This is a genomic window from Nitrospirota bacterium (assembly GCA_016235245.1).
Taxonomy (GTDB): Bacteria; Nitrospirota; Thermodesulfovibrionia; order Thermodesulfovibrionales; family UBA6898; genus UBA6898.
The window spans coordinates 1-49,172 of sequence record JACRLO010000022.1 but is presented as its reverse complement, the minus strand read 5'-3'; the positions used below and the strand labels follow the sequence as shown (position 1 = coordinate 49,172).

The window sequence follows — 49,172 nt, the reverse complement described above, 5'->3', positions numbered from 1 at the left end:
TGGGAGATCTTCCCCTGCGCCAATGCATTTTTCAGCATGCGGGCGATAGGCTCCTGACCTACGAGGTCATCGAAGGTTTTGGGCCGCCATTTCCGTGCTAAAACAAGATAGCTCATTTTTTTGTCTTTTGTTGTTAGGGTTTAGGATACGGTATACAGAAACTGACTTCATGCCAATGACGAACACCTGATTCCCAATCACTGCCGTCTTTTCCTGCTCCATCCCGTGAACGGCTTGCTGCGGCACACAGGCAAAATGCTTATCGCTGCTTCCTTCCGGACCTGACGAGGTTCACACCTGACTGTTGCGCAGGGCCGCACACGGGATGCAGCAGGAAAATATACACGGTATCAGAAAATGTTTTTTATTTTAGCATAGATGTCTGCTTTTAAGCATAGCCCCGCGTATTCATGGAGGCATATGATATATTGTTAGCAATAACGCAATGAAGATAATAATACCTGTTTTACTTAGAAGCTGGTTTGAAGACGGACTGCCTGAAGGCCTGGGTCTGTATCTGGTCGGCGGGACCGTGAGGGACCTGCTTTTGAGGCCGAAGAGGGTGGCAAAGAATGTTGCGCCGAAAGATATGGACCTCGTCTGCAGGAATGCAAAGAGCCTTGCTCTCAACCTTGCGGCGCGGAAAAATGCCGCACTCGTTACGATGGGAAAAAAGACCGATGAGCACTCCCCGGGGTTTATCCCCATTTGCGGTGGAGAGTGTAGCCCCTGTTACCGGGTTGTGGACAGGGAGAGGCCTGAGGCTTTCCTCGATATCGCCGAGATGCGCGGAGATGCTATTGAAGAGGACCTGGGCAGAAGAGATTTCACGATCAATGCCATGGCGATCAGGCTAAACGATGAGGGGCTCGACGGTGAGCTTCTCGACCCTTTTGACGGGGCCGGAGACATACAGAAAAAAATTATCAGAATGGTCAGCCGGGAGGCCTTTGTCTCTGATCCGTTGAGGATACTTCGGGCATTTCGCTTTGCTGCCTCGCTTTCCTTTACGATCGAAGAGCAGACGCTGAACAGTATGCAGAGCAATGCAGTGCTGCTGAAACGGGTATCGGTCGAACGCGTAATGGCAGAGTTGCAGTGCATCCTCCTGAGTTCAAAGAGTGCCGTTTGGTTCAGAAAGATGGATGATCTGGGAATCCTTGCAGTGATACTCCCTGAAATCCTGCCGATGAAGGGCTGTGAGCAGAACTGGTATCATCACAAGGACGTCTGGGAACACTCCCTGCTTGTTATGGAGAAAGTCGAGGAAATCCTTTCTGACCTCTCACGTTTTGGGGAAGCGAGTGCCGGAATTGCAGCTATGATCGACAGGGAAAAAACAGGTTTTCTGAAACTTGCAGGCCTGCTGCACGATATGGGAAAGCCCTTTACCAGGGGGATAAAGCCTGGGAGCAGCAGGATCATCTTTTACGGTCATGACAAGGCCGGTGCAGAGAGGATGAAGGAGATGGCCGGCAGGCTGAAGCTCTCATGCCGTTTAAGAGACTTTCTTGTAAAAATGGTTGCAGAGCATCTCAAGCCGCTTTCGCTTTCGTCGCCAGAGGCGAAGCCTGCTGCCCGTTTGCGGTGGTTCAGGAAGATGAGGGATGATGTGGTTCCGGCGCTTATCCTTTCCATGGCAGATGTCATGAGCAGTCTGGGGCCTGAAGCCTCAGAGCAGTACCGGCTTCATTTCATTGCCTGGGCAGAAGAAAGTATCCGTGAATATTTTACTTTTATTAAGCCTCAGTTGGAGGCGCCTCTCCTGATAAACGGAGACGATCTGATCTCTCTGGGAATGAAACCGGGCATTGCTCTCGGAAGTCTTCTTTGCCGTCTCAGATTTGCCCAGGACCTTGGCAAGATCACGTCGCGCCGGGAAGCTCTCAAGTTGGCAGGCGACATGATTGCCGGACAGGCCGAAAGACGAGGGGCAAAAGACACATCAGATTAGTCTGACCGCAGAGCGTCGATAATGTTCATGCGGGAAGCGCGTACCGCCGGAAGCAGACCTCCCGTAATTCCCATGATGAGAGAGAAAAACAGGGACTTAACGGCTATATCCGCCGTAAGGCTGAAGGAGAATGCGAGTTCGGAAAAGGTCTGGAAGTTCATGGTTGAAATGGTGAAGAGCTGCATGAATGAAGCAAGAAAAAGGCCTGCTAATCCTCCAATCAGCCCCAGCAGGACCGCCTCCATCATAAAGGCGTAGAGGATGCTCCTCCTTCGAAACCCGAGGGCGCGGAGTGTGCCGATCTCTGCGGTCCTGCTGGATACCGCTGCATACATGGTGATCATGGCACCGATGATTGCGCCAAAAGAGAAAATGAAGGTCAGTGAAATGCCGAGGATGCGAAGAAACTTTGCCATCATCTCAGACTGATCGGTGTAATAGGTCGTCTCTCTTTTTGCCTCAAGCGCAAGTCTCGGATCGTCCTCAATACGCCTCTTCACCGTTTCAAGCTCGGACGGATTTCTCAGCCTGAACAATACAGATGAATAGACCGGCCTCCGGAATGCCTGCATCAGCTGGTCAACATCTCCCCATAGCTCCGAATTGAATCCCGTATTGCCCGCGTCAAATACGCCCGCGATTGTCCAGTCTCGACTGTTGAAGCGGACCGTCTCCCCGAGGCCTCAGCCCTGAAAGCGTCTGGCAATGCTTGCCCCGGCAAGAAGTTCGTAAGATCCCGGTCTCGGCAGTCTGCCTTCGATAATCTTCACCTGAGGTCTGAGGATGAGGGAGTTTTCGATAATCCCTCTTGTTACCACCTGGCCTGGTTTGGCACTGCCCCTTTTTTTGAGATTAATCAGCGCGACGATCTCCTTTACCACGATCTTCTGTCCGTTTTGTCCTGTGGCGATCTCGGGCTGGGTTTCCACCACAGAGGCTGCAAGCCGGTCGATGCCGCTCTGCACTTCACTGCCTGACGCCTTTCTTGTGACGATGACATTGTCATAAGAACCGGTATCCACCAGCGTTTTTTTGAGTCCCTCTGCCAGCATCAGGATCGATGCAAAAACAAAGACGACCAGAGCCATACCGGCAGCCGTAAACGCCGTGGTGAGACGCCGGGTCCAGAGGTTCCTGAAGCTGTATGAAACCGGAATACTCATCAGGCAATCTTTCTCAGGCCTTCAGCAATGCCGATTCGTGCTATTCGAATGGTCGGAATTACCGCCGCGATAAGGGAAACGATGAGCGATACCAGAAGATCAAAATAGAGCGTTGTTGCAGAAACATTAAAGACCGGCAGGAACGTGCTCATGGCGTCACCAAAGGCCCTGGCTGCAGGGAAGGTGGCGGCAATACCCAGAAGGCAGCCTGTCATGGTTATGACAAAAGACTCGCCGAATATCAGGCCTGCAAGATGCCATGAACCGAACCCGAGGGCTTTGAACACGACATATTCCCCTGTGCGCTCCCGTGCTGACATTGCTATCGTATTGGCAACGACCGCCATGATGATGGCGATAACCACAAAAGAGACAAGTTGAATAGCAACTACGATGGCTTCGCTCATCGAGACGAAGCCCATCTGAAAGGCCTTTTCTGTCTCCGTTATCGTCTCGGTCATGGAGTTCTTAAAAGACCGGTCTATGGCTGCTGCCGTTTCTGCTGCCAGGTCGGGATCTTTAATGCCGATCATGAAAAAACCGATCTGGTTTGCGAGAGCGGGGTTTGTCTTTCTCATGGATTCATTCAGATAGTCCCAGTTGAAGAAAAACTGGGACTCGTCACTGCTCTTGTCCCGCCCGCGATAAATCCCTCTGAGGACAAAGTCCCAGTTGCCCGGAAAGATGGTACCCTTCAGGGTAATTGTGTCGCCGATTTTCCATCCGTATTTCCTTGCGGTCAGCCTTCCTGCGACGCAGGCCTTGCGTTCATGAAGAAATGCCTTCTGCTCCGCCGGGCTCAGTATGAACTCCGGATAGAGTTCAAAATAGGATTGAGGATCAATCGCAAAATTGGGGAAAAAGTTTTTTTCACTGATATAGATGCCGCCAAACCAGTTGCCCCAAGAGACGGTCTTTACCCCTTCGATCTGGCGTATTTTCTCCTTATAGGAGGCAGGGACCATAAAGACCAGTGAGATGGCATTCCTCGTGACCAAACGACTGGCGGAGGAGGCCTCGACGCCGGCGTACCAGGCACTTACGACTGTCCGGAGCAGTCCGAAGGAAAGGATGGCGATCGTGATGCCGGCAATGGTGAGGACTGTGCGGAGCTTATGGCGGAAGGCGTTTCTAAAGAGGAGTTTGATCAGAAACATTGTTCAGGACACCCTTGTCGAGATGTTTTATCACATGTGCACGCTCGGCCGCCCGCGGGTCGTGCGTTACCATGATGATCGTCTTCCCCAGTTCACTATTCAGTCTGCAGATAAGGTCGAGGATCTCTTTTGCCGAGACGCGATCGAGGTCTCCGGTAGGCTCGTCGGCAACGAGCATGAGAGGGTCGGTAACGACCGCCCTGGCTATGGCGACCCTCTGCTGCTGTCCTCCTGAGAGCTGCGACGGCTTGTGGTCCATGCGGTCGCCCAGGTTTACGACCTGCAGCGCAAGTTCCGCATGCTCTCTTCGCTGTTTTCGGGAAAGGCCTGTCAGCAGCAGCGGAAGTTCCACATTTTCCAGGGCGCTCAGCACAGGGATTAGGTTATAGAACTGGAAAATAAATCCGATGTTGCTGCTGCGCCAGGCGGCAAGTTCGGTCTCCGAAAGGGTTGTGATGTCAGTGCCTGCGATGGTGATCGATCCTGTGTCCGCCTTATCAATGCCGGCGATCAGATTCAGCAGCGTTGATTTGCCGGAGCCTGACGGCCCCATGAGGGCAATGAACTCACCCTCAGCGATGTCAAGGGTGATATCCTGGAGCACCGGAATGAGCTGGCTTCCGCGCTGATAGGCTTTGGAGACTCCGCTGATATGCGCTAAGGGTGCGGGGACCTGCATCTACTTCTCTGAAACAGTAACTTTGATGTTATTTCTGATCTTGTCGGTGGCCTTGCGGACGATGCGCTCCCCGGCCTTTACGCCCGAGATGATCTCGACCATATCGCCGATCTTTTCCCCGGCAACAACAGGCGTTTCAAGGGCGCGGTTGTCCTTAATGAGAAAAACGGATGTTTTGCCGTTTCCGGAAACAAGGGATTCTGAAGCAACAGCGGTCCGCGGCTTGCGTTCATGATCAGCCATTGTTTTTTGGAGAAATGCCACCTTTGCGCTCATTTCAGGAAGTATTCTCGGGTCGTTATCAAGAAATCTTACCTTGACCATCACCGTTGCCTTGGTACGGTCAGCAGTCGGTACGATCATATGCACCTCTCCGCGGAAGCGCGACTCAGGCAACCCATCGAGCTGTATCTCGCAAGGCTGCTTCAGTGTTACCTGCCCGATGTTCGATTCCGAAACGTCAACCTCTGCCTGAAGGGATTGCATGTCCGCTATGGTCACGACAGCCGCCTTTGCATTGGCAGCAGCACCAAGGGGCGTAACAATATCCCCGATGTCAGCGTTTTTGGTAAGGACAACTCCGTCAAAGGGTGCACGGACGCGTGTATATTCGATCGATACCTCTGCCTCCCGAAGGGCTGCAGCCTGCGACGTTATGGATGCCTCCGCAGAAGCGACCGCAGCCGCTGCCTTCTTGTGGCGCGCCTCTGACGTGTCATATTCGAGCTTTGATATGAAACCCTTCCTGAGGAGTTCCCTGCTCCGGTCAAGGTTTGACGCAGCATCGGCAAGCTCTGCCTCAGCCTGATCGAGGTTGGCCGCGGCTACCCTGAGATTTGCGGCAGCACGCTCTTTTGCAGCAAGAACGTCATCATTTTCGAGAAGTGCGATGATATCGCCCTTTTTAATCCTGTTGCCCTCCTCGACATAGATGGCAACAAGTCTGCCGGTCACCTTGGACGCTACGGCCGCTTTACGCTGGGCAACGACATAACCGCTCGCATTGAGGAGGGTGAAGGACTGGGATGGATAAACCATGGAGACGGTTGCGGATTCAACACGAACCGTGGGCGCCACAAGGAGCCTGAATCCTATTATGGCCGCTATGATAAGTCCCAGGACGATTCCCGCAGGGAGAAGCGGGCTTCTCCCTGTTCTGCCGGCCTTCGCTGCCGGCTTATCTACGGTAAGTCTTATTAGGTCTTCCGGGTTTGCCATAGTTCACCATGGTATTGAAAAAATGGCGGAGAGGCAGGGATTTGAACCCTGGGTGCGTGATTAGCGCACACACGCTTTCCAGGCGTGCGCCTTAAGCCGCTCGGCCACCTCTCCGTTGCTGGAATTGCAGGAAAAATCTTAACTGATGAGGGTTCGTTAAATCAACGCTTTGCAAGCGCTACGTAGTTCTTTTTGCCTTTTAACGACGTAACGTACGAAGGCCTGATGATACGTCCCTGCACGATCTCCTCGATACGGTGAGCTGCCCAGCCCGCCACTCTGGCCATTGCAAAAATCGGTGTAAAAAGTTCTTTGGGTATGCCCATGCACCGATACACGAATCCTGAATAGAAGTCGACATTGGTGCAGACGACCTTTCCCTTCTTGTTCTTTACGATAGCGGGAGCGAGCCGTGCAATCCTCTTATAGAGTTCGAACTCTTTTTCGCGGTTCGCAGCACGCGCCAGTTCTGCGGCCCTTGTTTCGAGGAATACCGCGCGGGGATCTGAGACCGTGTACACTGCATGACCCAGACCATATATCTTGCCCGACTTGTCCCCGGTTTTTTTGTCGAGAATGAGTTCAAGATATGATGCCAGTTCGTCATCATCTTCCCAGTCTTTTACCCTGCTCTTGATGTCTTTCATCATGCGTATGACCGCTTCATTGGCTCCGCCGTGCAGATGTCCTGAAAGAGATCCTATACCGGCACAGACAGCCATGTACGTATTTGCGCCTGATGATGAAACGCACCGCGTTGAAAATGTAGAATTGTTGCCGCCACCGTGTTCTGCATGGAAGATGAGCATGGTGTCAAAGAGTTCCGCTGTTGCCCTGTCAGGCATTTTGCCCGACAGAAGATAGAGAAAATTCTCTGCGGTACTTACATTGGGGGCCGGGTCTTTCAGCTTCGAAAGAGATTTTTTCTCCAGGGTAGCCGCAATGTAGTTGTATGCAATGATGGTCGGAAATTTCGCAATGAGATCGATGCATTGCCGTGTGACATCGTTCATGTCTATCGAATTCGGATGTTTGTCGAAGAGATGCATGGCAGACACAATGGTATGCAGGGACCCCATCTGATCATCGTGGGGAGGCCTGTTGAGGATCATCTGCTTCACCTCGTCGGGCAGGGACCGCTTCTTATCAAGCAGCAGAGAGAAGGCCTTCATGTCCCGCTTGTCAGGGAGTATTCCTGTCAGGAGCAGATATATTGTCTCTTCAAAGCCGAATCTGCCTTCTTTTTCTTTCTCACGAACCAGATCAGCGACGTCGTACCCGCAATAATAGAGCTTGCCGGCAACGGGATTGACCTTTTCGATGCCGTCTCCCTGGTCCACTTTTTCATAACCGATAACCTGACCCTTGCTGGTAATGCCGACGAAGACGCCTGTGCCATCCTCGTTTCTGAGGCCCAGTTTTATGCTCTTTTCCTTGATAGTCTTCGGGTCAAGTTTGTCATGAAGCAGGGCAAGTTCCTGCACCTTCTTAAGTACAGCATCCATTTCTTTTGAACTCCTTTATCGTTATGATGAGCTTACTATTAAATTACATAATGCCGGAAGAATGCAAATTTATTTTTCTGCGTCAACCCTGATGATTCAACGGTTCCGCCTTCATAATTTCTTCATAGGATTATTGCTTAAATAGAAAAAAGAAGAACTGGCGAGGTGACTTGGATGATGAAAAGGGTTGTCAGTATGGGGACGCTGATAGTATTGACGATGGTGCTCCTTGGCTGTTCTGCCGAAAAGTATGGGGCAGGAGTTGACGGCAGCCTTCCGGTCTCGAAGGTGAAGGATATCTTTCTTGACAAGGGCATCATCGGAAAGAAGGTAACACTGTCCGGCAGCATTTCCTCTCAGTGCGGATCGAACGGATGCTGGTTTGTGCTTCAGGACGATACCGGGCAGGTCTTTATCAACCTTTCCCCCAATAACATGACAATTCCTCCGCGCATGAACAAAAAGGCAACTGTGACGGGAATTGTGTATCCGGTTCAGGGTGAACTTCAGATTGTGGCAGAGGGAGTTGACGTCCGGTAATGATTTTTCTGAAGATTGCGCTTAAGAATCTTAAACGGCACAGGACGCGGAGTCTGCTTGCGCTCTTTGGCATCGCCACCTCGGTCGCCGTGCTCTTTTCGATCCTGTCGTTTAACAGGGGCTTTGAACAGGGGCTTGCAAAGGAGCTTGAGCATACGGGTATTCATTTCATGATTGTGCCGTCGGGCTGTCCGCATGAGGTGGCGTCGCTTGTGCTTCATGGATCGATCATCCCGAAGTTCCTTGATCTGTCTGTGATGGAGAAGATCACGAATCTCTCAGCAATTGAATTTGCCTCCCCGATCCTTGTTGCCCAGCTTCCGAATCCGAAGAAGGGCAGGGTGGATCTGGTCTATGGTATAGAGATGGCGAGGGTCTCCCAGCTGAAGCCCCACTGGCAGATCGAGGGCACTATCCCGAAAGACGGGCAGGAGATTATCCTCGGTTCGGAGATTGCAGTGCATCAGGGGCTGAAGGTCGGCGACAGCATGGAATATCCGAATGTCAATGCAACGTTCAAGGTGTCCGGCATACTGAAAAAGACCGGCAGTCAGGACGACGCCTTTATCTATATGCCGGTTGCAACAGCACAGGTTGTCTTTAAGAAACCTTCGGGGGCAACAGCCGTCGGCGTTAAGGTAAAGGACCCTGCACCACTCACAAGGATAACGGACGAACTTTCCGAAAAAGTCCCGGGCATACAGATTGTGACCATGAACCAGGTGATGAGCAGCATCTCTACCCTTGCAGCATCTGCAAAGGTCCTCAGTCTGTCGATTGCGGTCATTGCGGTTATCGTGTCAGCCGTGGGTGTGATGAATGCCATGCTGATGGCTGTTTTTGAGCGGACCCAGGAGATCGGCATGATGCGGGCGATAGGCGCATCGCGGGCAGATGTCTTCCGGATCATTCTCAAGGAAGGGATGCTTTTGAGTATCGCAGGCGGCGTTGCCGGGGTCATTGCATCGGTTGCGGGCAGCGACCTTATTGAGGCCTTTGTGCGCAGGACGATGCCCTATGTACCGGCCGGCAATATGGTCGGCTTCGATGCCAATATTGCGTTTGCGAGCCTTTCCTTTGCGATGTTTGTCGGAGTTATTTCCGGCCTCTATCCGGCATGGAAGGCCTCGCGAATTCATCCTATTGAGGCAATAAGGGGATGATAGAGCTCAGAGACATAGAGAAGGTCTATCGCCGGGGGGCTGAGGAGCTTCATGCGCTCAAGAGTATCGATATGGAGATCGGAAGAGGTGAGTTCATTGCCATCGTGGGGCAGTCCGGCGCAGGCAAGTCGTCTTTGCTGCATATTCTGGGCTGCCTTGACAGGCCTACGAAAGGACGCATGGAGTTCGACAAGGTGAATGTGGAGCATATGTCTGAGGCTGAGCTCGATGCGATACGCAGGAGAAAGATAGGTTTTGTGTTCCAGCAGTTCTATCTTATGCCCGGCCTTTCTGTTTTTGAAAATGTGACGCTCCCAAGGGTCTTCAGCAAAGAGAAGATAGACCCTCAGAAGGTCAGGATGCTGATAGAAATGGTCGGGCTTGGCAACCGGTCGGAGCATTTCCCGAATCAACTGAGCGGCGGAGAGATGCAGCGCGCTGCCATTGCACGTGCGCTTGTAAATGATCCTGAAATCGTTCTCGCTGACGAGCCCACCGGTAATCTGGACTCAGACAACAGCGAAAAAATTTTTGGTCTTCTGAAATCGCTCCATGCTAAGGGGTACACGGTTGTCATGGTCACCCATAATAACGATCTCGCAAAACGTGCAGACAGGGTGATCACGATCAAAGACGGGAAAATACAATGAAGGGTTTGATATGAAGCGGTTAGCAGGAAAGCTTTTTCTTCAATAAGTCGTTCAGCATCTGCGGGTTTGCCTTGCCTTTGGTCGCCTTCATGGCCTGGCCGACAAAGAAGCCGATGAGCTTTTCATCACCTGCCTTGAAACGCTCCACCTCTTTGGGGCTCTTTGCAATGATATCGTCAACGATTTTTTCTATTTCAGATGAGTCGCTGATCTGGAGAAGTCCCTTTTCTCTTACGATCTCTTCGGCATCATTCCCTGTCCTGTACATCTCGTCAAATACGGTTTTTGCGATCTTGCCGCTGATGGTCCCGCTCTCGATGAGTTTCAGCATTCCTGCGAGCTGAGGCGGCTTGATCAAACAATCTTCGATGGACCTGCCATCTTCATTCAGGAGCTTCATCAGGTCGCCCATTATCCAGTTCGACACCGCCTTAGGCTGACCGCCTGCCATGACCGCGCTCTCAAACCACTCTGCGGTTGAGCGTTCCGCGGTCAGTTGATCTGCATCCGTATCCGGAAGACCGCAGGCCTCGACAAATCTGCGTCGTTTGGCATCAGGCAATTCCGGCAGAGACTCTCTGATCTTATCGATCCATTTCTGATCTACCGTGATCGGGACAAGATCCGGGTCAGGGAAATAACGGTAATCGTGCGCCTCTTCTTTTGAGCGCATGGACTCAGTAATGCCCTTGTTCGCATCCCAAAGCCTGGTTTCCTGCACGACCTTGCCGCCGTCCTCAATAAGCCTGATCTGGCGCTTGATCTCGTATTCTATTGCCTTTTCAACGTAGCGAAAAGAATTAATGTTCTTTACCTCAGCGCGGGTTCCGAACTCTTTCTGACCAAGCGGCCTTACCGAGACATTCGCATCGCACCTGAGCGAACCCTGCTCGAGATTGCCGTCGCATGCGCCAAGATACCGGACAATGCTCCTCAGTTTCCTCATATATTCAGCAGCCTCTTTCGGGCTCCTGATGTCCGGTTCCGAGACGATCTCCATAAGCGGCACACCGGTGCGGTTCAGATCGACAAAACTGTAACCGCCTGCACCCTCATGGATGTTCTTGCCGGCATCTTCTTCCATATGGATGCGGGTGATACCGATCCGCTTTACCTCTCCATCCACCACGATCTCCAGGTGGCCATGCTCGCAGATCGGGTGCTCGTATTGACTGATCTGGTAGCCTTTGGGAAGGTCAGGGTAGAAATAGTTCTTCCGCGCAAAACGGCTGTATTTTGATATGGTGCAGCCCGTGGCCAGTCCGGTTCTAATCGCAAACTCGAGCGCTTTTCTGTTGAGGACCGGCAGCACGCCCGGCATGCCGATACAGATCTGGCAGGTCTGGGAGTTCGGCTCATTGCCGAAGGTGGTCGGGCAGCCGCAGAAGATCTTCGTAGCGGTGAGCATCTGGGCATGGACTTCAAGGCCTATAACTGCTTCCCATTTCATAGACTCGGTTTCCTCTTATGCCACACGGTTGCCTGTTCATAGGCATAGGCAGCCTGAAGCAGCCTTTCTTCGTCAAAATGTTTTCCGATCAGCTGCAGCCCGACAGGAAGGTTATTTGAGGTGAAACCGCAGGGTATCGAGATGCCGGGAACTCCGGCCAGGTTCACGGAAATAGTGAAGATGTCCGCAAGATACATCTGGAGCGGATCATCGGTCTTCTCGCCCTTCTTAAATGCAGCCGTCGGTGTTGTCGGCGTAAGGATCAGGTCAACGGTTTTGAACGCCTCCTCGAAATCCCGTTTGAGAAGGGTCCTGACCTGCTGGGCCTTTTTGTAGTACGCATCATAATACCCTGAAGAAAGCGTGTACGTGCCTAACATGATCCGCCGCTTTACTTCAGCGCCGAATCCCCTGGCCCGTGTCTGCATATACATATCAATAAGGTCTTTTCCCTCAGCCCGGAACCCGTATTTAACGCCGTCGTATCGGGCCAGGTTCGAGCTCGCCTCTGAGGTGGCAAGGACGTAATAGGTTGCGATCGCATAGCCTGAGTGGGGCAGGGAGACAGGAACAGGAACCGCGCCGAGCGCTTCATACTGTTTTATGGCGGCCTGCACTGCTTCATTGACTTCAGGGTCTATGCCTTCGATGAAGTATTCCTTTGGAATACCAAGCCTGAGCCCCTTGATATCTTTGCCGATAGATGCCGTGAAATCAGGGACGGGTACCGATGCAGAAGTGGAGTCCATGGGGTCATTACCGGCGATGACGTTCATAAGTATTGCTGCATCTCTTACATTCTTGGTGATCGGGCCGATCTGGTCAAGGGATGAAGCAAAGGCTACAAGTCCATATCGTGAAACCCTGCCGTAGGTTGGCTTGAGACCAACAACGCCGCAGAGTGCAGCAGGCTGTCTGATCGATCCGCCTGTATCAGAGCCCAGCGCTGCGATGCATTCGTCAGCTGCGACAGCTGCTGCAGAACCGCCGCTGGAGCCGCCGGGTATCCTCTCCGTGTCCCAGGGGTTGGAGGTCGTATGAAAGCCGGAATTTTCGGTTGAAGAACCCATGGCGAATTCGTCAAGGTTCGTCTTGCCGGTCAGCACGTACCCCTGATCGAGGAGTTTTGTCGTTGCCGTGCTTTCATAGGGAGGAATAAAGTTCTGCAATATTTTCGAAGAGCAGGTTGTGGCAATGCCCTTTGTACACATATTGTCCTTGATTGCGATCGGAATGCCGGAAAGGGTTTTATTGTTTCCTGCGGCTATTTCTCTATCTATGTTTTCTGCCCTGTTCAGGGCTTCGTTTTTTGTCAGGGTCAGATAGGCCCTGATCCTGTCTTCGACCTGTTCGATCCTGTCGAAAACAGCGACGGCAATCTCTTTTGCCGATGTTTCATGTTTTTTGAGCATTTCTGAAAGTTCAGCAATGCCCTTGCTGTATAGCTCCAAGCAATCCTCCGCAGCGTAATAAAGTGACGAAAGTTTATCACCCGCAGTCAGAAGTTTGCAAGCAGAGCCATTATTGACAAAGTTGCGACGGCTTTGACAAAGTATAAAAAATAGTAAGGAGGTTGTATGTCCTGGAGTTTTTCATTTGAGTTGCTGCCGGGTGAAGAGATCATTGAGGATTCAACCCAAAGAAGCCATGATGTGATAAAGTCAGCCTACTCTGTGTTCCTCACGAACAAACGCGTCATTTTCCGCTTTGATGGCATGGGCAGCTACCTGAGCAATGCCTTCTTTTTTCCTGATATTCTTGACGCAAAGCTGACGACAAGGCTTTTCTTTAATTATCTGATCCTTAAGACCGGGCGCAAAGAATACCTCTTCAATGTCCCGGAGACCGATTACTGGATAAAACGTATTCTTGAAGCCAAAGAGAAGGATATGTTCGGCGCTTCCGGTCTGCGAGACGCCGATGCTGTCCCTCCCGAAAAGAAGCGACTGATGCTCCTCGATATGCTCACGGTCCTGCATAAGAACGGAATTTTAAGCCAAAAGGAATTCGGGGAGAAAGTCCATCTCCTGGACACTATCAATTAAATCTCGCCGTACGTATTGACTGCAAAACAGAACACCCTGACCATCCTTATATATCTATTAAATAAAACAATCGTCCCTGTCTTTTATTTTGCGCGGAGGATGTGGTATTTTTTTAATCATAAAAAATTATTATGAATCTTATTAATATTTTTAAGTTTTATACGCTTATTAGATTACGTTATAGTTACTGCATTATTTCCAGGAGCAGTAAGGATCAATTCCCGGTTGTGATTGTGCAGGAAAAATTCTCTATTAAGAAAGGAGTCCCTACATGCTGATCATTGGAGAGAAGTTGAGTATCATAGCCAAACGGGTTCGGGAAGCTATGATGAAGAAGGACAAAGGGCCGATCCAGGAGATCGCGACCAGGCAGTGGAAGGAAGGGTCGGGCATCATCGATGCGAACATCGGCCCTGCTGAGGATGGAGGCGAGGACCTCATGCAGTGGATGGTGACCACGATACAGGAGGTTGTTCCTCTTCCCGTATGTCTTGACACCACGAATTTCAAGGCGATCGAGGCAGGTCTCAAGATCCACAATAATCAATGGGGCAAGCCGCTGATCAATTCGACCTCGAACGATCCTGAACGGTTCCCGATCCTGGCACTCGGTGCAAAATATAATTGTGATGTTATCGGCCTCACGGTCGGCAAGGGTGGTCTTCCTGCTGATGCAGAAGAAAGAGCCGGCATCGCAGCAGAGATCATGGGACGCGCCATGGAATACGGGCTTCCTCTTGAGAACCTCTATCTCGACCCTCTTGTCCTGCAGATAGCGACAACCCAGGACCAGGCCCGTCATGTTATCGAAGCGGTTCAGTTATTCCAGCATATCAATGAGCCGGCCATGAAGACCGTTGTCGGGTTGAGCAATATTTCAAACGGTTGTCCGAAAGCTCTCAGGCCGATCTTAAACAAACATATGTTTGTGTTGCTTCAGGAGGCAGGTTTGACCGCCGCAATAGCCGACGCCAAGGAGATGGCAGAGGTGAATGAGGAACGGGGTCTGATCCTGGATGTGATGGCAGGCAAGGAGATAGCGGACAAACAGAAGATGGCCGAGATCAGCAAAACGCTTGACGTCATCATGGGAAGAACACTGTACGCTCACTCATATCTTGAAATGTAATAGACCGTTATGAGTGATGGGTAATGCGTAACGGGCGCAGAACAGGAATTGCATAAGTTCTTTTACTCATTACGCATCACACATTACTGATTACGACAAACAGGAGGTTATACCATGGCATTTACAGCACCGAAAGAGACGTACTCCGGCAAGGTCTATCCAGTAACCATCGGCACGGGTGAAAAGGCAGTGACCTTTGGCGGCGAGAATGTGCTTCCCTTTCATTCTTTTGAGGGAGCGACACCGAACAGGCCTGTCATCGCAATGGAGATACAGGATGTTCCTCCGTCAGACTGGCCGGAGAATGTGAGAAAGCCTTATGAGGCGGTAAGCAATGACCCAGTTGCCTGGGCAAAATATTGTCAGGATGAACTCAAGGCAAAGGCGATTGCCCTGAGACTGGTCGGCACCCACCCTGACAGGGAGAACCGTTCTCCGGAAGACGCAGCCAAGACAGTGAAGGACGTCCTTGCTGCGGTCCAGATTCCTCTGATTATTCTCGGCAGCAACCATGCAGAAAAGGATACCGCTGTGCTTGTTGCTGCTGCGGAAGCTGCCAAGGACAAAAACTGCATTATCGGCAAGGCGCAGGAAGCAAACTATAAGACGATCGCTGCTGCTGCCATGGCGAACAACCACAAGCTGATCGCCATGTCAGAGCTTGATATCAACCTTTCAAAACAGCTGAACATCCTGATTTCGCAGATGGGGTTTGACAAGGAAAAGGTCATAACAGACCCGATGTGCTCGGCGCTGGGATACGGCCTTGAATATACCTACTCGGTCATGGAAAGGATACGACTTGCCGCACTGACGCAGAATGACGTGACCATGCAGCAGCCCCTTCTGGGGGATGTAGGCATGTACGTCTGGAAGATCAAGGAAGCAAGTGCATCCGAGGCTGATCTGCCGCAGTGGGGTGCAGCCGAAGAACGTGGTATTGCCTGGGAGGCCGAGACGGCCGGAGCGCTCCTGATCGCCGGAGCTGAACTCCTGATCATGAGGCATCCCAAGGCTATCAAGGCTGTTGAAACGTTAATTGACGAACTGGTCTAAGAAGGAGGAATAACCATGGCTTTATCCGGCGTTGAAATATTTAAACTCTTACCGAAAACAAACTGCAAAAAATGCGGGTCACCGACCTGTCTTGCCTTTGCCATGAAACTTGCGCAGAGACAGGCGAGTATTGACTCCTGTCCTGATGTATCCGAAGAGGCGAAACAGAAACTGGGTGAGGCCTCGGCCCCGCCTATCCGCCCGATCACCCTTGGTGCCGGCGACAAGGCTGTCAAGATGGGAGAGGAGACCGTCCTTTTCCGTCACGATAAAAAATTCGTCAATCCCTGCGCCTTTGCCATCGAGATCAAAGACACGCTTTCAGAGGACGAGACAGCGAAACTCTGTCAGCAGGTGGTTGATTCCGAGATCGACAGGGTTGGTCAGAAGCTCAGGATCAACGCTATCATGATCTCTAATGTGTCCGGTGATGCAGGCAAGCTTGAGGCCGCTGCAAAGATCGTTGCAGCAAAAGCGGCAGGGGTGCCGGTGATCATCAGCACCACGAACCCACAGGCAGCGGAAGCGGCCGTAAAGCCCTTTAGCGACAAGAAGCCGGTCATATACGGTGCAAACGCATCTAATGTAGAGGCAATGGCGGCGGTAGCCAAGGCCAATAAGGCAACGCTTGGTATCGCGGCAAACGGACTTGATGAGCTGACCGATCTTACTGAAAAGGTCAAGGGCCTCGGCGTTGAAGATATGATCATGGATTCCGGCGCGCGCAGGGCAAAAGATATTATCGAGCACAATACGCTTATCAGAAGGGCTGCCATCAAGAAAGGCGTCAAGTCGGTGGGCTATCCAGTCATCAATTTCATGCAGCACGGAGACAGTCTTGTTGAGGGACTGCTGGCGAGCGTCGGCATTGCAAAGTATGCATCGATCATTGTCCTGAGCAGCATCGAGAAGTGGAAAAATCTTGCACTCTTTACACTCAGGCAGAACATCTATACTGATCCGCAGGTCCCGATGCAGGTCGAGCAGAAGATCTATAATATCGGTGAGCCCACTGCGACTTCTCCTCTTTTCATCACCACGAACTTCTCGCTTACCTACTTCATTGTTTCCGGCGAGATCGAAAACAGCAAGGTCGCAAGCAGGCTTGCGGTCATGGATTGTGAGGGTCTTTCTGTTCTTACGGCATGGGCTGCCGGCAAGTTTACTGCCTCGAAGATAGCGCAGTTTATTCAGGACAGCGGCGTGGAGAAGGATGTTCCGGGCAAGGAACTCATTCTCCCCGGTTATGTGGCGATCCTGAGCGGTGCGGTCGAGGAGAAGCTGCCGGGATGGAAAATAACGGTTGGTCCCCGTGAGGCCAATGCGATACCGACATTTCTGAAGTCACGGTAAAGAAAGAGCAAAAAACAGTTGATTATTTTGTATTAGTCAATCTAATATAGGTATTAATAAAACGAATAAAGGGACGGTGTATCTTTAACCGTCCCTTTTTACCAACCAAGAGGAGGCCACGATGTCCAAACTTATCGCATCTGCAGCCATACGGGGTGCTCAGACGCTCGTTAAACAGGCGGATGAAATGCTCCAGAAAGCGATTGCAGAAAAAGGAAAGGATTTTGTCTTCGAGTTCCCTGATACGGCGTTTTATCTGCCCATGATCTACGCGATGACAGGGTTCGCGGTGAAGACACTGGGCGACATGAATGTTGCCCTCGGATTTGCCAAGGAACTGCTTCATGATGAGCCGGAGGAGCATATCTGGAAACCGTATCTCGGCGAAGCTCTTGACTCGGGCATGGCTACGCTCTTTGCTGAAGAGATCCTGCTTGCGGTCAGATACATATACGGGCTTGAGCCCTGCAAGGAGACAATAGACGGAAAAGAATTCGTCTATAATGGTTTTATCACGGATACGATCCAGAGAAACCTTGGCGTGCAGCTGGTCGATGGTTCCATGCCTGGCTTTGCAGCAATTATCGGAGCAGCGCCGACTGAAGACATTGCGGTAACGATAGTCCGTGAACTGCAGGAGAAGAACATTCTTACCTTCCTGTCCGGTGAGTCCAATGGAGACAGCGTCACCAAACAGCTACTCAGAAAAGGCGTGGAGCTCGGCTGGGACGCCAGAATTGTTCCGCTTGGTCCCGGCACTGAGCATACACTCTATGCCCTTGATTGGGCGATCCGTGCATCGCTGATCTTCGGCGGCAAGAAGCCCAGCGATTTCAAGGGGCATTTGAAATATCAGAAGGACAGGGTTTTCGCCTTCGCCATTGCTCTGGGGCCATTGGATGATATCAAGTGGAGCACGGGTGCCGGAGCCATCAATATGGGCTTCCCTGCCATTGCGGACACCGATGTGCCGGTTATTCATCCAACCGGCGTCTGCACATATGAAGAAGTTGACAAGGAATTCGATCATGCCAAGATCGTCCGCAGGGCCATCGAGCTCCGCGGTCTCAAGATCACGGTCGAGAAGCCGCCGATCCCTGTTGCATTCGGTCCTGCTTTTGAAGGTGAGCGAATCAGAAAGGAAGATACGTTTATCGAGTTCGGCGGTCAGCGGACGCCTGCCTTTGAGTTCGTCAGGATGCGTAAACTGGATGAGATCGAGGACAATAAGATCATTGTAGTCGGCGACAACTGGCAGGAGAGGTTCGAAAAAGGCGGTCAGTTGCCGCTTGGACTTCTCATCGAAGTTGCCGGCCGCAAGATGCAGAAGGATTTTGAATCTGTTTTAGAGAGAAAGATCCATGCCAATATCAATGAGGCCCAGGGTGTATGGCATATGGGCCAGAGAGATATTAACTGGATAAGAATAAGCAACAATGCGAAGAAGGAAGGCTTTACCCTGGAACATCTGGGTGTGGTGAATGCTGCCATGACCCATCATCGCTTTAAATCGATTGTCGATAAGGTTCAGGTGACGCTCTTTATCGATGAAGGTGATGTGAAGCAGAAACTCGAGGAAGCGCGTGCAGCGTATAAGGAGCGTGACCACAGGCTCGGCAATCTGACCGATGAGGCGGTTGACGTCTTTTATTCCTGTCTGCTCTGCCAGTCCTTTGCCCCGGCCCATGTATGCGTTATTACCCCTGAGCGCCTTGGCCTCTGCGGCGCATACAACTGGCTTGACGGAAAAGCAGCGTATGAGATTGATCCTACTGGCGGCAACCAGCCTATTGAAAAAGGTGAATGCGTGGACGCCCGGTATGGACGGTATACCGGAGCTGATGATTACCTCAAGAAGGCAACAGGCGGGGCTGTTGAGACCCTGAACCTTTATACGATCATGGAAAATCCGATGACCTCGTGCGGATGCTTCGAATGTATCCTCGCAATCGTACCTGAGGCAAACGGAGTCATGATCGTAAACCGCGGCTTTACCGGGATGACGCCGGTTGGGATGAAATTCTCTACCCTTGCCGGAACGGTAGGCGGCGGAGCCCAGACCCCTGGATTTATGGGTGTTGGTGTGAACTTTACGACCAGTAAGAAGTTCCTTTTCGGTGACGGCGGAATCCGGAGAATTGTCTGGATGCCGAAGAATCTGAAGGAGAGAATAGGCGAGGAATTCAAGAAAAGGGCTGAGGAGGCTGGTGTGCCGGACCTTCTTGAAAAAATAGCAGATGAGACGATCTGCGAGGACTCTGAAAAATTATTGGAACATCTTACGGCAGTAGGACATCCTGCGCTTGAGATGGATTCAATAATTTAGTATTAAACGGAGGAAATCGATGAGCAAGACAGATAAGAGAATAAGAACAGCGCAAGCCGGTACTGCACAGGTCATAGAAAATATGATTGGTATTGAAACCTGTTTTGACAGGGCCGATAAAATGAAACCCTGCCCCATAGGCCACGAGGGTGCCTGCTGCAAGAACTGCTATATGGGTCCCTGCCGACTTGTGGGCAAGAATGCCGAGGAAGAGGCACGCGGTGTCTGCGGAGCCACACTCCCGGTCGTGGCAGCCCGGTACATGGCACGCATGGTTGCCGGCGGCACGGCAGCTCATGGCGACCATGGTCGCGATATGGTCTTTACGCTCCTTGCTGTTGCCGAGGGGCATGCCAAAGACTTCAAGGTCAAGGATGTGAAAAAGCTGTACCGGACTGCCGATATCCTCGAAATTGAATTCGAGGGCAGAGAGGTCCATGATGTGGCAAAGGATGTTGCCAACAAGCTCCTCGAGGATTTCAGCAGGCAGAGGGGGGAGATGAATTTTGTTAAGCGTGCCCCCAAGAAGACCCAGGAGCGCTGGAAGAAATACGGTGTTATGCCGCGTGGCATGGACCGTGATACCGTCGAAGTTGTTGATAGAACGACCATGGGTATGGATGCTGATGCGGATTCGATATTAAACGCTGCTGTCAGGTGCGCCCTTGCAAACGGATGGGGCGGAAGCATGATCTCGACAGACGTGACTGATATCCTTTTCGGCACGCCGATGCCGATCAAGGCAGAGGCGAGTCTTGGTATATTCAAGGAAGATGAAGTGAATATTGTTGTTCATGGTCATGAACCTTCTCTGGCCGAGATGATCGTCGAGGCGGTCAGTGAACCTGAACTTATCGCCTATGCGCAGACAAAGGGTGCAAAGGGTATCAACCTGGGCGGCATGTGCTGTACGGCAAATGAAGTCCTGATGAGACATGGCATTGCTACTGCCGGAGGCTTTACAAACCAGGAGCCTGCCATTATGACCGGCCTGATCGATCTCTTCACCGTTGATGTCCAGTGTATTATTCCTGCCATTGTCGATGTGGCAAAGAAGTTCCATACTATTGTCGTTACCTCATCCGATAAGGTAAAGATCCCTGGCGCTACCCATATTTCCTTTGATGAGCATATTGCAAAGGACCAGGCCCGTCAGATCGTCAGGATGGCGATTGACAATTACCCCAACAGGACGAAGCAGGGCAGTCATGTTACCGAGAAGTTCCCTCTGATCGGAGGTTTCTCTCACGAGTATATTGAGTATATGCAGGGCGGAAAATGGAGAGGCTCCTTCAGGCCGCTCAATGATGCCATCATGGCCGGCCGTGTTCGCGGTGTTGTCGGTCTTGCCGGTTGTGACAACCCCAGGTGGCCTTCGACAAGCGTTCACAAATTCCTGGCAACAGAACTGATAAAAAATGATGTTCTGATCGTATCGACCGGCTGTAGTTCTGCGGCCTGCGGAGGGTCCGGCTATCTGACTCCTGAAATGGCGCTTGAGCATGCAGGTCCCGGTCTCAGAGAGGTCTGCGAGGCGATCGGCATTCCACCGATCCTGCACCTTGGAGCATGTGTCGACAACTCACGCATACTTACGATCGCTAGCGCAATGGCTGCAGAGGGCGGCTTGTCCGATGAGATCGGCGGTATGCCTGCAGTGGGTATAGCTCCTGAGTTTATTACCGAGAAGGCCATTTCTATCGGTGTCTATTTTGCAGCCTCAGGCGTTCCCTGTATCTTTGGCGGTGAGTCTCCTTTCAAGGCGTCAAAGGAAGTTACCCGGATCATGACCGAGGTTTGGATGGAGCGGTTCAAGGGCGCTTTGGTTTTTGAGCCTGACCCTGAGAAGATGCTCGCCATGGCACTTGACTATATCGATAAGGCCCGTGAGAACCTGAAGCTGAAGAAGTATGAGCCAGGCAAGTTCGGCACTGAAAAGGTCCTTATGGACATGGCTGCACGGCGTGAGATTAAGGCACATACAGGTCTGTAAAGCGATTACCCCTTAATGTTGTAACAAAAAAGGCCCCTGTTCAGATGAACAGGGGCCTTTTTTGTTGGTATGGATGACGCAAAACAGGATTTATTCCCAGCCAGCCTCGCCCTTAAGGAACTTATTAATATCTGCGGCTGCCCGCTTGCCTGCGCCCATGGCGCTGATGACAGTCGCTGCGCCGGTCACGACATCGCCGCCTGCCCAGACATGTTTTTTCTTTGTCCTTCCTGTTTCATTGTCTGCAACAGCAGTCCCGTATTTAGTCCTCTCCAGCCCGTCAGCATCCACAAAAACGATCGGATTGGGGTTGGTGCCAAGGGCCATGATTACGGTGTCTACCTCCATATCGAATTCTGATCCCCTGATCTCTACAGGCTTTCTTCTGCCTGAAGCATCGGGCTCTCCAAGTTCCATGCGCACGCAGCGAAGCGCACGCACGGTCCTTTTATCATCGCCCAGGATTTCGATCGGATTGGTCAGGAAATTGAAGATCACCCCTTCCTCTGCAGCATGGTGCACCTCCTCGGCTCTTGCCGGCACCTCATCCTTGGATCGCCGATATACGATATATGCCTCGCCCGGTGTCCCACCGGTCTTTTTAACCTCAAGAGACAGGAGCCTCCGGCTGCATCTCACCGCATCCATAGCCACATTGCCGGCACCGATTACGGCCACTTTTTTTCCTAATCTGACCGGTGTATCATAGTCAGGGAACTGGTATGCCTTCATCAGGTTTACCCGTGTCAGAAACTCATTTGCAGACATGACACCGTTTAAGTTGATGCCCGGAATGCGCATGAAGGATGGAAGCCCTGCGCCGGTGCCGAGGAAAACAGCGTCGAAGTCGTTCAGCAATTCATCGAGAGTGAAGGACCTGCCGATGACATGGTCGGTCTTGAGGTCGATGCCCAGGCATTCAACGGCATAGTTGACCTCTCCGCTTACGACGCTCTTGGGCAGTCTGAACTCCGGTATGCCGTAGATGAGTACACCTCCTGGACCGTGCAGCGACTCAAAGATTGTTACGTCATGGCCTTCCCTGCCGAGATCCACGGCACAGGTAAGTCCGGCCGGACCTGATCCTACGACTGCAATCTTTTTCCCGGTTTTGGGCGCCTTTACCAAAGGGCAGGTGCGATGGCTGAGTTCATAATCGCCGACAAAACGCTCGATCCTGCCGATCGCTACAGGCTCACCTTTCTTGCCGAGGATGCAGTTGCCTTCGCACTGGTTTTCCTGGGGACAGACCCTGCCGCAGATGGCAGGCAGATTATTCTTCACCTTCATCCATTCCACTGCCTTTACCAGGTCGCCTTCGCGAACTGCCTTGATAAACTGCGGTATCAGGACGCCGACAGGGCAGCCCTGCACGCATTTGGGGTCTTTGCATTGCAGACAGCGCTCTGCCTCTTCTTTTGCCGTCTCCAGCGTATAGCCAAGCGCAACCTCATCAAAGTTGCAGCTGCGGACATGCTCATCCTGGTTCGGCATTTCGTGCCGCTTGATCTTCATGCGTTCTGCAGGTTTCAGTTCAGCCATTATTCCCTCCCCTTTACAATAGCGCCATCTATCCTGCACGTATGCTCATAGTGTTCAACAGCCTGCTTCTCTTCATTTTTATAGAACGAAAGGCGGGAGAGAAGATTATCCCAGTCGACTTTATGACCGTTGAACTCCGGGCCGTCAACGCAGACAAACTGCGCGCCGTCCTCAAGGAGCACTCTGCAGCCTCCGCACATACCGGTGCCGTCAATCATGATCGTGTTCAGGCTTACAATAGTCGGAACATTATAGGGTTTGGTGGTCAGCGTAACAAACTTCATCATAATGGCCGGACCGATTGCCCAGACCTTTGCGATCGTATTATTTTTGTTATCGAGGATTTCTTTCAGAGGTTCTGTTACCAGCGACTTTCTGCCTATTGAGCCGTCATCCGTGCAGATAATGAGTTCATCAGAAACAACCCGCATCTTTTCTTCCCAGAAGAGCAGCTCTTTTGTGCGCGCTCCGATGATGGATATGACCTTGTTGCCTGCCTCCTTGAGTGCCCGCGCAATCGGATAGATCGGCGCAATACCGACGCCTCCTCCCATACAGACCACGGTGCCGAAATTCTCGATCTCGGTGGGATGTCCAAGAGGACCTGCAAAGGATGCCAATGAATCTCCGGGGTTGAGCTTGCCTAACTGCATGGTTGATTTGCCGAGTTCCTGAAAGATGATGGTGATCGTTCCTTTTTCACGGCTGTAATCAGCAATGGTCAGGGGAATCCGTTCGCCGAACTCGTCAATGCGAACGATTACGAACTGGCCAGCCGCCGCTTTTCGGGCAACATGCGGAGCTTCAATATCCATAAGTTTTACTACATCGCTCAATACCTCTTTGCTGAGTATCTTGTACACGAAGACCTCCTCATTGTTAAAACAGGGTCAGCGTCACTCCTGATATATTTATAAGATATATTAATATATTTATAAGATAAAGTGAAACGAAAAAAAGCATAATCATCCCGTGGTAAGAGAGAAAACCCCTTGTTTTAAAAATAATTATTATTGCCTGAATCATCAACCTGAATAAGCATCCCCGGAGCTATATCTGCTGCTTATTGCATTTATAATTTTATTAAATAATTCAATAACAAATCGGTGAAATTATGTGTTAAAGTCAAAATCCGTAATTATACGGATGAGTGCAGATAGCATCGGAAGCAAGATGCAGTTAAAGAATGCTCAGCAGAGGTGAAGCCATGAACGTAGAAGAGGTCAATGTCAATGTCGATGAAGTGATCGGTAAGGTGGGATCGATCCTCTGCGAGCATGACAGGAAAAAGGGAGTCCTCATCCATACATTTCAGAAGATCCAGGAGGAGCATGGATATCTGCCTGAAGATGTTCTCAGGCAGCTTGCAAAAAAACTGTCGCTTCCCCTTGCAGAAATTTACAGCGTTGCAAGTTTTTATAAGCAATTCCATTTTTCTCCACGCGGCAGGAAGGTCGTCAGGGTCTGCATGGGGACGGCCTGTCATGTCAGGGGCGCAAAAAAGGTCCTTGATGCCATTGAGGGGGAGTTCGGCATCAAAGATGGTGAGACTACACCGGACCTTGCGATGACCCTCGAAACGGTCGGCTGCGTCGGCTGTTGCGGATTGGCTCCTGTTGCGACGATCAATGAGGATGTCGTTGGCGATATCGGCAAGAAGAAACTGAATGATATGATCAAGTCAATTAAAGAGGACTAACCGATGAGCAGATTGAACAGCATAGATGATCTGATAAAGCTGAGAAGTCAATTGAAGGATGAGACCTTTACCACCGACAAAAACAGGGTGAGAATATGCTGCGGCACAGCCTGTGTTGCTTCCGGATCCAAAAAGCTGGTGAAGGAACTCGAGGCGGAGTCAGCAGGAAAGGGCATAGAGCTCGAAGTCGTCAAGACCGGATGCCAGGGCCTCTGTCAGAAAGGCCCGGTAATGAGTGTCGAACCACACGGTTTTTTCTATCAGAAAGTGAAACCGGATGATGCGAAAAATCTTATCGCGCACACGTTTTCTGCCGGGACATCGCTCAGATCTCTTTTATACAGGGATTCGATCATGACCAGTCCTGTCGAAGAGGTCCAGAATGTTCCGTTCTATAAGAAGCAGCTCAGAATAGCTCTGAGGAACAATGGCAGGATAGACCCGAACAATATTCACCAATATCTCGCAGTCGGCGGGTACAGCGCCGCTGAAAAGATGTTCGGCTCGATGTCCTCTGACAGTGTTCTGCACGAGATTGATCGGGCGAACCTAAGAGGCAGGGGCGGGGCAGGATTTCCTGCCGGCAAGAAGTGGGCCCATACGAACAAATCTCCTGAAAAGACACGGTTCGTGATCGCCAACGGTGATGAAGGAGACCCCGGCGCATTTATGGACAGAGCTATCATGGAAGGCGATCCTCACAGCCTTCTTGAAGGCATGCTCGTCTGCGCTTATGCACTGAAGGCCCACTATGGTTTTATCTATGTCAGGCACGAATACCCCCTTGCGGTGAAGAACCTGAAACTGGCGATCAAACAGGCAGAGGAACTGGGGCTGCTTGGCGAGAATATCCTCGGAACGGGGTTTGATTTTATTGTTGATATCAGAGAGGGTGCGGGCGCGTTTGTCTGCGGTGAGTCTACCGCCCTGGTTGCATCGATTGAAGGCGAAAGGGGATTTCCCAGGCCGAGGCCTCCAAGACTTTCCGAGGTGGGAGGAGGACTCTGGGGGTATCCGAGCAATCTGAATAATATCGAGACCTATGCCTGTATGCCTCCGATCATCGAGAAGGGCGCTGACTGGTTCCTGGGTATCGGCACCACGACATCGCCGGGAACAAAGGTCTTTGCAGTGACCGGCAAAGTGAAGAATACCGGGCTTGTGGAAGTACCTATGGGCACAACATTGAGAGAGATCATTTATGATATCGGCGGCGGTATTCTGGACAACAAGGAATTTAAGGCCATTCAGACCGGCGGGCCTTCAGGCGGATGCCTGCCTGCTGCCCAGCTTGACCTGCCGGTTGATTTTGATTCGTTGTACCGGGTCGGCTCCATGATGGGCTCGGGCGGCATGGTTGTCCTCGATGAGGAGACCTGCATGGTGGATGTTGCAAAATACTTCCTGTCCTTTACCCAGTCGGAATCATGCGGCAAGTGTCCTCCCTGCAGGGTCGGCACCTACCAGATGCTGCAGATTCTGGAACGTATAACGACCGGCCATGGTGAGCACGGCGACATTCAGCGCCTGATCGATCTTGGGAAGCTTATCCAGAAGGGTTCGCTCTGCGGTCTTGGTCAGAGTGCTCCCAATCCAGTACTCAGCACGATCAAATATTTCAGGCACGAATACGAAGAACATATTTATGACAACTACTGCAGGTCAAATGTCTGCAGCAACACGGGTATCTTCCTGATCCATCAGCCTGACTGTATCCGCTGCGGTCTCTGCAAACAGGCCTGCGCCTTCGATGCAGTGAAGGAGACGAAAGACATTTACACGATCGACCGCCAGTACTGCACCAAGTGCAAGGCCTGTTATACGGTCTGCCCAGTCGGTGCGGTCAAGATCAAGAAGCAGAGCGTGGTAAAACTGGAAGAGCAGTTCAGGGTTCCTACGGATAAATTAGAGGTCCTTGAAAGGAGGGCGAAGATGACACTGAAGGATGTATTAAGTTCCAAGCCGATGAAGGTCTTTACCTGCAAGAAGGACTGCAAGCTTGCAGATGCGGTGACGATCATGGACGGCAACAACATCGGTTCTCTGCTGGTTGTCGACGATAAGGAGAACCTCCTCGGTATATTCACCGAGAGGGACATCATGCACTGCTTTGCCAAGAAAGTCGCGATGAACGATGAACTCATGGGCAATGTCATGACAGCAAACCCGATAACTCTCGATTCATCGGTCGATATCGCGGTCGCCGTGCAACTCATGTCGGACAGGAAGATCAGGCATCTCCCCGTGACCGAGGATGAGAAGATCGCCGGCATGATCAACTACCGTGACCTTGTTTCGTATCTGCTCCCTGAGGTTATTTACATGGCAGAGGATATGTAACGGGTAACCACGATGACAGAACCGATAAAAGAACCAAAAGTAGAAGATATAAAGACTGCGGCAGAGGAGAAGTCCTGTCCTGTCCAGAAGGCACTCTATTTTGTGACCGAATTTCTGGCAGGACCGATGTGCGGCAGATGCTTTCCCTGTGCTATGGGCAGTTACGAAGCGAGGATACGGCTCCAGAACCTGGTAGACGGAAAAGGCGTCGAAACGGATCTTCGTGCCCTGAAAAGAATTGCAGTGGACATGATCGAGGCCTCTTTCTGCAAGAAGGGAAAGGATACCGGTAAATTCATCCTTGACTGGATGGCAACCGATGTATACCAGGAGCATGTGGAAGGCAGGTGCCCTGACATGCAGTGCGCCAGCCTCATCGAATACCGGATCATTCCGGAGAAGTGCACCATATGCGGCGAATGCAAGGATGTCTGCAAGGCCCTGGCAATATTCGGTGAGAAGAAGCAGCCGTACAAGTCGGGCTATTTCCCTTTAGAGATAAGGCTGAAGCGCTGCACCCGGTGCGGTGCATGTATCAAGGTCTGTCCCGTAGAAGCGATCGTTCTTGTTGCTGCGAATGCAAAAGATCCTGTTGGTGTTTAGAAACTATGAGTTTATTTTTTTACGGAGGTCTCAATGGCTAAGACAATTAATCTGACGATAGATAACCGGGCGATCCAGGTCGCCGAAGGAACGAACCTCATCGATGCCGCAGCAGCGGCCGGTGTGCATATCCCGAATCTCTGCTACCTGAAAGGTATGAAGGGCATAGGTGCATGCAGGCTCTGCCAGGTCGAGGTCGAGGGCATGAAGGCCCCGCTGATCGCCTGCACCTCCAAAGCTCGGGAAGGCATGGTCGTCAGGACCGATACCGAGGCAGTGCAGGAGACGAGGAAGTTCGTTATTGATCTCATCCTTTCGATGCATCCGCTTGACTGCATGACCTGCACGAAGGCAGGGGTCTGCAATCTCCAGAAATATGCCTATGATTTCGAGTTGAAGGAATCGACGTTTACCCGCAAGAATTTCGGGTACCCTGTTGATTCGGCCAACCCGTTTATCAAACGCGACCCTGATTACTGCGTGCTCTGCGGCAGATGCGTACGTATCTGCAAGCATCAGGGTACAGAGGTCCTTGATTTCAATGGCAGGGGAGTCGGCTCCCGGGTCGTTACTGCCCAGGACAAGCCGCTTCAGGAATCATCCTGCACATTCTGCGGAAGCTGCGTGGATGTTTGCCCGGTAAATGCTCTGCTGGAATCTGACCGCTGGAGAAAGGGCCGGGAATGGGAATACGAAAAGACGGCTTCAGTCTGTGTTTCCTGTGGAAGCGGCTGCAGCATAACGGTCAGCAAGAAAGACGGCAGTGTGATAAAGATCAATAGCGGTTCTCCTGACGGCAGCATTGAGCGCACCATATGCGCGACCGGAAGATTCGGTTTTGACAGCCTGTACAGCGAGATGCGCGTCACCAAGCCGATGAAAAGAGTCGGCAGCGAACTCCAGGAGACAACGTGGGAGGATGCGACAAAGATCGTGGCTGACCAGTTGAAGGCTGCGGGTGAAGATGCGGCCTTTATTTCAACCGGCGCGATCCTGAATGAAGATGCTGCCATGCTGAAGAAACTCGCTGATGGTCTGAAGGCGAAGAATATCGACTCAACCGTCAGCCTCTATTCCGGATACGACGCGATGAAGAGCGGCGGTGCAGACCTCGAAGAAACAGACCTGATCGTGCTTGCAGGCATTGCTCCTGATCAGTGGAAGCGGGTGCTGCCTGCCCTTGACGCTTCAGTGAGGAAAAGGGTCAATAGCGGTGCGAAACTGATAGTCATTAACTCCGGCGAGCCGAAGATCGCTTCAAAGGCCTCGGTTTTCCTCAACGGCGATGAAGTCAAGATGCTGATGGAACTCGGCCAGGCTGTCATATCAAAGGGCACGAAGGCGCCAAAGGAGATGATCGAGTCCCTGGCCCCGGTCAATCCTTCGGACAATGCCATGAATGCAGCTGACCTGTTCCTGGCTGCAAAGATGCCGGTGTTCCTGGCTGCTCCGTCCCTGTACAAGGCCGCAGCAAACCTTGCACTGATCAAAGGTGAAGCGGTTGCAGTGCCTCTCGAAGCGAACGCAAAAGGTGTGGTTGCTATGGGCATGACCTCAAGCGGCAAAAAGTTCAGTGATATCATTGCGTCATCATCCAAAGCCCTGTACGTGGTTGGAGAGATCCCGGTCAACAAGCGTCCTGATACGGGTTTCCTCGTGGTCCAGGCTTCTCATCTGACCGAACTCGCCACGCAGGCTGATGTTGTCCTTCCGGCCACTCCTGCACTGGAATCAGAGGGAACCATCATTGACTGGCTCGGCAGGATCAAACAGGTCAACAGGGCATGCGTCTCATCCGGATCAGCTAAACAGAACGGTGAGATCTTCATGAACGTTGCCGAGGTAATGGGCACACCACTTAAGCCGGTGAAGGATGCGGACGTCAAGAAGGCGGCAAAGACAAAGGCAAAGGTTGCGTTCAGTGCCTTTAAGAAAGACGCAGGCCATGACGTTGATGCAGAGCAGCTCATGCAGGATACGAACAAGATGACTGTTAACGGCTCAAGACTCCTCTGGCTCAAGGAACTGGACGCCTGCTCAGTTACCGCTTAATCCCCTGTCAAACATTGAAGGCGCATCCGAAAGGATGCGCTTTTTTTTTCTGTTCCGGCCGTTCAGAGTTATTGATCCCAGGCCTTAAAACTCTCATTCTGTGACTTCTCTGCACGATTTCGGGTAAAATGTTCAGCAAAAACAAAATCGGGCTGGAGGAGCGGACCTTGAAAAAGAGCATCATAATTTTCTGCTGCATGATGTTTCTCGCTACGGGATCAGCGGCATTTGCCTACGATGAGACCTACGAAAAGGCGATGAAGCATTTCAAAGCAAGGGAGTATAAACGCGCCATCCCCTATCTCGAAAACTATGTTGTCCTAAAGCCTGACCCTGCAGTCTATTATCTGCTTGGCTATGCCTATTACGAACTCAGAAATTTTGAACGTTCAAAGGATTATTTTGATCAGGCCTATCTCATCGATCCTGAAATTTCATCGGATAAGGTGCCTGTTCACGCAGGACTCTCCCCCGAGGATCAGGGCCTTATCCATGATCTTCTCGAACGCTCTGGGGCAAAGAAGCAGATGGAAAACTATGCGGAAATCCTGAGCAGTGCGCTTCCCCAGTTCCGGCTTGGCATGAGCGAAGGGAGGCACAATAGCGACGTCCTTCATTTCCTCAGGGACTCATACAGGCTCCATAAGATCTATCCTCCCGTAGCAGACACCTTCAGTGTGCGTTTCAATAAACAATATATCTCTTCCGTCCTGCAGTGGCTCAAGTCACCTTTGGGTAAGAAGATCGCCGATCTCGAAGTTGCTGCCAACATGCCGGAGATGCTGAAAAAGTCGGCCGCCTATCAAGAGGAATATGAAAGAATGCAGAAGAGCCGCAAGCAGCGCATCAGCGATATCGAAAAAGCAGTGCGGGCGACTGAACTGAATGTTGATATCATCGCAGGTTCTCTTTTTGAGATGCTTAAGGGTATGCAGGTCGGGATGCAGGGCAGCGGCAGGATGAATTCGGAAGAGATCGATACCCTTGTGGGTAGCGTCAGGGGAGTACCAAGGGAACAGCTTGTCAGAGAACTGCTGGTTTCCCTTGCATTTACGTATCGCAGCCTTACTGATGAGGAACTCGGGGAAGTTGTCCGTTTTTACCGGTCTCCGGAAGGCAGATGGTTTAATGACACCAGCATCGAAGCGATCCGTGCTGCTATCGGCAAGGCATCGCGTGAGGTAGGCGAAAAAATGGGTAACGCCCTTCTTGCAAAAAAAGTGATGCTGTAAGAGAGCACAGGCTGTTCAGTCAAACGTCTGATCGAGAAATCTGATTGCCGGCAGACTATCAGTCTGCGAAGTTCCCTTATGTCTGAGGGCCCTTATTTTTTCGAGGGCGTCTTTGCCGGTTTTGGGTCCATATCCCGCGTGGTGCCTGAATCATATGCATCGAGTTTCTGCTGAATCTGTCTTATAATCCTGCTGCCTATCTTCTCCGTTTCCGTCTTTACAAAACGTTCAACAATCTTTTCTGCGTTTGCCGCTTCTTCATCACTGAGAGAGAGATAGGCTATCTCGCTAAACTGCCTGACAATATCATCTCTGGTATCGTCCGTGATGATCTTAATCCTGCCATGCAGACGTTCAAGGAGAGCCGCAACATAGTTTTTCCAGAGGTCTTTTTCCATGGGGTTCAGTGCGGAATCATCGGTGAGGGCAGGAAGCGTAACGCTAATTTCATATGTCAGGGCCGGCTCAAAAATCGTGAAGTCGCAATGGACCTTTTCATTTTCCTCATCCGGTTCGAGACTGTAGGAAAAATCATAGGCCCATCCCAGGCTCCAGTTGTAGGTCGAAGGCTGACGCTTTTTTGTTTTCGTATTGAGCGGACCGTTTTCTTCTGCAGATTTTACGATCTCGGCAAAGGTTTTGCCAAAGACAGGATAAAACTCATAATGGACGTCAGGTCGAAGCTCTATGCCCTCTGGCACGGAATATTTTCTCATCCTTTGCGCCTGGGGAGGCAACGGTCTTCTTCCTGCAGAGACGAGCTTGCCGGACCGGTCAAAGTGCTGCGATATCTCTGCTTCAGACAAAGCGACAGGGGCCAGGAGCAAGAGAAAGGCTGAAACGATTCTGCTCACTTTCATAATCTTAAGAATACTACGCTTTCGGTATGAAATCAAATTGAGGCTAATTTCCGGCTCAATTTGTTACAATATCTACTCAAAATGACCCGTATTAAGGTGATCTGCTGATTATGGAAGACCTGTATAGCGTAAAACTGCCAGTGTTTGAAGGACCTCTGGACCTTCTCCTGCATCTTATCCGGGAGAGCAAGGTGGATATCTATGATATTCCCATATCCCTGATTACCGGCCAGTACCTCCATTACATAGAAATGATGAAGGAGCTGGACCTCGATATCGCGGGCGAATTCATCGTTATGGCAGCGACCCTTATCCAGATCAAGTCCAGGATGATGCTGCCTGTAGATGAGGAGGCGCCTCTCGAAGAGACGGAAGACCCGCGGCTTGAACTTGTCCAGAGGCTTCTCGAATATCAGGGATATAAGGATGCTGCATCGATCCTGAAGGAAAAGGAAGATGAGGCCCTAAAGCTTTTTATGAGAGAGAGGACTGAATTCGATGAGGAAAAGTCGGAAGAGCAGCAGGAACTCTATCTCTTTGACATAAACCTTTTTGATCTGCTTGGCGCCTTCAAAAAGATCCTGGATAATGCTCCCCCTGAGGTGAGGACAATTACCAAGGAGACGCTTACGGTAAAGGACCGCATCATGCATATTGCCGAGCTGCTCGAGGGCATCGACACGATCAGATTTGAGGACCTCTTTGCCGGCAGCAGCAGCAGGGTGCAGCTGATCGTGACCTTTCTCGCCCTGCTTGAGCTCCTCAGGCTGGGCATGGCGAGGGTCTATCAGGAAAAGGACTTCGGCAGCATCTGGGTAATTAATCCGCAGAAACAGATACCGCTTCCTGCAGAAGCTCCTTTGGAACACGCTGCAGCCCAAGCCACTGAACCTGTGCAACAGCCTGTGGCTCAGACTTCTGTGGAGCAGGAACCGCAGGGTCAGTCTGATCCTGTTAATAACGAAAAGGTGGTAACGAAACCGGCCATGACAAGAGATTTTAAAGACACACTTAATCTTCCGCAGACGGATTTTCCTATGAAGGCGAACCTTGCACAGAGAGAACCCGAGATGCTCAAGGCATGGGACGAAAAGAATATTTACAGACAGATCCAGGAGCAGGGCAAGGGTCGCAAACCCTATATCCTTCATGACGGTCCACCCTATGCAAACGGCAACATTCATATGGGCCACGCGCTGAATAAGATCCTGAAGGACATTATCGTCAAATATAAGACGATGAAGGGGTTTAGAGCGCCTTATGTGCCTGGATGGGACTGCCATGGGCTGCCGATCGAGCTGCAGGTGGACAAGAACCTCGGCGATAAGAAGGACAGCGTCAGTCTCATTGAAAAGAGGCAGCTCTGCAGGGAATATGCGGAGAAGTTTGTCTGTCTGCAGAGGGATGAGTTCAAGCGCTTAGGTGTCTTTGGAGACTGGTCAGAGCCCTATCTTACGCTGACATATGAGTATGAGGCCTCGATCGTCAGGGAGTTCAACCGGTTCGTGAAAAACGGTTATGTGCACAAACGAAAAAAGCCTGTGCACTGGTGCCCATCCTGTGTGACTGCGCTGGCTGAAGCTGAAGTCGAATACACTGACAAGGAATCTCCATCGGTCTTTGTGAAGTTTATGCTTGATGACGACAATGCCACGGCGTTTTCTCCTGAACTCAGAGGCAAGAAGGTCTTTGTGCTTATCTGGACCACGACGCCCTGGACCCTTCCTGCAAATCTTGCCGTTGCCTTCCATCCTGAACTGCAATATGCAGCGGTCGAACAGAATGATGAAGTCTATATTGTTGCTGAAGGCAGACTTGAGGCGCTTCAGGAGAGGATAGGGCTTATCGGTACTGTGCTTGCGAGGAAGGTCGGCAAAGACCTTGAAGGCATCGAGGCGCAGCATCCCTTTATTGAAAGAAGATCAAAGTGTGTGCTTGGCGATTTTGTCTCTTTGGAAGAGGGCACCGGTATCGTCCACATTGCTCCGGGCCATGGTGAAGACGACTATGAGGTCGGCCTGAAATACGGTCTTGAAATCTTTGCGCCGGTGGATGATGGCGGCAAATTTACGAAGCTGGCTGGAGACCTTCAGGGGCAGTTCGTATTCAAGGCAAACAGTGTTATTATCGATACGCTGAAATCCCGTAATGCGCTTATAAAAGAAGAGAAGATCACGCATTCCTATCCCCATTGCTGGCGTTGCAAAAAGCCGGTCATCTTCCGTGCGACAGAGCAGTGGTTTATATCTGTCGAGCACGAGGGCCTGCGCAAAAAGTGTCTCGAAGAGATCGACAGGGTCAACTGGGTACCTGCCTGGGGCAGGGACAGAATTTACAATATGGTCTCGTCCAGACCTGACTGGTGCGTATCACGCCAGCGCAGTTGGGGTGTTCCGATCACGATCATAAAGTGCAATGACTGCGGTGAGTTTGTGAAAGATGAAGCCGTGCTCGACAGCATTGTGAGTCATGTCGAAAAAGACGGCGCAGACGTCTGGTTCATAAAAGAGGCAAAGGAGTTTCTTCCCGAAGGATATGCCTGCAGAAAATGCGGCTCTTCCGAGTTTCGCAAAGAGATGGACATACTTGATGTCTGGTTCGATTCCGGCGTGAGCCATGCGGCGGTTATGGAAAATGATCCCAGGCTTACCTGGCCGGCGGATATGTATCTCGAAGGCAGTGACCAGCACCGGGGTTGGTTCCAGAGTTCGCTCCTTGCATCAGTCGGCACGCGCGGGTCTGCTCCTTACCGGACGGTGCTGACCCATGGATTTGTTGTCGACGGGGCTGGAAAGAAGATGTCCAAATCGCAGGGCAATGTGATCGCGCCCCAGGAGATCATCAAGAGCTTCGGCGCCGAGATTCTGCGTATCTGGGTATCTGCTGAAGACTATCGCGATGACATCAGAATATCGAAGGAGATCCTGAACCGTCTTACCGAGGCGTACAGAAAAATCAGAAATACCAGCAAGTTCCTGCTGAGCAATCTCTTTGATTTTGATTATCAGGACTATTCTGGTCAGCTGCAGGAGATCGATCGCTGGGCCATGGGCAGACTCCAGGGTCTGATCTCAAAAGTGACCAGGGCATACGAGAACTTTGAATTTCACGAGGTCTTTCATTCGATTCATAACTTCTGCGTTGTTGATATGAGTTCGATCTATCTCGATATCCTCAAAGACAGGCTCTACACTGCCAGAGCAGATGCTGCTGAGAGACGCTCAAGTCAGTGGGTAATTTCTGAGGTCCTTTCCGTGCTGACAAGGCTCATGGCGCCGGTGCTCACCTTTACGGCAGAGGAGGTTTGGGGATATATACCTGCGAAGGGCAAAGGGCAATCAGCAGAAGACCACGCTTCTGTGTTTTTTGCGTCATTCCCTGAAGCCGATGAACGGTTCATTGATGCGGAGCTCGATGAACGGTGGAAGAGACTGCTCACCCTTCGCGATGAGGTGAACAAGGCGCTTGAGATCAAGAGAGCTGAGAAGTTTATCGGTAACTCTCTTGAGGCAAAAATAACGCTCTGTCTTCCCTCTGAATACCAACAGCTTGCCGGACAATATGCGGCATTCCTGCCGATGTTCTTTCTCGTCTCTGCAGTCACCCTGCGTGAAGACGCTTTGCCTGAGTCGCATGAAGGCATGTTGATCAAGGGGCTCCAGGTGCTGGTGGAGCGGTCATCCGGAAGCAAATGTCAGAGGTGCTGGAACTGGTCTGAAAGTGTCGGCACCTTCAGCGACATCCCTGAGGTCTGCAATCGATGCTACGAAGCGGTCAACCGGAAGTAGGTGAGTTAGGCAATGAAAAAAAGAATTGTGCTTTCCTTAATCATCGCCTTGGCTGTTATCGTCCTTGACCAGATAACAAAATATCTTGCCAGGACTCATATCGGAGCATACGAAAGTATAGAGCTCCTGCCTCTGCTGAATCTGGTCAATGTGCAGAACCGGGGTGCTGCCTTTGGCATGTTCAAGAGCTTCGGAAACATCTTTTTCATCTGCATCTCTGTTGCTGCGATTATCTTCATGTCATGGGTCATTATAAAGGACAAGGAAGACCACCGCATCTTTGCTCTGCTTGCAGGGGGTGCTGCGGGAAACCTTATTGACCGGCTTACCCTCGGGTACGTTGTTGATTTTGTTGACATCGCCGTTGCCGGGCATCACTGGCCTGCTTTCAATGTGGCTGATTCCGCCCTTTCTGTCGGTATGGTCTTTATGGCGATCAGTATCCTCGGAAAAAAGAGATAATGTTTCCTGTCCTTATCAAAATAGGCCCTCTTACGATCCATACCTACGGCTTTATGATTGCTTCGGCCTTTCTGCTTGGCTTGTTGCTTGCCCTCAGACAGGCGGCGCGGGAAGGGTTGCCAAAGGATAAGATCACTGATCTTGGTTTCTATGCGCTCTTTTCAGGCATTATCGGTGCTCGGATCCTGTTCATCGCAACAAACTGGCCCCATTTTGCCGAACATCCTGTTGACATGATAAAGATATGGGAGGGCGGGCTTGTCTTTTACGGCGGAGTCATCTTCGCCCTGCCTACGGTCATCATCTATGTAAAGAGACAGGGGCTCAAGCTCTGGCAGACTATTGATGTATGGGCTCCGTCTATTGCAATCGGCCATGCATTAGGCAGGCTGGGCTGTTTCTGTGCCGGTTGCTGTTATGGAAAGCCTGCTGACCTTCCCTGGGCAGTCACCTTCAGCAATCCCGAGTCTCTTGCGATCCTTGGTGTGCCTCTTCATCCGACCCAGCTCTATGAATCCGCTGCAGAACTGCTGAACTTTGCCATCCTTATCCTGATCAGAAAGAAGAAGACATTCCATGGCCAGGTCTTCTGGATGTATGTCCTGAACTATTCTATCATCAGGGCGCTTATCGAACTTTTCAGGGGAGATATCGAAAGAGGTTTTGTGATGCCAGGCATTTCGACCTCACAGGGCATCAGCATTGTTATGTTCACCACTGCTGTGGCGTTTCTCGTCAGGTTGAAGCGAAACAAAATCTGATTTACAGCGACAGGTAGGCCTTGGGATTGAGGTCAAGGCCGGCTGACTCGTTTTTCAGAAAACGGTGATAGCCTGCAGCTGCGATCATGGCAGCATTGTCTGTGCAGAGCGCAACCGATGGTATAAACACTTCAACATTATTTTTCTTCCCCATCTCGGTCATTTTCTGTCTGAGGCCGCTGTTTGCAGATACACCGCCTGAAAGGGTAACCCTTCGAATCCCTGTCTTACTGACCGCCCATTCGGTCTTTCTGACGAGCACATCCAGAACCGCTGCCTGAAAAGAGGCCGCAATGTCAGGGAGACGCGATGGGGCTGTGCTGAGGGCCGGATCAGAAGGCAAGCCTTTGACATGCTGGAGCACTGCTGTTTTTAACCCGCTGAAACTGAAATCAAGGGTATCAGGGAGATAGGCCCTCGGAAAAGAGACAGCCTTGGGATTTCCCTCCCTGGCCAGACTGTCGATAATCGGGCCGCCCGGATAGCCCAGTCCGAGGAGTTTTGAGACCTTGTCATAGGCCTCACCTGCTGCGTCATCGCGGGTCTTTCCCATTACGGTATATCTTCCATAGTCTTCTGCAAGGTAAAGGCTGGTATGGCCGCCGGAAACGACAAGGGAAATAAACGGAAATTCAGGGGCCTGCTCTTCAAGAAACGGAGACAGCAGATGGCCTTCGAGATGGTTGACACCGACGAGAGGAATATTTTTTCCGTAGCTTATCGCTTTTGCGAAAGAGCAGCCCACGAGGAGAGAACCGATGAGGCCGGGGCCGTGGCAGACGGCCAATGCTGAAAGATCCGGAAGCGCAAAGCCTGCCTGATTCAGCGCCTCTTCAACAACCGGCAGGATCATCTCGATATGTCGCCGTGAGGCGAGCTCAGGCACAATGCCGCCATATTTGGTATGAATATCGGACTGGCTCGAAACGATATTGGAAATGATCTTTCTGCCGTCCTGAACAACCGCTGCAGAAGTGTCATCACAAGAGGTATCTATGCCGAGGATCAGCATGGTCCGAAATTATTTCTGCATGGGGCGCAGTATTGCCGTAATCGGCTTACGGCGAATATGCGTTATCGTTTCAATTTCAAGAAGGCTGTTCAAAGACATTTACCTCTTTAGGCAGATGCAGGTCAAAGAGCGAATCTTTGATTCCGGTATTGATCCTGACATCATTCAGTTCGATCTCGACTGTGTTACGGCCATCCCTGATCGTGAAGGACCTGATCGGGAAACCGGTATCAGAGAGGTGCAGGGTAATCGATATGATCCCGGCCATAGGTTTCTTTGGCTTCAGCGTAAGGACTTTCTCTGTGCCGGTGACCACGAACTCTTCCCTGATATTTCCCATGCCGGTAAGAAGCACAACCGGCGATTGTCCGTAGGTTTCCTTGTTGAACTTTGAACGGTATGCCTGGTTGTCGCCTTTCTTATAGATAAGGACCGTATCATTGTTTATCAGCAGGTCCTGGCTGGCCTTGCCCTTGTAGGCCCATTTCATTCTGAGCGGTCTCTTGACGAAAAAGTCTCCGGTGTATGTGTCTGTCTTGTTCAGGTCTTTGATCACATTTTTCTGAACGAAAACGCCTTTCATGTCCTTTATGTCCTCATACGCCCTCTGGATGCGGACAACTGCGTCGTCAGTGCCAGCCCCCAGAGAGACGGCAGGGGAAAGGGCTGCCAGTGAACCCAAGATTAGGACTAGGCATATTGTCGGAAAGCGATATAACAACTGACTCTTATTCATAGTGGCCTCCTGAGGAAATCGCGGGGTTTGCCTGCGCCTTTTGGCGGGCCGACAAGGCCGTCGTCCCCCATCAGTTCCATGATACGTGCCGCCTTGTTGTACCCGATCTTGAACTTTCTCTGGATCGATGAGATCGATACCTGTCCGACAGACTCCGCGAAATCGCATGCCTTGTAATACATCTCATCCCGTTCGTCAGAATCCCCTTCAGAAGAAGCGGGTGACTCAACAGGGATCTGCTCATAGATCGAGTAGTCAGGCGAGCCCTGCGGCTTTATAAAGGCGGTGACCTGATGGATCTCGTCTTCGGTCACCAGCGCACCGTGCACACGCTTGATACCCTGGCCTGAGAGCATAAGGAGCATGTCGCCCTTGTCGAGGAGCTGCTCAGCGCCCATGGTGTCAAGAATCGTCCTTGAATCGATCTTTGTTGTTACCTTAAACGATATCCTTGACGGCAGGTTTGCCTTGATAATGCCGGTGATAACGTCAACGGAGGGCCTCTGGGTGCCGATGATCAGATGTATGCCTGCCGCTCTTGCCATCTGCGCCAGCCTTGTTATGGAATCTTCGACTTCACGGGACGATGCGAACATGAGGTCGGCAAGTTCATCGATAAAGATGACGATAAAGGGCATCTGCTCATCCTCTGTCGCAACCTTGTTGTATCCATCTATATTCCGTGCGCCTTTTTCTGCAAGCAGCCGGTATCTCCGCTCCATCTCAAAGACCATCTTTCTCAATGCCTCTGCCGCCTGCTTGGGGTTTGTGATGACCGGCGAGATGAGATGAGGAATGTCGTCATACATCGAAAGCTCAATCAGTTTTGGATCGATCATCAGCATCTTTACCTCGCGCGGCGAAGCCTTGAAGAGGATGCTCATGATCATGGAGTTTACGGAAACACTCTTGCCTGCACCGGTCTGACCCGCCACAAGAAGATGCGGCATTTTGGTGAGGTCTGCGATGACCGTCTCCCCGGCAATATCCCTGCCCAGGGCAAGGGTAAGTTTGGATGGACTCTTCTGAAAGCGGTCAGATCCTATAATGCTCCGCAAAGAAACGATCTCCCGCTTCTTGTTCGGCACTTCGATGCCGATCGTGTTTTCCCCTGCCAATGGTGATATTCTGATGCTCTGGGCCTTCAGCGCCAGTGACAGGTCGTCGGCAAGCGATACGACCTTGTTGATCTTGACGCCAGGAGCCGGCTCGAATTTGTAGAGCGTGATCACCGGCCCGGGCTGAACATGCGTAATCTCTCCCTCGACATCGAAGTTAGCGAGCTTGGCCTTAATCAGTTCCCTATTTGTCTTTAATTCCTCATTGGATGGCCGTGCAGCTGACGTATCATATTCTGCAAGCAGCTCAAAGGTCGGAAGGATATAGCCATCCTTTGTTTTTATGGGCTTCTGGAGCGGCCGTGTCCTCTGCTTGGGCTCGGGTTCGGATCCTTCATCGGGCTCTATTGAATGCAGCTGCTCAATGATTTCGGGCTGCATATCGTCTTCCGGTTCTGTTATCAGGATGTCATCCTGCAGGATACCCTTCTCCGGTTTTTTCTTTTGCTCCTCCCCGACTTTGCGGGCAAAAAGTGAAGGGCTGATGGCTACCGGAAGCAAGAGGATAAGTGAAGAGAAGAAGCAGGAGAGTCCAAACAGGTAGGCGCCAAGCATCGATAGATAATGCTCAAGCAGGCCGGCGGTCAACGATCCTATAATGCCTCCGGGGTTGTTTTCTGTCGTAACATGGAAGGTCCTGAGTACAAGCGATGAAAGGAAAGAGACGGAGAATATGAGAAGGAGTGTCCCAAGCAGGTAGACCCTCCTTTTTGCTCTGCTCATCAGCCTTCTGACGCCATAGACTACAAGCGCAGCTGGTACCAGATAAGCGGCAAAACCGATGAAGGAGATAAGCAGGTCAGAGATATAGGCTCCGATTACTCCACCGTAATTTTTCGTGGCTGTTTTCGTATAGGTGAAGAGCGATGAGTCCCACCTGGTGAAACTGAAGAGGCTTAGGCCAATGTAAAGGCTGGACAGGATCGATATGACCCCGAGGATCTCCTCTTTTATCCTGCCTAGGTTCTTAGCCATATCCCTGCAATGATAACAACGGCAAGCCCGAACCGGTAATAGGCAAAGAGATTCAGCGGGTGTTTCTTCAGGAAGTTAAGAAGGAACGTTATGGCTGCAAATCCGGAAACTGCTGCGGCAATAAAACCGATCAGAAAAAGAGACATGTTATGGTCAGCACCTGTCTTAAGAAGTTTGCGTGCATGAAGCAGCGTTGCACCGGCAATGATAGGCGTCGAAAGCAGAAATGAGAAGCGCGCTGAAGCCTCGCGTTCAAGTCCGCGAAACAACCCGGCTGATATGGTTATGCCCGAGCGGGAGACCCCGGGGATGAGGGCGACAGCCTGTGCAAGACCGATTATCAGTGCATCGGTAAAGTCAATACTGGCAACGGTCCGTGTCTTGCCCATTTTCTCTGCCAGCAGCATAACGCCGCCAAAGACGACGAGCGATGCCGCAATAAGAGAAGGCCTCCTGAGGGCGTGCTCGACAAGATCTCCCAGCAGAACGCCTGCAATGCCTGCCGGGACTGATGCTATTACGATCAGCATGAAAAGTTTCTGTCTCCTGAGGAGCAGGTCGATCCAGTCTTTCCAGAAGCACAGGACAAGAGAAAGCAGCGTCCCTGCATGAAGTGCAACGTCAAAGGTGAGTGAATCGAGTTCTCCGCTCCAGCGGAAGAACCAGGGGAAAAGGATAAGATGGGCAGTGCTGCTGACGGGCAGAAACTCGGTCAGACCCTGCACAATCCCTAAAATCAAGGCTTCTATCATGATGTTGATTATACCAGATTTGGCGGGTTGCTATCCTGAACCACTACACTTCAAATACAAGCGGCATGATCATGGGCTTGCGGTCCATGGTGTTTCTGAGGTATTTCTTAAGAACGCTTCTGATCTTTGCCTCAACAATGGCCTTGTCTGCAATGAGTTCAGGAGTCATCCCGGAAAGGGTCAGATACACAAGCTCCTTTACATCATTGAGCACATCCTGTGACGCATCTTCAAAGATAAATCCCCGTGAAATGATATCAGGACCGGATACGACGCTGCCGGTCAATTTCTCGATCGTGATGATAACGATCACGATGCCGTCATGGGCCAGCCGTCGTCTGTCCCGGAGCACCATGTCTTCGACATCACCCACGCCCTTGCCGTCCACGAAGATGCGGCCTGTGGCGACCTTGCCTGCCTTGCGCGTCTCGTCCTCCGAGACCTCGAGCACATCGCCGTTTTCGAGGTTGAAGATGTTTTCCTTCGGGATGCCGATCTTCTCTGCAAGCCTGGCATGGTAGAATTTGTGCCGGTACTCACCGTGCACCGGCATGAAATATTTCGGTCTTACCAGGTTCAGCATCAACTTAAGCTCCTCTTTTGATGCATGGCCTGAGACATGGATCTCCGATACCTTTTCATAAATGACATTTGCGCCCCGCCGGAAAAGGTAGTTGATGATCCGGCCAATCGCACGCTCATTTCCGGGAATTACCTTTGCGGAAAGTATCACGATGTCGTTTTCTTTGATCTTTATCTGCTTATGTTCGTCTGTCGCGATCCTTGAGAGCACACTCATAGGCTCACCCTGGCTCCCGGTGGTCATGATCACGACCTCGCTGTCATTGAGGTTCTTCAGGTCTTCCAGTTTCAGCCAGGTTTCAGACGGTATGCTGAGATACCCCAGATCAAGCGCTATCTGGGCATTTGCCACCATGCTTCTGCCGGTAAGAATGACCTTTCTGCCAAACATGACCGCAACATCGATCACCTGCTGTATCCTGTGTATATTCGATGCAAACGTTGAAATGATGATCCTTCCCTTTGCATCGGAAAAGATATCCTCAAAGGCCCTGCGCACTTCTTTTTCAGAGAAGGTGAAGCCGCCGCGTTCCGCGTTGGTGCTGTCTGAAAGGAGCAGCAGCGTGCCGTTTTCGCCATACTCTGCGAATTTGTGAAAGTCCATGAGTTTGCCGTCAACAGGGGTCGGATCGAGCTTGAAGTCTCCGGTATGCACGATGAGACCTGCAGGTGTCTTTATCCCATACGCAACACCGTCAACAATACTGTGGGTCACCCGTATCGGTTCGAGCGTGAACGCTCCGGCCTCAATGATGTCCCGGGGGTTAACCGTGATAAGCTGGATATCATCCATCTTGTGTTCTTTCAGTTTTTCTCTGACGAGACCGATCGTAAGCGGTGTGCCATATACCGGAACGTTTATTTCCTTGAGCAGAAAAGGAAGAGCGCCGACATGGTCTTCATGCCCGTGGGTAAGAAATATCCCTCTTACCTTGTCTCTGTTTTCGAGCACATAGGTGAAGTCAGGGATGACGAAATCAACGCCTAACATGTCCTCTGTCGGGAACATAAGACCGGCGTCGATGACGATCATATCTTCACCGTATTCCATGACCGTCATATTAAGGCCGATCTCTTCGAGACCGCCAAGTGCGATGACTGAGAGGACGTTATCCATGAAGATTAATGTACGAGCAGCATCTCAAGAAGTGCCTTCTGCGTATGCAGGCGGTTTTCTGCCTGATCAAAGACAACACTCTGGGGCCCGTCTATCACCTCGTCCGTTATCTCTTCTCCGCGATGGGCCGGCAGACAGTGAAGAACGAGAGCATCTTTCTTTGCGCAGGAGAGGAGCGTTGTATTTATCTGATATCCCTTAAACTTCATCTTTTTATGCGTAGCCTCTTGTTCCTGTCCCATGCTTACCCAGACATCAGTGTACACGGCATCAGCCATACCCGCAGCCTCCCGGGGATCCCTGAGCACGAGAATCTCGCTTTTTGCCTGTGCACGCGAAGTTTCCAGTATCTCGCTGTGGGGTTCAAAACCCTCAGGACAGGCGATTGTCAGATGAAAGCCCAGGACCGCAGCCGCTTCGATCAGGGAGTTGCAGACATTGTTGCCGTCGCCGATATAGGCGACCTTCAGCCCTTCGATCCTGCCTTTCTTTTCGAGCAGGGTCATCACATCAGCAAGCGCCTGGCAGGGATGATGCAAATCGCTTAGGCCGTTGATCACCGGTATGGTGCTGTTTGCTGCAAGGGTCTCGATGGTGGCATGAGACAAGGTCCTCATCATGAAGGCATTCAGATACCGCGATATCGTCCTGGCTGTATCCGCGATCGTCTCACCCCTGCCAAGTTGGAGTTCCTCAGGATTCATGCAGATGGCATTGCCGCCAAGCTGATAGATACCTGCCTCAAAGGAGAGCCGGGTTCGTGTTGAGGGCTTCTCAAAGAAGAGTCCGATATTCTTGCCGATCAGCGGGCAGGCACCTGCATCTTTGCCGGCCTTGAGCGCAACAGCGCGGTTCACTACCGATTCTATTTCAGATTTTGTCAGGTCCGATATTTTCAGGATATCTTTATTCATGATTCTCCCTTAGGCCAATGAGTCAAACACCTGCTCGAGTACGTCGGCAAGGTGGTCGATATCTTTTTCCGTGACGATGAGCGGTGGCATGAACCGCAGTACATTGCCTGCAGTGCAGTTAATCAGCACACCCCGGTCAATGCATGCTTTCACAATAGGCGCGCAGTCCCGAAACAGTTCCATGGCAATAAGCAGACCCATACCCCGCACCTCTGAAATCGTTTCAGGAAAGTCTTTTTGCAGTGCTTCAAGTTTCTTTTTGAAATACTTGCCCATTCTCCGGCACTGGTCCAGGACGAAGCCGTCTTCCAGCAGAACCTCAAGGGTTGTGATCGCGGCAGTGCATGCCAGGGGATTGCCGCCAAAGGTGGAGGCATGTGTCCCGGGCTGAAAAGCAGCCGCAACCTCATCAGTGGCCAGCATGGCTCCGATCGGAAAGCCCCCGCCCAGACCCTTCGCAATGGTTATGATATCGGGCGTAATACCGAAATGTTCGTAACCAAAAAGCTTGCCTGTCCTGCCGATACCGGTCTGGACCTCATCAAGGATCAGAAGCACGTTGTTATCGTCGCAGAGCTTTCTCACCTGTTTAAAGTAATCGGCATCAGGAATCCGGACTCCGCTCTCTCCCTGGACAGGTTCCAGCAAAATAGCACAGGTCTCATTTGTTATTGCACTCCTGAGGTCTTCGATATCATTGAAGGCTGCATGTTTGATGCCGGGAAGCAGCGGATCAAAGCCGATCTTGAACTTGTCCTGCCCGGTTGCCGTCAGCGTCGCCATGGTTCTGCCATGAAAGGAGTTATGTGCCGCGATTATCTCAAACTTGTTCTGGCCAAGGTGTTCCTTGAAATATCTCCGGCTGAGCTTGATTGCAGCCTCATTGGCCTCGGCTCCCGAGTTGCAGAAAAAGACCTTATCGGCAAAGGAATGCTCAACAAGCAGTTTTGCGAGCCGTATTTGTGGTTCGATATGATAGAAATTCGAAACGTGAATAAGGCGCTGCGCCTGTTTTTGTATGGCGACAACGACCTTGGGATGGCAATGTCCAAGACAGTTTGTGGCAATACCTCCCACAAAATCAAGATACTCCTTGCCGTCCCAGTCCCATACTTTCAGTCCCCGGCCTTTTTTCAAAACAATCGGAAACCGGTTGTACGTATGCATGAGATACAGCTCGGACTCTTCGATAAGTTTCTTTGTTTCCATCCGAAATAATACTTCATAACTCTTTGAAAAATCAAGCAAAAATGGCTTTGACAGCAGATTTTACGTAATGGTAGAATCAGGTCATGAAAATTGCAGTTACCGGAAAAGGCGGCGTAGGCAAGACAACCCTTTCTTCTATTCTGAGTTATCTTTTTGCAGCAGAAGGCAATAAAGTGATTGCTGTTGATGCAGACCCCGATGCAAATCTTGCTTCTGCTCTTGGCGTCTCCCGGTCGGATGCGGAAAAGATTGTGCCGATCGCCAACATGAATGAATTGATCGAGGAACGCACCGGATCTAAGCCCGGCAGCCCGGGCATCTACAAGCTCAACCCGAAAGTCGACGATCTTCCCGAAGGAGTTGGTTACAAGATCGACGGCATAACACTCCTTATTATGGGCAAGGGCAAGGCTGCTTCATCAGGCTGTTACTGCCCTGAGAATGTGCTTCTCCGCAGGCTTCTCCGCCACCTGGTAGTTGAAAGGAACGAAGTGGTGATTGTTGATATGGAGGCAGGCATTGAGCATCTGACGCGCGGCACGGCTGATTCTGTTGATGCCTTTATTGTCGTTATTGAGCCGGGACAGCGCAGCATCCAGACAGCTGGTGTTGTCCGTGATATGGCCAAGGGCCTGGGTGTAAAGAACGTCTTTGTTGTTGCCAACAAGATACGCGGACAGGATGATCTGGATTTTGTAAAAAAAGGAATCGGCACCATGGAGCTTGCCGGACATATCAGCTTCAGCCATGCGATCATGGAGGCTGATATCAAGGGCGACTCTCCCTTCAAATTCGCGCCTCAGACGGTTGAAGAGGTGAAGCAGATCAAGGCTGCGATCGAAACAGTATTGAATGCCTGAGAAGGCCTCTCTCAGAAAAGAGATCCTTGCAAAAAGAGACAGCATCCCTCCGGTAGTAAAAAAGATCAAGGACAAATCAATTCTGGAGCGTCTTTTTAGCCTCGATGAGGTCAAGACGGCAAAGACAATCTTCTTGTTCGCCTCTTTCAGGTCAGAGGTCGACACCTTCGGCATGATACAACGTGCGCTTGATGAGGGCAAAAGGGTTGTGCTTCCGAGAGTGGAAGGGCAGAACCTTGGGCTCTATGAAATCAAAAACCGTGATGAGCTAGTCCCCGGATACATGAAGATCCCTGAACCCTCTGTTCTGACTGATGACCGAAAATGCGGCATCAACGATGTCGCCGCGATTATCATACCAGGCGCTGCGTTTGACGAAACCGGTAATCGTATCGGGTATGGCGGCGGCTTTTACGACCGGCTGCTTGCCGAACTCCAGAAACCTGTGCCTGTAGTCGCTCCGACGTACGAAGAGCAGGTGATCGAGTCAGTGCCTACAGATGACCATGACAAGAAGGTGAGCATTATCGTTACTGACCGGCGGGAGATACGCTGCCTTTGATACTTTTTTCTCACGCAGAATTATCTGCCCTGACGATGTGACTGACAATACAAGTTAACGAAACTGGCCGGCTGTCAAATGTGTTGAATATCACGAGAAAAGCTCAGACTTTTTCATCACCCTTTTTTCTTTTAGCCGTTTTTCTAATGAGTAGGATACCGAGACTAACCGGAATCGGGGCAAAGATCCACCACATGACTACCTCAGCACCCCAGAGATTGCGACCGAAGTTTCTGAAGAAATAATCCAGAGATGCATCAACCGCCACACCGACGAAAATAGCAGCGTATGCAAGGAATACGAGCATAATTAATTTAGTGTTCTCGGGGGCCGTAAGTTCAAGTATTACACCCATAATGATAAAGGTAATGAAGGCAAGATAGAAGCCGTGGCTCAAGTGCAGGAATATTGAAATATTATTTATACCCACCATTGCGACTACACCAGCCAGGATAGCAATTACGAGGTTTGAATTTATTAGGCGATTATTAATCATTTTATGTATTTAGCAATATTGCGATACGAACTTTCAGTTTAAGCATCACCGATTACCAAAAGAAAGGCGCATCATTTGGGCAGGGCTTCACACGCAACATTAAATGAAATTTATCGGTCTTTATAGCGACCATTCAATCATTCTCCCCGAGAGTCTGCTTCACCAGGTTTGAGTGGCTGATTCGATTGTAACTGCCAGGGTGGCACGCAGCCAACTGAACTTTTCTTTCATGAAATCAAAATCAGGGCCGGTCGTCACGAACATTCCCGTTCCCTTGATCAGGAAACCGGCACCCGCTCCATGCAGGCCCTCAACCTTACTGCTTCCCAAGGTAATCAAAAGATTCGGATTGTGGGCAATGTTGGCCTCTGTTTTGTTCATGTAACCTGCGGGGATAAAAAGCCGTCCATCTGGAGATATTCTAAGGTAGCTATTCCACGTATTGACCATGTGGGGTCCATCAGGTCCCAGGGTGGCGATAGCAACAACTCCATCCTTCTTCATGATTTCCAGCAGTTTCTCCGGGATCATCGTGTATTCCTCCTGCTGCTTGATTTGTTATTCTGCCGAACGATTACTTTACGAACTTTCGGTCTGTCTCGTTTCTGGTATGAATATATCACAAAATTATGATTGCAGAGTAAAAACCTTCTGATCAACATGGCAGATTAAAGGATCATCGGGACCTTGAGTATCAGCATTGCCCCCATGCTGAAGACAGGTCTTCTGCGGTATACTGGTAGCGGAGAAAGCAACTATGGATCCACTGCAGCAAAAGATGCCGGGCACTGCGGACAAGCCGAAGGACGCCGTATTCATGACCAGGGCGCTCACAAAGGTCTATGAGATGGGGGCGGTGAAGGTCCATGCGCTGCGGGGCATTGATCTGGACCTGTTCGCCGGAGAACTGGTTGTGCTTTTAGGGCCTTCAGGCAGCGGCAAGTCCACGCTTCTGAACATATTAGGCGGACTCGACACGGCAACCGCAGGAAAGGTTACTTACCGGGACAGGGACCTTACGCGGGCAACGGAGAAGGAGCTGACCGAATACCGCAGGTTCCATGTCGGTTTTGTCTTCCAGTTCTATAACCTTATCCCGAGCCTTACAGCGCAGGAAAATGTGGCTGTAGTCACCGAGATCGCAAAAGATCCGATGAAGCCAGAAGATGCGCTTGCCGTGGTCAATCTCAGCGACAGGCTCGACCATTTCCCCTCACAGCTTTCAGGGGGTGAACAGCAGCGCGTTGCGATCGCGAGGGCCATATCGAAGAACCCTGAGGTGCTGCTCTGCGACGAACCGACCGGCGCACTGGATTCTGAAACCGGCGTGGTCGTGCTCGAGGCTCTTGAACAGGTGAACCGTCAACTCGGTACCACAACCGTAATCATTACGCACAATGTCGACATCGCAGATATGGCCGACCGCGTGATCCATCTCAGCAACGGTCTGATCAGCGATATCAAGACGAATGCAACGAAAAAACCGCCTCGCGAGCTGCACTGGTAACGGTGTGAAGGCGCTCGACCATAAGCTCTGGCGTGACCTCTGGAAGATGAAGGGCCAGGCCCTTGCCATTGCCCTGGTTATCGGCAGCGGCGTTGCCACCTTTGTGAGGCGGATCGGCACCATGCACTCGCTGAACATCACGCGGGACATATTCTATCGGGACTATGGTTTTGCCAGGGTCTTTGCTTCCCTGAAGCGGGCGCCGGAAAACGTGAAGCAGCGTATCAGCGAGATACCCGGTGTGGACCGTGTTGAGACGCGGGTGGTCGCTGACGTGAATCTCGATATCAAGGTTTTCCCTGAGCCGGTCACGGCCCGGCTCGTCTCGATACCGGACAGCGGCACGCCGCTCCTCAACAGGCTCTATATCCGGAGAGGCCGGATGGTCGATTCTTCGAGGGACAACGAGGTGATCGTGAGCGAGGCCTTTGCAGAGGCGCACGGTTTTTCGCCCGGTGACAGGATCGGTGCGGTCATCAACGGCAGGTGGAAGACCCTTGTCATTACCGGCCTTGCCCTCTCGCCGGAATTCGTATTGCAGACACGCCCCGGCGCGATCAGCCCTGACTACAAACGGTATGCAATACTCTGGATGGCACGGTCTCCTCTGGG

The 49,172-nt window shown here is 51.3% G+C and carries 40 protein-coding genes, 1 tRNA gene, 1 other RNA gene and 1 pseudogene; 22 read left to right on the top strand and 21 right to left on the bottom strand.

Features of this window, described 5'->3' with window-relative positions; translation table 11 throughout:
* Window positions 1-223 precede the first annotated feature (223 nt).
* Window positions 224-321: signal recognition particle sRNA small type (gene ffs / locus HZB31_11215), an RNA gene on the bottom strand.
* A 124-nt stretch (window positions 322-445) separates the two neighbouring features.
* On the opposite strand from ffs, the gene HZB31_11210 reads away from it, so the two are divergent.
* On the top strand, window positions 446-1,954 hold the full coding sequence (locus HZB31_11210) for an HD domain-containing protein (protein MBI5848494.1): 1,509 nt from the start codon (window positions 446-448) through the stop codon (window positions 1,952-1,954).
* On the opposite strand, the pseudogene HZB31_11205 reads toward HZB31_11210, so the two are convergent.
* The 6 genes and pseudogenes from HZB31_11205 to HZB31_11180 form a co-directional block, all read right to left on the bottom strand.
* Window positions 1,951-3,117: pseudogene (locus HZB31_11205) on the bottom strand (ABC transporter permease). The gene HZB31_11210 and the pseudogene HZB31_11205 overlap by 4 nt on opposite strands.
* Window positions 3,117-4,274, bottom strand: coding sequence for an ABC transporter permease (locus HZB31_11200; GenBank protein ID MBI5848493.1), 1,158 nt, complete (start codon window positions 4,272-4,274; stop codon window positions 3,117-3,119). Before HZB31_11200 ends, HZB31_11205 begins: the two are co-directional and overlap by 1 nt.
* Entirely contained in the window at window positions 4,249-4,953 is a 705-nt protein-coding gene (locus HZB31_11195; GenBank protein MBI5848492.1) for an ABC transporter ATP-binding protein, read from the bottom strand. Before HZB31_11195 ends, HZB31_11200 begins: the two co-directional genes overlap by 26 nt.
* Window positions 4,954-6,171 (bottom strand): efflux RND transporter periplasmic adaptor subunit, encoded by a 1,218-nt coding sequence (locus tag HZB31_11190; GenBank protein MBI5848491.1) that lies wholly within the window; start codon window positions 6,169-6,171, stop codon window positions 4,954-4,956.
* A 23-nt stretch (window positions 6,172-6,194) separates the two neighbouring features.
* Window positions 6,195-6,285, bottom strand: a tRNA-Ser gene (locus HZB31_11185).
* Window positions 6,286-6,332: 47 nt separating this feature from the next.
* Complete coding sequence (locus HZB31_11180) at window positions 6,333-7,676, bottom strand: citrate synthase (protein ID MBI5848490.1); 1,344 nt, start codon at window positions 7,674-7,676, stop codon at window positions 6,333-6,335.
* A gap of 174 nt (window positions 7,677-7,850) precedes the next feature.
* Between HZB31_11180 and HZB31_11175 the strand changes: the two genes are divergently transcribed.
* From HZB31_11175 to HZB31_11165, 3 genes are read left to right on the top strand one after another with little or no spacing between them, the layout of a single operon-like run.
* Complete coding sequence (locus tag HZB31_11175) at window positions 7,851-8,216, top strand: DNA-binding protein (GenBank protein ID MBI5848489.1); 366 nt, start codon at window positions 7,851-7,853, stop codon at window positions 8,214-8,216.
* Window positions 8,216-9,379, top strand: a complete 1,164-nt coding sequence (locus HZB31_11170; protein MBI5848488.1) for an ABC transporter permease — start codon at window positions 8,216-8,218, stop codon at window positions 9,377-9,379. The genes HZB31_11175 and HZB31_11170 overlap by 1 nt, the downstream gene beginning before the upstream one ends.
* Entirely contained in the window at window positions 9,376-10,029 is a 654-nt protein-coding gene (locus HZB31_11165; GenBank protein ID MBI5848487.1) for an ABC transporter ATP-binding protein, read from the top strand. Before HZB31_11170 ends, HZB31_11165 begins: the two co-directional genes overlap by 4 nt.
* Window positions 10,030-10,048: 19 nt before the next feature.
* Here the strand turns inward: HZB31_11165 and gatB are convergent, their stop codons facing one another.
* Entirely contained in the window at window positions 10,049-11,479 is a 1,431-nt protein-coding gene (gatB, locus tag HZB31_11160) for an Asp-tRNA(Asn)/Glu-tRNA(Gln) amidotransferase subunit GatB (protein MBI5848486.1), read from the bottom strand.
* Window positions 11,476-12,930: an Asp-tRNA(Asn)/Glu-tRNA(Gln) amidotransferase subunit GatA gene (gene gatA, locus HZB31_11155; protein ID MBI5848485.1), complete on the bottom strand. Its 1,455-nt coding sequence runs from the start codon at window positions 12,928-12,930 to the stop codon at window positions 11,476-11,478. The genes gatB and gatA overlap by 4 nt, the downstream gene beginning before the upstream one ends.
* A gap of 126 nt (window positions 12,931-13,056) precedes the next feature.
* On the opposite strand from gatA, the gene HZB31_11150 reads away from it, so the two are divergent.
* From HZB31_11150 to cooS, 6 genes are all read left to right on the top strand, one after another.
* Window positions 13,057-13,524 carry a PH domain-containing protein gene (locus HZB31_11150; GenBank protein MBI5848484.1) on the top strand — a complete coding sequence of 156 codons (468 nt, stop codon included), beginning with the start codon at window positions 13,057-13,059 and terminating at the stop codon, window positions 13,522-13,524.
* 271 nt (window positions 13,525-13,795) lie between these two features.
* A complete protein-coding gene (locus HZB31_11145) occupies window positions 13,796-14,653 on the top strand; it encodes a dihydropteroate synthase (protein MBI5848483.1) in 858 nt (285 codons plus the stop codon).
* A 114-nt stretch (window positions 14,654-14,767) separates the two neighbouring features.
* A complete protein-coding gene (locus HZB31_11140; GenBank protein ID MBI5848482.1) occupies window positions 14,768-15,709 on the top strand; it encodes an acetyl-CoA decarbonylase/synthase complex subunit delta in 942 nt (313 codons plus the stop codon).
* 15 nt (window positions 15,710-15,724) lie between these two features.
* Window positions 15,725-17,062 (top strand): acetyl-CoA decarbonylase/synthase complex subunit gamma, encoded by a 1,338-nt coding sequence (locus HZB31_11135; GenBank protein ID MBI5848481.1) that lies wholly within the window; start codon window positions 15,725-15,727, stop codon window positions 17,060-17,062.
* 121 nt (window positions 17,063-17,183) lie between these two features.
* Entirely contained in the window at window positions 17,184-19,388 is a 2,205-nt protein-coding gene (gene cdhC / locus HZB31_11130; GenBank protein MBI5848480.1) for a CO dehydrogenase/CO-methylating acetyl-CoA synthase complex subunit beta, read from the top strand.
* Between the two features lie 19 nt (window positions 19,389-19,407).
* On the top strand, window positions 19,408-21,381 hold the full coding sequence (gene cooS / locus HZB31_11125; GenBank protein MBI5848479.1) for an anaerobic carbon-monoxide dehydrogenase catalytic subunit: 1,974 nt from the start codon (window positions 19,408-19,410) through the stop codon (window positions 21,379-21,381).
* 90 nt (window positions 21,382-21,471) lie between these two features.
* On the opposite strand, the gene gltA is transcribed toward cooS, so the two are convergent.
* Window positions 21,472-22,923 carry an NADPH-dependent glutamate synthase gene (gene gltA / locus HZB31_11120; protein ID MBI5848478.1) on the bottom strand — a complete coding sequence of 484 codons (1,452 nt, stop codon included), beginning with the start codon at window positions 22,921-22,923 and terminating at the stop codon, window positions 21,472-21,474.
* Entirely contained in the window at window positions 22,923-23,786 is an 864-nt protein-coding gene (locus HZB31_11115; protein ID MBI5848477.1) for a sulfide/dihydroorotate dehydrogenase-like FAD/NAD-binding protein, read from the bottom strand. Before HZB31_11115 ends, gltA begins: the two co-directional genes overlap by 1 nt.
* Window positions 23,787-24,130: 344 nt before the next feature.
* Here HZB31_11115 and HZB31_11110 point away from each other — a divergent pair, with 344 nt between their 5' ends.
* The 5 genes from HZB31_11110 to HZB31_11090 all read left to right on the top strand — a co-directional run bounded on the left by HZB31_11110 (window position 24,131) and on the right by HZB31_11090 (window position 30,849).
* Window positions 24,131-24,622 (top strand): NAD(P)H-dependent oxidoreductase subunit E, encoded by a 492-nt coding sequence (locus HZB31_11110; protein ID MBI5848476.1) that lies wholly within the window; start codon window positions 24,131-24,133, stop codon window positions 24,620-24,622.
* A gap of 3 nt (window positions 24,623-24,625) precedes the next feature.
* The gene (locus HZB31_11105) at window positions 24,626-26,962 is read left to right on the top strand and encodes a CBS domain-containing protein (protein ID MBI5848475.1); all 2,337 of its coding nucleotides are present in this window, start codon (window positions 24,626-24,628) and stop codon (window positions 26,960-26,962) included.
* A gap of 12 nt (window positions 26,963-26,974) precedes the next feature.
* Window positions 26,975-27,565, top strand: a complete 591-nt coding sequence (locus HZB31_11100) for a 4Fe-4S binding protein (GenBank protein MBI5848474.1) — start codon at window positions 26,975-26,977, stop codon at window positions 27,563-27,565.
* 33 nt (window positions 27,566-27,598) lie between these two features.
* Window positions 27,599-29,617, top strand: coding sequence for a molybdopterin-dependent oxidoreductase (locus HZB31_11095; GenBank protein ID MBI5848473.1), 2,019 nt, complete (start codon window positions 27,599-27,601; stop codon window positions 29,615-29,617).
* A 167-nt stretch (window positions 29,618-29,784) separates the two neighbouring features.
* Window positions 29,785-30,849 carry a DUF2059 domain-containing protein gene (locus HZB31_11090; GenBank protein ID MBI5848472.1) on the top strand — a complete coding sequence of 355 codons (1,065 nt, stop codon included), beginning with the start codon at window positions 29,785-29,787 and terminating at the stop codon, window positions 30,847-30,849.
* A 92-nt stretch (window positions 30,850-30,941) separates the two neighbouring features.
* On the opposite strand, the gene HZB31_11085 is transcribed toward HZB31_11090, so the two are convergent.
* Complete coding sequence (locus tag HZB31_11085) at window positions 30,942-31,709, bottom strand: DUF922 domain-containing protein (GenBank protein MBI5848471.1); 768 nt, start codon at window positions 31,707-31,709, stop codon at window positions 30,942-30,944.
* Between the two features lie 110 nt (window positions 31,710-31,819).
* Here HZB31_11085 and ileS point away from each other — a divergent pair, with 110 nt between their 5' ends.
* Genes ileS through lgt form a run of 3 tightly spaced genes read left to right on the top strand, consistent with a single transcriptional unit; the run spans window position 31,820 to window position 36,720 of the window.
* The gene (gene ileS / locus HZB31_11080) at window positions 31,820-35,497 is read left to right on the top strand and encodes an isoleucine--tRNA ligase (GenBank protein ID MBI5848470.1); all 3,678 of its coding nucleotides are present in this window, start codon (window positions 31,820-31,822) and stop codon (window positions 35,495-35,497) included.
* Between the two features lie 12 nt (window positions 35,498-35,509).
* Window positions 35,510-35,959: a signal peptidase II gene (gene lspA, locus HZB31_11075; protein ID MBI5848469.1), complete on the top strand. Its 450-nt coding sequence runs from the start codon at window positions 35,510-35,512 to the stop codon at window positions 35,957-35,959.
* A complete protein-coding gene (lgt, locus tag HZB31_11070) occupies window positions 35,959-36,720 on the top strand; it encodes a prolipoprotein diacylglyceryl transferase (protein MBI5848468.1) in 762 nt (253 codons plus the stop codon). Before lspA ends, lgt begins: the two co-directional genes overlap by 1 nt.
* A 1-nt stretch (window position 36,721) precedes the next feature.
* Here lgt and tsaD read toward each other — a convergent pair whose 3' ends face one another.
* The 7 genes from tsaD to HZB31_11035 all read right to left on the bottom strand — a co-directional run bounded on the left by tsaD (window position 36,722) and on the right by HZB31_11035 (window position 45,135).
* Window positions 36,722-37,732: a tRNA (adenosine(37)-N6)-threonylcarbamoyltransferase complex transferase subunit TsaD gene (gene tsaD / locus HZB31_11065; GenBank protein MBI5848467.1), complete on the bottom strand. Its 1,011-nt coding sequence runs from the start codon at window positions 37,730-37,732 to the stop codon at window positions 36,722-36,724.
* Window positions 37,733-37,808: 76 nt separating this feature from the next.
* Window positions 37,809-38,468, bottom strand: a complete 660-nt coding sequence (locus tag HZB31_11060) for an outer membrane lipoprotein carrier protein LolA (GenBank protein MBI5848466.1) — start codon at window positions 38,466-38,468, stop codon at window positions 37,809-37,811.
* A complete protein-coding gene (locus tag HZB31_11055; protein MBI5848465.1) occupies window positions 38,465-40,561 on the bottom strand; it encodes a DNA translocase FtsK 4TM domain-containing protein in 2,097 nt (698 codons plus the stop codon). Before HZB31_11055 ends, HZB31_11060 begins: the two co-directional genes overlap by 4 nt.
* Entirely contained in the window at window positions 40,546-41,313 is a 768-nt protein-coding gene (gene uppP / locus HZB31_11050) for an undecaprenyl-diphosphatase UppP (GenBank protein ID MBI5848464.1), read from the bottom strand. Before uppP ends, HZB31_11055 begins: the two co-directional genes overlap by 16 nt.
* Before the next feature lie 43 nt (window positions 41,314-41,356).
* Window positions 41,357-43,012, bottom strand: coding sequence for a ribonuclease J (locus HZB31_11045; GenBank protein MBI5848463.1), 1,656 nt, complete (start codon window positions 43,010-43,012; stop codon window positions 41,357-41,359).
* A gap of 5 nt (window positions 43,013-43,017) precedes the next feature.
* A complete protein-coding gene (gene argF, locus HZB31_11040) occupies window positions 43,018-43,926 on the bottom strand; it encodes an ornithine carbamoyltransferase (GenBank protein ID MBI5848462.1) in 909 nt (302 codons plus the stop codon).
* A 9-nt stretch (window positions 43,927-43,935) separates the two neighbouring features.
* Entirely contained in the window at window positions 43,936-45,135 is a 1,200-nt protein-coding gene (locus HZB31_11035) for an acetylornithine transaminase (protein MBI5848461.1), read from the bottom strand.
* An 83-nt stretch (window positions 45,136-45,218) separates the two neighbouring features.
* Between HZB31_11035 and HZB31_11030 the strand changes: the two genes are divergently transcribed.
* Both HZB31_11030 and HZB31_11025 read left to right on the top strand, forming a co-directional pair.
* On the top strand, window positions 45,219-45,995 hold the full coding sequence (locus HZB31_11030; GenBank protein MBI5848460.1) for an AAA family ATPase: 777 nt from the start codon (window positions 45,219-45,221) through the stop codon (window positions 45,993-45,995).
* The gene (locus tag HZB31_11025; GenBank protein MBI5848459.1) at window positions 45,988-46,557 is read left to right on the top strand and encodes a 5-formyltetrahydrofolate cyclo-ligase; all 570 of its coding nucleotides are present in this window, start codon (window positions 45,988-45,990) and stop codon (window positions 46,555-46,557) included. Before HZB31_11030 ends, HZB31_11025 begins: the two co-directional genes overlap by 8 nt.
* A gap of 103 nt (window positions 46,558-46,660) precedes the next feature.
* Here HZB31_11025 and HZB31_11020 read toward each other — a convergent pair whose 3' ends face one another.
* Both HZB31_11020 and HZB31_11015 read right to left on the bottom strand, forming a co-directional pair.
* Window positions 46,661-47,053, bottom strand: a complete 393-nt coding sequence (locus HZB31_11020) for a hypothetical protein (GenBank protein MBI5848458.1) — start codon at window positions 47,051-47,053, stop codon at window positions 46,661-46,663.
* Window positions 47,054-47,212: 159 nt separating this feature from the next.
* Window positions 47,213-47,584, bottom strand: coding sequence for a pyridoxamine 5'-phosphate oxidase family protein (locus HZB31_11015; GenBank protein ID MBI5848457.1), 372 nt, complete (start codon window positions 47,582-47,584; stop codon window positions 47,213-47,215).
* Window positions 47,585-47,831: 247 nt separating this feature from the next.
* Here HZB31_11015 and HZB31_11010 point away from each other — a divergent pair, with 247 nt between their 5' ends.
* Both HZB31_11010 and HZB31_11005 read left to right on the top strand, forming a co-directional pair.
* A complete protein-coding gene (locus HZB31_11010) occupies window positions 47,832-48,560 on the top strand; it encodes an ABC transporter ATP-binding protein (GenBank protein MBI5848456.1) in 729 nt (242 codons plus the stop codon).
* Window positions 48,523-49,172, top strand: a 650-nt coding sequence (locus tag HZB31_11005; protein MBI5848455.1) for an ABC transporter permease, incomplete at its 3' end; no start/stop codon positions are given. The genes HZB31_11010 and HZB31_11005, both read left to right, overlap by 38 nt.

Coding starts and splice junctions, on each gene's coding strand:
- uppP (MBI5848464.1), bottom strand. CDS start 41,313: ATGATAGAAGCCTTGATTTTAGGGATTGTGCAGGGTCTGACCGAGTTT.
- cdhC (MBI5848480.1), top strand. CDS start 17,184: ATGTCCAAACTTATCGCATCTGCAGCCATACGGGGTGCTCAGACGCTC.
- HZB31_11045 (MBI5848463.1), bottom strand. CDS start 43,012: ATGGATAACGTCCTCTCAGTCATCGCACTTGGCGGTCTCGAAGAGATC.
- HZB31_11135 (MBI5848481.1), top strand. CDS start 15,725: ATGGCTTTATCCGGCGTTGAAATATTTAAACTCTTACCGAAAACAAAC.
- argF (MBI5848462.1), bottom strand. CDS start 43,926: ATGAATAAAGATATCCTGAAAATATCGGACCTGACAAAATCTGAAATA.
- HZB31_11085 (MBI5848471.1), bottom strand. CDS start 31,709: ATGAAAGTGAGCAGAATCGTTTCAGCCTTTCTCTTGCTCCTGGCCCCT.
- HZB31_11180 (MBI5848490.1), bottom strand. CDS start 7,676: ATGGATGCTGTACTTAAGAAGGTGCAGGAACTTGCCCTGCTTCATGAC.
- HZB31_11095 (MBI5848473.1), top strand. CDS start 27,599: ATGGCTAAGACAATTAATCTGACGATAGATAACCGGGCGATCCAGGTC.
- cooS (MBI5848479.1), top strand. CDS start 19,408: ATGAGCAAGACAGATAAGAGAATAAGAACAGCGCAAGCCGGTACTGCA.
- HZB31_11145 (MBI5848483.1), top strand. CDS start 13,796: ATGCTGATCATTGGAGAGAAGTTGAGTATCATAGCCAAACGGGTTCGG.
- lspA (MBI5848469.1), top strand. CDS start 35,510: ATGAAAAAAAGAATTGTGCTTTCCTTAATCATCGCCTTGGCTGTTATC.
- HZB31_11100 (MBI5848474.1), top strand. CDS start 26,975: ATGACAGAACCGATAAAAGAACCAAAAGTAGAAGATATAAAGACTGCG.
- HZB31_11010 (MBI5848456.1), top strand. CDS start 47,832: ATGCCGGGCACTGCGGACAAGCCGAAGGACGCCGTATTCATGACCAGG.
- HZB31_11190 (MBI5848491.1), bottom strand. CDS start 6,171: ATGGCAAACCCGGAAGACCTAATAAGACTTACCGTAGATAAGCCGGCA.
- ileS (MBI5848470.1), top strand. CDS start 31,820: ATGGAAGACCTGTATAGCGTAAAACTGCCAGTGTTTGAAGGACCTCTG.
- HZB31_11165 (MBI5848487.1), top strand. CDS start 9,376: ATGATAGAGCTCAGAGACATAGAGAAGGTCTATCGCCGGGGGGCTGAG.
- HZB31_11055 (MBI5848465.1), bottom strand. CDS start 40,561: ATGGCTAAGAACCTAGGCAGGATAAAAGAGGAGATCCTCGGGGTCATA.
- HZB31_11140 (MBI5848482.1), top strand. CDS start 14,768: ATGGCATTTACAGCACCGAAAGAGACGTACTCCGGCAAGGTCTATCCA.
- gatB (MBI5848486.1), bottom strand. CDS start 11,479: ATGAAATGGGAAGCAGTTATAGGCCTTGAAGTCCATGCCCAGATGCTC.
- HZB31_11175 (MBI5848489.1), top strand. CDS start 7,851: ATGATGAAAAGGGTTGTCAGTATGGGGACGCTGATAGTATTGACGATG.
- tsaD (MBI5848467.1), bottom strand. CDS start 37,732: ATGCTGATCCTCGGCATAGATACCTCTTGTGATGACACTTCTGCAGCG.
- gltA (MBI5848478.1), bottom strand. CDS start 22,923: ATGGCTGAACTGAAACCTGCAGAACGCATGAAGATCAAGCGGCACGAA.
- HZB31_11105 (MBI5848475.1), top strand. CDS start 24,626: ATGAGCAGATTGAACAGCATAGATGATCTGATAAAGCTGAGAAGTCAA.
- HZB31_11020 (MBI5848458.1), bottom strand. CDS start 47,053: ATGATTAATAATCGCCTAATAAATTCAAACCTCGTAATTGCTATCCTG.
- HZB31_11210 (MBI5848494.1), top strand. CDS start 446: ATGAAGATAATAATACCTGTTTTACTTAGAAGCTGGTTTGAAGACGGA.
- HZB31_11200 (MBI5848493.1), bottom strand. CDS start 4,274: ATGTTTCTGATCAAACTCCTCTTTAGAAACGCCTTCCGCCATAAGCTC.
- HZB31_11015 (MBI5848457.1), bottom strand. CDS start 47,584: ATGATCCCGGAGAAACTGCTGGAAATCATGAAGAAGGATGGAGTTGTT.
- lgt (MBI5848468.1), top strand. CDS start 35,959: ATGTTTCCTGTCCTTATCAAAATAGGCCCTCTTACGATCCATACCTAC.
- HZB31_11030 (MBI5848460.1), top strand. CDS start 45,219: ATGAAAATTGCAGTTACCGGAAAAGGCGGCGTAGGCAAGACAACCCTT.
- HZB31_11025 (MBI5848459.1), top strand. CDS start 45,988: ATGCCTGAGAAGGCCTCTCTCAGAAAAGAGATCCTTGCAAAAAGAGAC.
- HZB31_11195 (MBI5848492.1), bottom strand. CDS start 4,953: ATGCAGGTCCCCGCACCCTTAGCGCATATCAGCGGAGTCTCCAAAGCC.
- HZB31_11170 (MBI5848488.1), top strand. CDS start 8,216: ATGATTTTTCTGAAGATTGCGCTTAAGAATCTTAAACGGCACAGGACG.
- HZB31_11150 (MBI5848484.1), top strand. CDS start 13,057: ATGTCCTGGAGTTTTTCATTTGAGTTGCTGCCGGGTGAAGAGATCATT.
- HZB31_11035 (MBI5848461.1), bottom strand. CDS start 45,135: ATGGAAACAAAGAAACTTATCGAAGAGTCCGAGCTGTATCTCATGCAT.
- HZB31_11110 (MBI5848476.1), top strand. CDS start 24,131: ATGAACGTAGAAGAGGTCAATGTCAATGTCGATGAAGTGATCGGTAAG.
- HZB31_11060 (MBI5848466.1), bottom strand. CDS start 38,468: ATGAATAAGAGTCAGTTGTTATATCGCTTTCCGACAATATGCCTAGTC.